Genomic DNA, 55,605 nt, shown 5'->3' with positions numbered 1-55,605 from the left:
TCGCGCTGACGGCGTCCGTATCCAATCCGAGTCGATCGGCGATCGTCGCCGCCTTCCACGCGTGGTCGTCGTTCTCGTCGAGGAACGACACGATCCGCTCGGTGTCGTTCCGTTCCTCGAACTCGTCGTCGTCGGCGTTCTCGAACTCGTCGATATCGATGGTGCCGCTCGACATGGACCGGTATTGGTACCGTTGTACCATAGTTATTTGGAAATTTGCTACTTGGATGTTTGTTGGCGGACGGTCGAAGGCATCGAATCCGGAGAGGGTCTCGCTCCTGCGGGTGCGAACGTTATTAGTCGACGACCCGCCTACTCCGACCGTGCAGGTCGTCGGATACGAGGCGGGCGGAGTCGACGGGGACGGAGCCGAGAGCGACGCGGCCGAGAGCCGGACCGCCGCGGTCGCCGGCGGACTCTACGTCGCCGACGGCGGCGAGGTCGAGTACGTCGCCGCCGATCCCGGCAGCGAGCTCTCCTTCGGGCTCGGCGACCGGCGGTGTGCCGGGACGGTCCACGAGGGGAGCCACGTCGCCTGCGACGCCCCCGCCGCGCCGTACTGCGAGGCCCACTCGGACGTCTGGGTGTGCGCCCGGTGTACCGGAACGTGTCTGAAAGACGAGATGGACTGCCACGAGGAGCACGCGATGTACCTCGCGGCGTTCGCCCCCGACACGTTCAAGGTGGGCGTCACCCGGTTGTGGCGTCTCGGGACGCGGCTCCGCGAGCAAGGGGCCGACCGCGCGGCCCACGTCCGGACGTTTCCCGACGGCCGGGTCGCCCGCGAGGTCGAGGCCGAACTCGCGAGCGGGGCGGACCTCGTCGACCGGGTCCGGGTGCCGACGAAGCTCGACGGGTTCGGGCGGGACGTCGACGCCGGGGCGTGGGAGGAACTGCTCGACCGGTTCGACCCGATCGAGCGGTTCGACTTCGAATACGGACTCGACCTCGAGGATCGACCGGTCGCGGAGACGATGGCGGCCGGGACGGTGCGGGGCTGGAAGGGGCGGGTACTGGTGCTCGATCGAAACGGGTCGACGTACGCCGTCGACGCCCGCGATCTGGTCGGCTACGAACTGATCGAGGAGGTTCCCGACCGCGACCTTCAGTCGAGCCTTGGTGCGTTCGGCGGCTGATACGGGCGGGGCGGACCGTCACGTCCCGAGACCGTCGGTCTCACGTCCCGAGACCGTTGACGGTTATGAATCGACGGACGCCGAGGTACGCCACGGCGGCGAAAACGGCGTAGACGGCGACCGCGAGCGTCGTCGCCGGGTCGGCGCTGTCGATCGCGAGCCGCGCCACTGCGTTCGTGGGACCGCCCGCCACCGCGGTCGCGCCGCCGAACACCACGAGCACGGCGACCGAGTAGAGGAACTGCGCGGCCCGGCGGTCGGGCGCGGCGGCCGCGATCGCCGCGGCGACCCCGACGACCAGCGTCGTCAGCGCGGTCATCAACGCGAGGATCGTCGGGACGTTGGCGACTGGAGTTCCGTTGAGTTCGAGCAGCAGCAGCCAGAGCAGGGCCTGTCCGGGCGCGATCGCGACGGCCGCGAGCGCCTTGCCGTCGACGATCTCGCCGATCGTCACGGGCGCGACCCGCAGGAGTTCGAGGGTCCCCTCGTCGACCTCCTCCGTTATCGAGTCGACGACGAGCGACCCCGAGATGAACACGGGCAGGAACACCAACACCGGGATCAACACCGTGTAGGTGAACGTGAAGTACGGGCTGGTGCCGGTCAAGTCGGGCAGGGGAAGCGGGGACTGACTCAGCGAGTCCGCACGCTCGACGCGCTCGGTTCGCTCGTAGGCCTGGAGGAGGTCCCGTAGCTGGACGACGATCACCGTTGTCTCGACGGTGGCGTCGGGCGCGGTCACCGCGACCGATATCCCGCCCCCGTCGTCGCGGGTCACGATCGCCGCCGCGTCGGCGGCGTTGTGGTCGAAGGCGGCCCGGGCCGCCGCCGGGTCCTCGTAGCGTGTCACCGACGCGCCCGGTACCTCCGCGGCCGCGCGTTCGAGCCCCTCGACCGCGTCGCCGGCGGCCGCCACCTCGATCTCCGCGCCGTCGAGCGCGCCGGGATCGTACATCGAGACGAGCCCGACGACGAGGAACGAGGAGAACGCCGCGATAAACAACTGGATCCCGACCGCGAGCAGGATCGTCTTCTCCGCGCGGAGCCCCGCGATCTCCCGGCGGGCCACGGTGAGTCGGCTACCCATGGACGCTCACCACCCCGAAGTTGTACGCGGCGTGAAGCAACGTCGCCGCCGCGAGCGCCAGCACGTAGAACGTGCGGTTCCGGCGTGCGCCGACCGCCGACAGCGACGCGGTGACCCCGTGGAGAGCGAGCGGTGCGAGGAAGAGCCCGGCGAGAACGAGCGGCGGGAGCCCAGTGAGGCCGGCGACGGATCCGAAGGCGGCCCGGCCGACGTACAGCTCCGTGAGCCCGACCGCCTGGACGACGGCGGTCGCCTTCTCCGCGAGGAAGAAGCCGAGCCCGGAGGCGGATCCGACCGCGAGCGCGACCCGGTCGGTCCGGGCAAACACGCCGCGCTCGAACCCGGCGTAGAGGTGGACGCTCTTGGCGACCTCCTCGACGAACGCGATGACGACGAGCAGGACGGGGATCGAGACGGTGACGGGCAGCGCGAAGAGGACCGCGACCGCGAGCAACTCCGCGACGAAGACGAAGGGGATCGTACACGCGGTGAGGAACGCGACCGCGACGAGCCCCCGAACCCGTCCCGGGAGCCGGGCCGCGATCCCCGTCGGCGTCGACTCGCGCACCCCCTCGCCGACCGCCGAGAGCCGGACCGCGAGCGCGTCGAGGAACTTGCGGGTCACCGGCTTCTGCGTGAACAGGTCCTCCTCGCGGTACACGCCGAGCCCGAGCCCGAAGCAGAGAGCGGCGGTGGCCGCGGTCGGTCCCGTCGCGAACAGGAACTCGCCGACTGACACCGACTCGTTCTGGAGGTCGAAGACGACGAGCGTGAGCGGCGAGATCAACGCGACGGGCGTCACGTTCGTGAATATCGCCGGGACGAACGCGTAGGAGGTGAGGAGGACGCTCACCGCGACCGTGACGAAGGTGAGCTCCTTGAACGACCGCGCGAACACCGCGCCGACGAAGGTGGCGCCGAGGAACGTCGCCGCGATGGGCAACACCGCGAGCACGGAGATCGCTCCGCCGCCGACGACGAGCGCGATCAGGGAGGTAACGGCGACCGCGACCGCGACGTACGGGAGTGTCTTGCCCGCGACGATCTCCGTCGGCGACAGCGGCGTGACGAGGAGCGGCTCTCCCCGCCGGTTGGTCCGCTCGTCGAGGACCGAGGAGCCGTACGCCTGCGTGAGGAAGTTCATCGGCACGAGGAACGCGAACGCCAACACGAGCGACGCAAACGGGAACGGCGGCGTGATCGACCCGGGAGACCCAGTCAGATCCGCGCCGAACGCGCCGCCGCCGATCGAGGGGACGGCGAGTCCCCCGGGTCCGTCATCGGTGCCGAAGGGCCACCACCCGTCGTTGCCATCGCTGTCAGCGTTGCCGCCGTCGACGCCGTCACCGCTGCCGCCGGCGTCACTGTCGCCGCCGCCGTCGCTGTCGCCGCCGTCGCCGCCAGTACCGGCGGAACCGTCGTCGCTGACGACGTCGCCATCGCCGCCATCGCCGGCTCCGCCACTACCGCCGTCGCCGGACACGCTTCCGTCCACGGTACCCGTCTCTGATGAACCGCCGTCGGCACCGCCTCCGTCGGAGCCGGTGTCATCGGTTTCACCGTCGCCGCTCCCGTCGTCCGTTCCCGATATCTCGCCGAGCGTTTGCCCGTCCTCGAACGTCGATCCGCGGCTCGCGTACCGGAGCGTGACGGTCACCGGGAACGCCGTGGTCCCGTTCGGCTCCGCCGCCATCAGCCGCTCGTTGTGGGCCTCGACCGCCTCCTCGAACGACGCGGCGGCCGCCTCCCCCTTCGGCGTGTCGACCGTACGAACGATCACCCCGACCGGTTCGTCGCCGCCGTCGGTCCGGACCTCCCGAACGAGCAGGTCGGCCGTCGATCCGAGCGTCGCCTCCTCGGCCGGTACGGCGGTCAGGGCGGGTTTGGCCTCGACCGCGTCCGCGTACGGCGACCCCGGGTCGACGCCAACCCGATAGACGTCCCGGTCCACGTCGAGTCCGACGGCGCCGGTGGCCGCGCCCACGCCGAGGACGCCGCCCGCGACGACCAGGAGCGCTAGCGCGGTCAGAAGCGTACGTCGGTCGACGCCGCCCGTCGCCCGCGACGCCTCCCACCTGGCGACCCGAAGAACGCGCCGGGACCGACGAGAGACTCGTCGGAGGTGGCGGCCTAGGCGGCGGATCACTCGGCCCCCCCGCTCGTCGACGTCTCGGCCCGCTCCCTGCGATCTCCGTCACGCACCCGGCCTTCGGGCGTGTCACCGTCCTCGTCGGCATCGGACCCTCCTCCCCGCCGACGCCCCGGCATCGGTCGTCCCACGAGGTCGAGGAACACGTCCTCGAGGCTCGGCTCCCGGGTGCGGATGTCGACGACGGTTCCGTCGGCGTCTGACGCCGCCGTCCGCACCCGATCGACCGCGTCCATCGACGGGACGACCGTGCGGTAGCGGTCGCCGACCTCCTCGGCGGTTCCGATGTCGGCTGCCTCGGCGTCACCGACGTCGGTTTCGGCTTCGTTCGCGCCGGCCTCCGGTTCCACGTCGGTGTACACGTGGTACGTCGTCTCGCCGTGTCGCTCGCGGATCTCGTCGACGGTGCCGCGGGCGACGATCCGTCCCTCGTTCATGATGACGACACGGTCACAGACCGATTCGACGTGATACAGGTTGTGTGCGGAGAACACGACGGTCTTGCCCGCCGCCCGCAACTCGCGAGTGAACTCCAGGACGGAGTTCGTCGTCACCGGATCGAGCCCGGACGCGGGCTCGTCGTACACCAACACGTCGGGGTCGTTCACCAGCGAGCGCGCGATGGCGACCTTCCGTTTCATCCCCTTCGAGACGTCACCGAGCCGGCGGTCCCGGTGGTCGAGGTCCAGCCTGTCGAGCGCCCGCTCGATCCGTTCGTCGGCGACGGAGCGGGGCACTTCGTAGAGGTCGGCGAAGAAGCGGAGGTAGGAGATCGCCGTCATCTCCTCGTACAGCGGCGACTCCTCGGGGAGGAAGCCGAGATGGTGCCGCATCGCCGGCTCGGTGGTGTCGTATCCCGCGACGCGCGCCTCGCCGGCGGTGGGCTCGATCAGCCCGGCGAGGATCTTCAGCGTCGTCGTCTTGCCCGCGCCGTTCGGACCCACGATCCCGAACACCTCGCCCTCCTCGACCGTGAAGGTGCTGTCGACGACGGCCGAGAAGTCGCCGTACGTCTTCTCGAGGCCCGCGACCTCTATCATGGGCTCGGGTCCGGCGGGGGCCGGGTTAAACCCACGCCCGCGGGTATCAACCGCGAGAACGTCGTTGCGGTCCCGCCTTCCTCCATCCTCCCTCAATCGTCCGCCCAGGCGTCGCCGTGTGCCCGGTAGCCGTCGAACTCGCCGCGGTCGATCTCCCGTTCGATCTCGCGTTTCGTCTCGCGGTCCAACTCCAGGAGGTGACAGAGCGGGTGACCCGGCGCGGCGACCGGGTTCTCGAGCGCGCCGAGGATCAGTCCGTCGAAGGGCGCACGCACGACGCGCTCCTCGGTCTTGAAGTGGTCCGTCACGGTACAGATCGGGTCGTCCTCATGGACGAGCGGGTACGGTCCCCACTCCATCTCGACGAGCCCGCCCGTGTCGGCACGAATCCAGCGTTTGGTGGTGTCGGCCGCGGTCGACTCATACCATCCCGGCCAGTGGACCGGCTCGTCCGGGAGGACGCCGTACTCGGCGAGCACGCTCTCGACGCCCTCCAGCGCCTTCTCGATCAGGATCGACTGGAACCGATGGGCGCGTCCCATCTCGACGGTGACGGTCGGGATCCCGTCCGCGGTCGCGACCGACCGGAGCGACCCGGGATCGCCCTCTCCGTAGAGCACCACGTTGGTCGCGAACGCGCGGGCGAGTCGCTCGACGCCCGGATCCTCGAGGTCGGCGCGGGCGTGGTAGATCGTCGTCCGATTCCGAGTCGACGTGTGGAAGTCGAGCCCGAGATCACACGGCGAGACGAACCGACGGTATATCTCGTGAGCCATCCGCTCGGTCGTGTTCGCTCCCGCGCGGCCGGGGAACGACCGGTTCATGTCCTGGTCGTAGATCGGCGTGTACCGCTGTTGGGCCTCGAACGCGGGGACGTTACACGCGTGGAGACAGACCAACGTTCCGTGGAGCTCGCCCGGCTCGTACCGGTCCGAGATCTCCTGGACGACCTTGACGCCGTTGAGCTCGTCGCCGTGGATCCCGGCGCTGAAGAAGACGGTCGGACCGCCGTGTTCTCCGTTGATGACGGTGACCGGAACCCGGATCGGGTCGCCGAGGTAGCTCTCGCCGACCTCGTAGCGGACGTGACGTTTCTCGCCGGGGGCGACCTCGGCGTCGTAGCGGAACGGTTCGGGGTCGGGCGACGGTTCCACATCCGGCGGGGGTTCGCTCATGCGGGCCCGTCACACGACGTCGGTAAAACCTCTCGGACGACGACGGGCCGGACGATCGGCGGTACCCTTACGGCACCGGTTCGAGAAGGAATCGGGTATGAGCGAGGGATCGACGGGAGACGACGGGCCCGAGTCGGTCGCGGACTCCACATCGGCGTCCGAACGCGAGTCCTCTCCCCGATCCGACATCGATCCTGCCGTCGCGGCGACGGCCCGCGAGGAGCTGCGGACCACGTTCACCTATCAGGTCGAGCGCCTCCGCGAGATCGACACCAAGGCCATCGAGATCCTCAAGGCCAACCTCGTGCTCATCGGGATCGTCGTCACCGGCGGCTCGATCGTCGTCCAGACCGAGTTCGACCTCGGCGGCTTCCTCAATCCCTTCACGCTGGCCGGCGGGGTACTACTCCTCGTCTCGACCGGGGTGGCCGCCGTCACGTATACCGCCTCGGACCTCCGCGGCGGGTTGAGCATCGCCGACGTGGACGCGGTGATCGCGGCCGAAGGGGCGAACTCCGGGGGTGACACGAGTGACCGCGAGCCCGGATTCGACGAGCGCCTGCTCCGCAGCTACGCCGAATGGATCGACTACAACGCCCGAGTGACCGCGGTCAACGACCTGCTCGCGACGGTGACCGTCCTCCTGGTCTTCCTCGCGTTCGTCTACGTCGTCGCCGGCGTCGCGGTCGGGGCGGCCGGGCTCTCGGCGACGGCATCGTGGCTTTCGTTCGCCGCCCTGACGGTCGTCGGCGGCTGGTTCACCTGGCTAGCCGCGCACATGGACCACCTCGGTCCGGAGACGAGACATTCGGCGGCGTCGTTCGACGGCGTCCAGCTCTCGAAGGGGGCCGACCGGACGGAGGCGTGGACGTCCCTCCGGGCGATGCTCGGAAGCGAACCGCCGGCGGAATCGTCGCCGGTGGAGTCATCCGTGGTGGGGTCCCCTGGATCGAGCGGCGAAAACGGAGGTGAGGAGAGCGGAGGCGGGGAGAGCGGAGGGGAGAGCCGAGGCGGGAAGGACGGCGCGGAGAGCGGCGACGCGGAACGCCGCGAGAGATAGCTACTCCTCCTCTTCCTCCGCTTCGACCGGTCCTCGACCTCGCTCCCAGACGGCCCTCGCCGAGGTGTCGTTCGGGGCGGTGTGTGAGACGTCCTTCATCGTGTCGCGGTCGGCGTCAGTCATCGTGGGACCGGATAGCGCGAATCCACGTATTAACGCTTCGGCGGGGTAGATAACGAGACCTAATATTGTATAAGGTTCCGTGCGGTGGCTCAGTTTCCGTAGCCTCGTTCGAAGGGGTCGATCTCCTCGGAGCCGGGTTCCTCCTCGTCGCGGGTGAATCCGGGGCCGCCGGTCGCGAGTTCGAAGACGAGCCCGTCGGGGTCGCTGAAGTAGATGCTCTTGAAGTAGGTCCGGTCCTTCACCTCGCTCACGTTGACGTCCTGCTCGCGGAGGTGTGACTGCCACTCGCGGAGCGTCTCCTCGTCTTCGACGCCGAACGCGAAGTGGTGACTCGCGCCGGGACCGGGATTGCCCCTGGAGTCGGGATACTCGAAGTACGTGACGTTCGTGCCCGGTTCGCCCTCCGGCGTCGGCGAGAAGTAGTAGTGGGGCGTTCCCGGATCGTCGTAGTTCTGGGTTCGCTTGACCGTGTGCCAGCCGAGGACGTCCTCGTAGAACGCGACGGTCTCGTCCATGTCGGTACAGATGTTCGTCACGTGGTGTAGTCCGGTGGTCGGTGGCGCGTCGCCCATACCCGGACGTGAACGTCCATCGTGAAAGGTATTGGCAGGGCGGTAGGAATCGATCGGATCGCCGGCATCGCCGCCCCCGTCGACGGCGGGCGTCCGGAACGGCTCTAGAAGAAGCCGACGCCGAGCGCGTACGGCCACGCAGTCCCGCCGACGGCGAGCAGCGCGAGCGACGCGCCGGCACCGTAGAGGTTCTTCAGGAAGCCCGTCATCTCGTTCTGGCGTTCCTCGGGGTCGTCCACCGACCAGAAGTCGTGCATCGTCACGGCGGAAACGAGGAGGAAGACGGCGAGGCCGCCGGCGGCGACGACGGGATACACTCCGGTCGCGATGCCGAGCCCGCCGAGCACTAACAGGAGCCCGGAGGCGATCACCGAGAAGCGCGGGGCCGGCAGACCCTTGAACTCGGCGTAGCCGGCCATCGTGTCGACGTCCATGAAGTGGTTGAGGCCCATGAACGCGAGGGTCGCGCCGAACAGCAGGCGACCGAGCAGGAACAGTTCGCCGGCGAACGGCGTGTCGATCTGGAGCGGTAGCGTCGTGATTTCAGCTATCATCGTGTAACTACGTGTACGAACGCAACCTATATATCGCTTCCCGGACAATTGGGTTAGTAGGTAACACCGATGTCATCACAGGACCTCGCGGGGGCTGACCCCACGTCGGCGGCGGAGCACGAGGACGAGACGATCGACACGCCCTGCCCGATCGTCGACTCGATCGAGCAGATCGGCTCGCAGTGGCGGCTCGTCGTCCTCTACGAGCTACAGAACGGCGAGCGGCGGTTCAACGAACTCAAACGCGAGACCGACGCGAACGCCCGTACCCTCTCGCGAGTGCTCGACGACCTCCAGGAGTCCGGGTTCGTCGACCGCCGGATGGAGGAGGACGCGCCCGTCGCGACCTACTACAGCCTCACCGACAAGGGCGACTCGCTCGCGCCCGTCTTCGAGGAGATCGACGAGTGGGCCCACGAGTGGCTCGCCGAGTGTAACGCATAGCCCCCTCCAACCCCTCACGACCCCACCTCGTCTCGACCCTGTCCTCGCCCCGTTTCCACCCCACGTCTCCACCCCGTCCGATCCCCTTATATTCCTATTAACACCTCTCGCATCATCCGAGTGACTATACGAAGTCTTGAAGTAGTCTTTCCAGTTATACACAGGTAAGATGGCGAAGTCCAACAAGTTCACCGTCGTTTCCGAGCAGAACGATCACGATCACGCCGCAGTACGTGCACATCCACGCAACGAGACGTACCACATCGTCGACTACGCCGACGGGACCGCTCGCGACCGCGTCGCCGACCTCCCCGCCGGTTCAGTCGTCCGGATGGAACTCTCGCGTGCGGGCCGCCGGAGCAACGTCTGGTGTGCCGAGTCGGTTCACGTCGCGGAGACCGACGGCGGGGTTGACGTCGCGGAAGTCGAGAGCTGAACGGCCGAGAAACTGCCGAAATCGGTCGGTCAGTCCCGGTCACTGACCGCCGACGTTCCTCCTTTCCGGCTTCGCCGGACCCGCGGTCGAGATCCGTTTCTCGACGCGTTGCCGCGGCGAGTCCCTATTCGTCGGGTGTGAGTCGGGGATTCGTCACGGCGCCGATCGACGCCGAGGAGAAGTCGCGGCCGTACTTCGCGAGCACCCCGCCCTCGTAGGGAGGCTCCGGGGCCTCCCAGCCCTCCGCGCGCGCCTCGAGCTCCTCCTCGGAGAGGTCGACCGTCAGGTCGCGGTTCGGGATGTCGACGGTGACCCGGTCGCCGTCCTCGAGGAAGCCGATCGGGCCGCCGACCGCCGCCTCCGGGGCGACGTGGCCGATCATCGGGCCGCGCGTCCCGCCCGAGAAGCGCCCGTCGGTGAGCAGCGCCACGTCCTCCTCGTGGCCCGCGCCGACGACGGCGGCGGTCACGCCGAGCATCTCACGCATGCCGGGACCGCCCGTCGGTCCCTCGTTGCGGATGACGATGACGTCGCCGGACTCGATCTCGCCGGACTGGACGTACTCCATGGCGTCCTCCTCGTTCTCGAAGATCCGCGCCGGCCCCTCGTGGTAGAAGGCGTCGTAGCCGGTCACCTTGAGGACCGCGCCGTCGGGCGCGAGGTTCCCGTCCAGGATCTTGATCGCGCCCTCCGCCTCTTTGGGATCGTCGACGGAGTAGAGGAAGTCGGCCTCGATCTCGTCGTCGTCCGGGAGTTCGCCGTCCGCCTCGAGCGCTTCGAGTTCCTCCTCGACCGTGCGGCCGGTCACGGTCATCGCGTCTCCGTGGATCAGGTCGGCCTCCAGCAGGCGACGGATCACGACCGGGACGCCGCCGATCTCGTGGAGGTCGTTCATCACGCGCGAGCCGCCGGGCTGGAGGTCCGCGATCTTCGGCGTCCGTCGGGAGATCTCGTCGAAGTCCTCGATCGAGAGGTCGACGTCGGCCTCGCCGGCGAGCGCGAGCAGGTGGAGGACCGCGTTCGTCGACCCGCCCATCGCGGTCTGGATCGCGATGGCGTTCTCGAAGGACTTCCGCGAGAGGATATCGGAGGGGCGGCGGTCGTTCTCGATACAGTCCATGACGAGCTCGCCGGCCTCCGCGGCCACCTCGTAGCGCTCCTCGTCCTCGGCGGGCGGGGAGGCGGACCCGAACGGCGCGAGCCCGAGCGCCTCCGAGATCGACGCCATCGTGTTGGCGGTGAACATCCCGCCGCACGAGCCCGCGCCGGGGCAGGCGTGTCGCTCGAGGTCGTCGAGCTCCTCGCCGCTCATGTCGCCCTCGGCGTACGCGCCGACGCCCTCGAACACCTGGACGATCGTCACGTCGCGACCGTCGTGCTGGCCGGGCATGATCGAGCCGCCGTAGAGGAAGACGCTGGGGAGGTCCGTCCGGATCGCCGCCATCATCATCCCCGGCAGGTTCTTGTCACAGCCCGCGACCGTCACGAGCGCGTCCATCCGCTCGCCGAAGGAGACGAGCTCGACGGAGTCGGCTATCACCTCCCGGGAGATCAGGCTCGCCTTCATTCCCTCCGTCCCCATCGAGATGGCGTCGGAGATGGTGATCGTCCCGAACTCGATGGGCATCCCGCCGGCGGCGTCGATCCCGTCGAGGGCGGCGTCGGCCACGTCGTCGAGGTGGACGTTACACGGCGTGATGTCGGCCGCGGGGTTCGGCACCCCCACGATCGGCGAGGAGAGGTCCTCGTCGTCGAACCCCATCGCGCGGAACATCGACCGGTGGGGGGCCCGGTCGGCACCCTCCGTCACGTCCCGGCTCCGGAGGTCCTCGTCCTTCTCGCCCGCGAATCGGTCCGAATCGCCCTCGCGCCCGCGGGAGCGTTCCTCCTCGTCGGGCCGCGGCTGCTGTTCGCTCATGGTTGACCGTGTCGCTCGGGGGTCTTAAACGAACTCACCCGAACAAGTCCGTCCGGAAACGAGTCGTCAGGACCCGCGCCACTTGTGGCCGCACTCGACGCAGGTGAACAGCCGGACCTCGTAGGAGCCGCCCGGCTTCGGCATCATCGCGTAGTAGGCCCGATCGCTGTCGCAGTCGTCCGCCGGACAGGGCTCCTGCATCGTCTCCGTGGAGCCTTGGGTCGCGTCGGCCACGGCGGGTGCCCCGTCGTCCCGCTGTCCGTCCCGGGTCGCCATCGCCGCTTCCGCTCGCGGGTCCCGCGGCTCCTCGTTCTCACAGGAGCGGCACACCCACGCCTCGCCCTCCGTGTGCATCATCGAACCACACTCGTCGCAGAATTGCATACTACGTGGAGTACACGGGTGCCGGATAAATGTGTTAACTCCCGACCCGTCGTGGCTCTCGGAACCTCGAAGAGATCAAAGACACGAAGGACCCTTCACGAGTCGCTCCCGTCCGTCTCCGAGCCGCCGGTCTCCAACTCGCCGCCCTCCCGCTCCCATTCGGTCAGGCTCCCCTCGTAGAAGGCGATCTCCGGGTAGTCGAGCGCGCGGAGGACGGTGTAGGTGTGGCTGATCCGGCGCGCGGTGTTACAGTAGAGGACCACGCGATCGTCGGGGTCGATCCCGCGCGCTCCCAACAGCTCCCGCAGCTCCGCCTCCGGCCGAACCGTTCGGGCGTCGGTGTCGACGAGCTCGCGCCAGTCCAGCCGGACCGCGCCGGGGATGTGGCCCTCCTCGTACTCCCACTCCTCGCGGGTGTCGACGATCGTCGCGTCGGGGTCGTCGACCGCGGCAGCCATCGTCTCGCGGTCGATGAGCGGACCGTCGGTCCGGAAATCGGCGGGATACGGGTCGTCGGTGGCGTCGTCGGGCTCCTCGTCGGGCTCCTCGTCGGCTCCGTCCGGCGCGTCGGTCGTCGTCGGTTGTGAGCGGTTCCAGACCGAGTAGTCGCCGTCGAGCAGGTGGAGCCTCGCGGGGTCGTGGCCGTACAGTTCGGCGGTGACGAGGAAGCGCGCCGCGAAGACCCCGTGGGTGTCGTCGTACGCGACGACCTCGTCGTCGGGGGCGATCCCGGCCGACTCGGCGATACCGGCGAAGACGTCCGCGCCGGGGAGCATGCCGGCCTCGGCCGCGCCGTGTTCCTCGGCGCGGAACGTGTCGAACGGGACGTTCACTGCACAGGGGACGTGGCCGATACCCTCGTACTCCCAGGCGTCGCGGACGTCGACCACGGCGACGTTCGGGGCGTCGAGCCGCTCGGCGAGCCAGTCGACGTCGACGATCCGGTCGTTCATGTCTCGTCGTTCGGAGCCGTCGGTTTAACCCCTCCCTTCCGGGCGATCGCTTCCGCGCTCGGGTCCAACGGGAAGATGTTGCCGCGATCGGCGAGGAGCGGCCGAGCGTGCCGTGAGGGTGGGGGATATACGGGGTCGACCCGTACGGATGGGTGTAATGAGCGATTCCGATTACGCGAACGACGTGCTCGTCTCGGCCGACTGGGTCGAGGAGCGACTCGACGAGTTCGAGAGCGACGACTCCGACCTCCGACTGGTGGAGGTCGACGTCGACACCGAGGCGTACGACGAGAGCCACGCACCCGGAGCGATCGGCTTCAACTGGGAGACCGACCTCCAGGACCAGACCACTCGTGACATCCTCGAGAAGGAGGACTTCGAGGCGCTGCTCGGCGATCACGGCGTCACCGAGGACTCGACGGTCGTGCTGTACGGCGACAACGCCAACTGGTTCGCGGCGTACACCTACTGGCAGTTCAAGTACTACGGCCACGACGACGTGAAGCTGCTCGACGGCGGCCGCGAGTACTGGCTCGAGAACGACTACCCGACGACCGACGAGGTCCCCGAGTATCCCGCGGTGGAGTACGAGGCGTCCGGTCCGCGCGAGTCCATCCGCGCGTACCGCGAGGACGTGGAGAACGCGATCGACCGCGGGCTCCCGCTCGTGGACGTTCGCTCGCCCGAGGAGTTCAGCGGCGAGGTCCTCGCCCCGCCCGGACTCAACGAGACCGCCCAGCGCGGCGGCCACATCCCCGGCGCGCGGAACGTCTCCTGGTCGGTCGTCACGAACGACGACGGGACGTTCAAGACGGCCGACGAGCTGCAGGAGATCTACGCGGAGTACGACATCGACGGCGACGAGACGACCGTCGCCTACTGCCGGATCGGCGAGCGCTCCTCGGTCGCGTGGTTCGCGCTCCACGAACTGCTCGGGTACGAGGACACCGTCAACTACGACGGCTCCTGGACCGAGTGGGGTAATCTGGTCGGCGCACCGATAGAGAAGGGCGAGGCCGAGTGACGTAGGAACGAGGCCTCGAATCGTAGCGGCGACGGAGGAGCCGCGGAGAAAGGCGAAGTCGACGACTGAACGAAGTGAAGGAGTTGACTTCGGAATATCGAACGGGGAGCGAAGCGACCCGTGAGAAGGGCGAGGCCGAGTGACGAAGGAACGAAGCCTCGCTGTCGACGACTGAGCGCAGCGACCGCGAATCCGTTCTTTCGATGCCGACCGTCGCATACAACTACCCGGAGACGGTACCAATGTGCATGACCCCTGAGGAGTTCATCGAGGCCGTCCGCGACGACAACGAGACCGCTCTCTCGCGGCTCGGATCGTCGAAGTCGCTGTTCGCGGACACGGCAGGCGAGATGGAGCCCGAGGCGGTGCTTTCCGCCGCGGCGACCGCCGAACACCACGCGGCCGAGACGTACGAGTCGTGGGCGGAGGACGAGACGGGCGAGGTCGCCGAGGCGTTCGCGGAGACGGCCCGCGAGGAGCGCGCCCACTACGACACGGTCGCCGGCGAACTCGACGACCACGATCCCGGCGAGACGCCGGCGATCCAGTCGTACCTCCGCGGGCTCGACGACGCCGTCGAGCGGCTCGGCGGCTTCGTCGGGCGGACGCTCGCCGCCGAGAAGTCGAAGACGCAGGTGACGGGCTTCTTCGTCGGCAACGCGGACCCACAGACCGCGGGCCTGTTCCGGTCGATGGGCGACGACCTCGACGCGCAACTGGAGCGGGCGAGCGATCTCCTCGCGGCCGAGTGCGGGGACGACGAGGCGGCATGGGAGCGCGCCCGCGAGGCCGCTGGCGGTGCGATCCGGGCGGCCTACGAGGAGTACACCGACCGACTCGAGTCGATGGGCGTCAACCCGAAGCCGGTCTGTTGATCCAGGCGGCGAGACGGCGGAGACGAACCGATCGCGGATCGGCATCCCTTTTCGGTCCGGCCGCGGACGGGAGCCCATGGAGACCAGCAGTCGGGGCGACGAGGAACGCGGCGGCTCGGAGCGGGCCGGCGTCGCGCTCTTCGTCGACGGCCCGAACGTGTTGCGCGCGGAGTTCGACGTCGACCTCGACGACGTTCGCGAGGCGGCGGAGGCCGAAGGACAGCTCGTGACGACGCGGCTCTACCTGGACGAACACGCCACGCCCGGGCTGATCCAGGCGGCGGAGGCGCGCGGGTTCGAGGTCGTCGTGACGAGCGGGGACGTGGACGTGAAACTCGCCGTCGACGCCGCTCGGTTCGCCGCCGAGGAGCGGATGGCGACGCTCGCGATCGCCTCGCGCGACACCGACTTCAAGCCGGTCCTCGAGACGGCCAACGGGTACGGCATCCGGACGCTGGCGATCGCGCCGGGCGAGTTCGGCCGGTCTGACGCCCTCCGGAACGCCGCCAGTGACTCGGTAACGCTCGACGGGGACGTCCGAGACGAGGTCGACGGTGGCGGAAGCACCGAGACGAACGGGACGAACGGAGGCGACGAGGGAAACGGGACCCGTGGTGGCGCTGACGACGGAAGCGACCGCCACGAGGACTGACCCGTCGCGTCTCTCTCCGACTACTCCCCGACTACTTTCCGAGCACTCCTCAAGCGCTCCTCGCTTCCGATCGCGATCGGCTATCGATCGTTTCGGGATCGGCGATCCGCCCGAGCCCGCCAGCCGTCCCGCACACGGCCGACGAGGATCGCGCCGGTCCCGCTGACGAGCGAGACGGCGGCGACGATCCCGACGCCGGCCGGCACGACCCCGAACCGGGCGACCGCCGTGTCGACGCCGAGCTGGAGGTGGCCGAGGAACGGCACCGCGAACAGCGCCTTGGCGTGGATGAGCTCCTCGTGGACGATCGGCGCGATCCCGGCGCTCTGGTCGTACTCGCCGTTGGCGTCGCCGTACGTCACGTACCCGTCGTAGGGAGCCGGGCAGGCCGCGATGTCGGCACAATCGGCGCCCGCGAGCAGATCGGGGTCGGCCCGATCCGTCCAGTCCTCTCCCGCAGTCACGCGGAACGCGACCCGGTGGAGTATCGGCTGGTTCGGGTCGACCGGGGAGGAGTAGACGACGACGTCTCCCTCGCCGCCCAGGCGTGTCGGCGGATCCGGGGAGTCGCTGCCGGCGATATCGTCCCAGGGGAATCGGTCCGTCGCGGTGACGACGACGAGGTCGCCCCGCTCGACGGACGGCTCCATGCTCCCGCTCTCGACGGCGACGAGCGGGGGCCACACGCCGACGACCGTCACGAGGAGGAGGGCGACGACGAGGACGGTGGCGGGGGGCCCGAACCGCTCTCTCGGACGGCGGATCACGTGTCGTTGGGAGGCTGGATCGGACTTGAGGTTGTCGGCGGGGACCCCTTCGATGACAAGACATTAGGTTCGCCCCGGAGTGGTGCCGGTATGAGCGAACGGACTCCTCCGCTCCACGGCGTTCACGAGACGCGCGGCGCGACGTTCACCGACTTCGGCGGGTGGCAGATGCCCGTCGAGTTCGACTCGATCCGCGAGGAGCACGCCGCCGTTCGCGAGGCGGTCGGCGCGTTCGACGTCTCCCACATGGGCGAGATCGAGGTGTCGGGCCCGGACGCGACGACGCTGATGAACCGACTGACGACGAACGACGTGACGGCCCTGGAGCCGGGCGACTCCCAGTACGCCGCGATCACGAACGAGGAGGGGACCATGCTCGACGACACGGTCGTCTACCGGCTCCCCGACGGCGTCGAGGCCGGAAGCGCGACCGCGTCGCTGTCGGGGCTCGACGACGAGACCGACGGCGACCTGGACGCGACGAGCGGCGAGCCCGCGTACCTCCTCGTCCCGAACGCCGGTCACGACGGGGAGGCGATGGACCGCTGGGTCGACTACCGCGACGGGAACGACCTCGACGCCGCCGTCGCGAACACCACCGCCGACTGGGCGATGTTCGCGGTCCAGGGGCCGGAGGCGGTCGACGCGATGGACGACGCGGCCGCCTCTCCCGAGGCGATCACGGGACTGTCGAAGTTCCAGGCAACGCTTGCGACGGTCGGCGGCGTCGCGAGCTGGGTCGCCCGCACCGGCTACACCGGCGAGGACGGCTTCGAGGTGATGTGCCCCGCGGCGGACGCCGAGGCGGTCTGGTCGGCGTTCGACGTCCAGCCGTGCGGGCTCGGCGCGCGCGACACCCTCCGGATGGAGATGGGGTTCCTGCTGTCGGGTCAGGACTTCGACCCCGACGAGGAGCCGCGAACGCCGTACGAGGCGGGGATCGGGTTCGTCGTCGACCTCGACACCGAGTTCGTCGGCCGCGACGCGCTGGCGACCCAGCGGGCCGACGGGGGACCGGACGAGACGTTCACCGGGGTCAAACTGCTCGAGCGCGGGGTCCCACGAAGCGGCTACGCCGTCACCGACGGCGACCTGACCCGGATCGGTCACCTCACCTCCGGGACGATGAGCCCGACGCTCGGCGAGCCGATCGGGTTGGGCTACCTCCACGAGGAGTACGCGGAGCCGGGGACCGAGGTGAGCGTCGTCGTTCGCGGCGACGAGAAGCGTGCGGAGGTCGTCACTCCGCCCTTCCTCGACCGATAGAGCCGAACGCGGGCGTCGTCGCGGATCCGAGGTCGGGAGGCGACGACGCCGTCACGCCCCGACACGCTTAACTCCGAAACCCGTCGAACGTGCAGTAATGAGTACCGACGCGCCGAGCGACGCGGGGTCCGGCTCCGACGCCGACGCGGAGTCCGAGGCGTTCGTGGACGCCTGCGAACACCTCGTCGACCGGATCCTCGCGGGCGACGTCGACCGCGAGAGCCTCGAGTCCGCGAAGCTCGACGCCTGCTCGGAGTTCTCCTCGCCGAAGGTGCCGAAGAACACCGAGATACTCGATCACGCCCCCGCCGAGGCACGCGACGACGTGATCGAAGTGGTACGCCGAAAGCCGGTTCGGACCGCTTCGGGCGTCTCGCCCGTGGCGATCATGACCTCGCCGAAGCTGTGTCCCCACGGGAAGTGCCTCTACTGTCCAGGCGGGCCGGCCTCCGAGTTCTCCTCGGCGCAGTCGTACACCGGCCACGAGCCCGCCGCGGCCCGCGGCGAGCAGAACGACTACGACCCGTACGGGCAGGTCACGCTGCGGCTCGAGCAGCTCCGCAAGATCGGCCACCCGGTCGACAAGGTGGAACTCATTCTGATGGGCGGGACGATGACCGCGCGCTCGCACGACTACCAGGAGTGGTTCGTGAAGCGGGCGCTGCAGGCGATGAACGACTACGACCTCGAGAAGGATCCCGAGCCCGCCGAGGGCGTGTCGTTCGCGCCCGCTCCCGAGGAGACCGAGTTCGAATACCTCGAGGACGTGATCGCCGAGAACGAGACGAACGCGATCCGCAACATCGGGACGACCTTCGAGACGAAGCCCGACTGGTGTGACCCCGAACAGATCGACCGGATGCTCGATCTGGGCGGGACCAAAGTCGAGGTCGGCGTCCAGACCACCTACGAGCGGATCAATCGCGAGATGCACCGCGGGCACGGCAACGAGGCGAGCCGGAACGCCAATCGGCGCCTGCGCGACGCCGCGTTCAAGGTCGGGTTCCACATGATGCCCGGCCAGCCCGGGATGACGAGGGAGATGTGTATCGAGGACTTCCGCCAGCTGTTCGAGAACCCGGACTGGCGGCCGGACTACCTGAAGATCTACCCGACCCTCGTCGTCGGCGGGACGCGGGTGTACGACCGCTGGCGGCGCGACGAGTACGAGCCGCTCTCGAACGAGGAGGCGGCCGACGTCGTCGCCGAGGTCATGGACCTCATTCCGAAGTACACGCGGCTCCAGCGGGTTCAACGCGACATCCCGGCCGACTTCATCGAGGGAGGCGTCTGGAAGTCGAACCTCCGCCAGCTCGCCGACCGGCGTGCCGAGGAGAAGGGGATCGTCCAGCGGGACATCCGCGCCCGCGAGGTCGGCCACAACGACGCCGATCCCGACCCCGACGACGTCGAACTCTCGGTCACGACCTACGAGGCGGGCGGCGGGACCGAACGCTTCATCGCCTTCGAGGACCCCGTCCGTGACCTGCTGATCGGGTTCTGCCGCCTGCGGTTCCCCTCCTTCGCGCCCGGTCAACCCGGCGCGCCCGGCACCGAGGACGACGCGGTCCGGCGGGAGCTCGAGGACGCCGCCTTGATTCGCGAGCTCCACGTGTACGGTAGCGAGGTCGCGCTCGGCGGCGACGGCGACTGGCAGCATCGGGGGTACGGCCGGAAGCTCATCGAACGGGCCGAGGAGCTCGCCCGCGAGGCCGGCTACCGGAAGGCGACCGTCATCTCGGGGATCGGCGCGCGCGAGTACTACCGGAACGAGCTCGGATACCACCAGGACGGACCGTACGTTTCAAAGCGGCTTTGAGCCACCGGAAGGGCTAACTCGTGGGTCGGCGATCGTTCCGTCATGGCCCTCCACGCAGTCGATAACGTCGAACGAGCCTTCGGCGTCACCCGGGAGTTCCTGACCCCGATCGACGCTCGACGTTGGCTGAGACTCGCCGTCGTCGCGTTCTTCGTCGGGGGCGGCGTGAGCCTCCCGTCGGCACAGTTCAACGCCTCTACCCCGTCCGAGGGGATCCCCGTGAACGAGCTCCCGGCCTCCTTCCCGGGTACCCTTCCGGCCGATCCCCTGGTGATCGTCGCCGCGCTCGTCGGCGCCGCCGTCCTCCTCGGGGCGCTGTTCGCGCTCGTCGGCGCGGTCATGGAGTTCGTCCTGATCGAGTCGCTCCGGACCGGCGAGGTGTCGATCCGTCGCCACTGGCGTCGTCGATGGCGACAGGGACTCCGACTGTTCGTCTTCCGGGTCGGGATCGGGCTCCCGATGCTCGCGCTGGTTCTCGGCTGGATCGCCTTGGTCTTCGTCCCGATCTTCACCGGACGTGACCTCGTGATCCCGTTCGTGGCGTTCCTCGCCGGCATCCCGGTGTTGTTCGTCGTCGGCGTCGTCTACGGACTGCTATCGGGATTCACGACCGCCTTCGTCGTCCCCCTCATGATCCGGTTCGATTCGGGAGTCCTCGCGGGGTGGCGGCGGCTCTGGCGGTCGATCACGGCGGCGTGGAAACAGTACTTGGCCTACGCAGTGATCGCCTTCCTGTTGACCGTCGCCGTCGGGCTAGTCGCCTCGATCGCGGTGGGGATCGTCGCACTCCTCATCGCCACTCCGTTCGTCGTCGCGGCCGGGATCACGCACGTCGCCGTCTCCCTCTCGTCGACGGTCGGGTTCGCCGTCCTCGTCGGCCTCGGACTCCTGTTCGGGCTGGCGATGCTCGTCGTCTGGGCGATCGCGCAGGTCCCGGTGGTGACGTACCTCCGATACTACGCGCTCCTCGTTCTCGGGGACGTCGACGACTCGTTCGACCTCGTCTCGGACTGGCGGGAAGCGGTCGACGATCGACCGTCCGAGAGCGATGACCGATCGGCCGAACCCGGAGAGCGATGACCGATCGGCCGAATCCATGACGATCGTTCCGGCTGTGAGAGAAGAGATCGGGATCGCCTCTCGATCCCTCGATCGGCGGCCTATTCGTCTCCGTCCGTCTCGGATACCCGAGCCACCAACTCGTTCACCGGAAAGTCTCCGTCGTAATCGAAGGACGCGAAGACCGCCTCGTACCGGTCCGAGGAGAAGAGGAAGACGACGATGTCCTCGAAGAACAGCGTCTGGGCGTTGTATCGGCTCCGTCCGACCAGCTTCTTGAAGTCGTCCCCCGTGACCTGGTTCGACATGATCAGCTGATACGCTTGCTCGAGGTCCTTGTCCGAGTAGACCTCCTCCAGATCGTCGCGCACGTGTTCGATCTCGAAGTTGATGTTCCGAAGGTCGGCGACGACGCGGGGTGTGGGGCCATCGAAGTCAAGAATCGTTTCGGCGATCGTCGACATATCGTGGCAGTTTCTCGACCACGTTAATAAATCGACGCAGGATCGACCCGAACGTCGGCGTCCCAGCCGTCTCCAGGGGCGTCCACAACGACACGCCTTTTCCCGGCCCGCGTGTGGGACCCGTATGGACCCGAAGCGGGAGCTATCGAGCATCGACCTGAGCGCGCTCGTCACCGAACTCGGCCGGTACGAGGGCGCGAAGGTCGACAAGGCGTACCTCTACGACGACGACCTGCTCCGGCTGAAGCTGCGCGACTTCGACCACGGCCGCGTCGAGCTCATGATCGAGGTCGGCGACGTGAAGCGCGCCCACGCCGCCGATCCCGAACACGTCGCCGACGCCCCGGGCCGGCCGCCGAACTTCGCGAAGATGCTCCGGAACCGGCTGTCGGGCGCGGACTTCGCGGGCGTCACCCAGTACGAGTTCGACCGGATCCTCACCTTCGAGTTCGAACGCGAGGACGAGAACACGACGCTCGTCGCGGAGCTGTTCGGGCAGGGGAACGTCGCCGCGCTCGACGAGACCGGCGAGGTCGTCGGATCGCTGTCGACCGTCCGGCTCAAGTCCCGCACGGTCGCGCCCGGCGCGCAGTACGAGTACCCCGCCTCGCGACTGAACCCCCTCGACGTGAGCCTCGACGCGTTCGTCCGGCACATGGACGAGTCCGACACCGACGTGGTCCGAACGCTCGCCACCCAGCTCAACCTCGGCGGCCTCTACGCCGAGGAGGTGTGTTCCCGCGCGGGCGTCGAGAAGGAGACCCCGATCGACGAGGCGGACGAGGGGACCTACCGGGCGCTCCACGGGGCGCTCGAGCGCATCGCCGAGCGCCTCCGCTCCGGCGACATCGACCCGCGCGTCTACGAGGAGCCGCTCGAGGGATCGGAGGACGGGGAAGTCGACGACTCGAACGCGGAGTCGGCGGACCGCCCCGTCGTCGACGTCACGCCGTTCCCGCTGTCGGAACGCGAGGGACTTCCGAGCGTGGGGTTCGACTCGTTTAACGCCGCCGTCGACGAGTACTTCTACCGGCTCGCGCGCGACGACGAGGAGGCGGGGGACGCCCCCGCGGACGCGTCGCCCTCCCGCCCGGACTTCGAGGAGGAGATCGCCAAACAGGAGCGGATCATCGAACAGCAGCGCGGCGCGATCGAGGGGTTCGAGGAGCAGGCCGAAACGGAGCGCGAGCGCGCCGAGCTCGTGTACGCCCACTACGACCTCGTCGACGAGGTCCTCTCGACGGTCCGGGAGGCCCGCGGGAACGACGTGTCGTGGGAGGAGATCGAGGCGACGCTCGAGGCGGGGGCCGAACGGGGGATCGCGGCCGCGGAGGCGGTGATCGACGTCGACGGGAGCGCGGGAACCGTCACGGTCGAACTCGGCGAGGACGACCTCGCCGTCGAGCTCGAGGCCGACGACGGGGTCGAAGTGAACGCCGACCGGCTCTACCGGGAGGCGAAACGGATCGAGGAGAAGAAGGACGGTGCCGAGGAGGCGATCGCGTCGACCCGGAAGGAGCTGGAGGCGGTAAAGGAGCGAAAGGCCGAGTGGGAGGCGGCCGACGAGGAGTCCGGCACCGACGGTAACGCCGAGGACGACGACGGCGACGACGAGGAGTACGAGACCGACTGGCTCTCGCGGTCGTCGATCCCGATCCGGAGCCCGGACGACTGGTACGAGCGGTTCCGCTGGTTCCACACCTCGACGGGCTACCTCGTCATCGGCGGGCGCAACGCCGACCAGAACGAGGAACTGGTGAAGAAGTACATGGGCAACCACGACCGGTTCTTCCACACGCAGGCACACGGCGGCCCGGTGACGCTTCTGAAGGCGGCGGGACCCTCCGAGTCGGCGGACCCCGTGGACTTCGCCGAGGGGACGCTTCGGGAGGCCGCGCAGTTCGCCGTCTCGTACTCCTCGGACTGGAAGGACGGCCGCGGTGCGGGCGACGCCTACATGGTCGAGCCGGATCAGGTGTCGAAGACGCCCGAGAGCGGCGAGTACATCGAGAAGGGGAGCTTCGTGATCCGCGGCGACCGAACCTACTTCGAGGACGTTCCCTGCCGGGTCGCCGTCGGCGTCCAGTGCGAGCCGGTGACCCGGGCGATCGGCGGGCCGCCGTCGGCGATAACGGAGCGGGCGGCCTCACACGTCACGCTGGAGCCGGGGATGTACGCGCAGAACGACGCCGCGATGATGGTGTACCGAACCCTCAAGGAGCGCTTCGCCGACCAGTCGTTCGTGCGGAGGGTCGCGAGCGCCGACCAGCTCCAGGAGTTCCTGCCGCCGGGCGGCTCCGACATCGTGGACTGACGCGGGGACGACGACTGGTCCGGGACCACGGTCGCGTCCCTCGTCGCCGAGCGCGACCCTTTCAAGCCTCCGTGACCGAGCACGACCATGAGCTTCGAGGCGCTCCCCGACGGGTGGCGGATGTGGAACGAGGAGCCGAGCGGACGGGCCATCCTCGTCTACCGGCCGGACGTCTTCGACGGCGAGGACGTCCCCGCCGAGTGCCTTCCGACGATCTACCTGACCAACGGCGCGCGGAACGCCCGTCCGGGGTCGGGCCAGTACGCGACCGACGAGTGGCACGTCGTCCTCTTCTTGGAGCCCGAGATCGAGGCGGTCGCCGAGACGTACGAGTCGCGCGAGGCGGGCACGGACGCGGCCGTGGCCGTCGCCGAGCGGTTCGCCGACGGCGACGTGGACTATCGAGCCGCCTACCAGGTCCCTCGAGAGACGTACTTCGAGCGGTTGGACGACCTGGTCGGCGGGGCGTGATCGACCGCGGGCGGACGGTTCTCCGGGTCGCGTCCTTCACGCATGACGATCCACACTCGTGGATAAGACGTACCGTTGAGGAGGTCACGAACGCCACGAACACGAGGGTTTTTATCGATTCCCGCCCCACGGTCGCGTACATGAACGCCGGTGGGGACCACGCCGACGACGAGCCGCGAGAGAAGTGCGGCGTCGTCGGCGTCTCGCTCGCGGAGAGGGACGCCGCGCGCCCGTTGTACTACGCGCTGTACGCGCTCCAACACCGCGGCCAGGAGTCGGCAGGGATCGTCACGCACGACGGCTTCCAGCAACACGGCCACGTCGAGCGCGGACTCGTCGGCGACGCCTTCGAGCCGGGCGACCTGGAGTCGCTGGCCGGCTCGACGGGGATCGGACACGTCCGCTACCCGACGGCCGGGAGCCTGGACAAGAGCTGTGCACAGCCCTTCTCGGTGTCGTTCAAGTCCGGGTCGCTCGGGCTCTCGCACAACGGAAACCTCGTGAACGCCGACGAGGTGCGCGAGGAGCTGGCCGCGGCCGGCCACGCGTTCACCTCCGACGGCGACACGGAAGTGATCGCTCACGACCTCGCGCGGAACCTGCTCGAGGAGGACCTGGTCCGCGCGGTCAAACACACGATGAACCGGATCCACGGCTCCTACTCGCTCACGATCACGCACGACGATACCGTCCTCGGCGTGCGCGACCCGATGGGGAACCGGCCGCTGTGTCTCGGAAAGCTCGACGACGGGTACGTGCTCGCCAGCGAGTCCGCCGCCATCGACACCCTCGACGGGGAGCTGATCCGTGACGTCCGCCCGGGCGAGCTCGTCGTCCTCGAACCCGACGGATCCGGCTACGACACCTACCAGCTCGTCGAGGCCGACTCGACGGCCCACTGCTTCTTCGAGCACGTCTACTTCGCGCGGCCGGACTCCGTGATCGACGGCGACCTCGTCTACGAGGTCCGCCGCGAGCTCGGTCGAAAGCTGTGGGAGGAGTCGGGCGTCGAGTCCGACGTGGTGATGCCCGTTCCCGACTCCGGGCGGGCGTTCGCCTCCGGGTACGCCGACGCGGCCGCGGAGACGACCGCCGACGGCGATCCGCGGCCCGAGAACGACGGCGGGATCGAGTTCGCGGAGGGGCTGATGAAGAACCGGTACGTCGGCCGGACGTTCATCATGCCGACGCAGGACGAACGCGAGCGAGCGGTCAGACTGAAGCTCAACCCGATCCGGTCGACCGTCGAGGGGAAGTCGGTCACGATCATCGACGACTCCATCGTCCGCGGGACGACCTCGACGCAGCTCGTCGAGCTGGTCCGCGAGGCGGGCGCAGAGGAGGTCCACCTCCGGATCGGCGCGCCGCCGATCGTCGCCCCGTGCTACTTCGGGATCGACATGGCGACCCGCGACGAGCTCATCGCCTCGGACAAGTCGACCGAGGAGATCCGCGACCGGGTCGAGGCCGACTCGCTGTCGTATCTCTCGATCGACGCGGTCGCCGAGGCGCTCGATTCGAGCCGGGCGGACCTCTGTCTGGGCTGTGTGACCGGCGAGTATCCATTCGACGTCGAGGGCGAGGAGGCCGACCGACCGATCGACAACCCCTCGACGAGCGCGCCGGCCGCCGACGACTGAACCGGACTCGGGCCGACCAGAACGCGTCGCGTTCCCGGCCACGCGGAACGTATCGGGAGCTTAAATACGGCGACCGTTCGATATGCGCGTATGACAGCGAACGCCGACGAGGCGTCGATGAGTCGTCGCGGGCTCCTCAGAACGGGCGGCGCGGGCGCCGTCGCGGCGGCGGGGCTCGCGGCCGGCAGCGGGACCGCGGCCGCCCAGTACGACGGGTGGCTGGACGACGTCGGGAACTACGACGGCACCCACGACTACCGCGGGCAGGACGAGGTCACCGTCGAGGTCGGCGCGGGCGATACCGGTCTGCTCTTCGGTCCGGCCGCGATCCTGATCGACCCCGGAACCACCGTGGTGTGGGAGTGGACCGGCCAGGGCGGCGCGCACAACGTCGTCGCGAACGACGAGACGTTCGACAGCGGCGAGGCGGTCGACGAGGAGGGGTACACCTTCGAGTACACCTTCGAGGACGCGAGCGAGGGCGACGTCTTCAACTACCTCTGTGTCCCCCACGAGGCGGTCGGGATGAAGGGATCGGTCGCGATCGGGGACGTCGACGACGACATCGTGAGCCCGGATGGCGGCGGAGGAGATGGCGGTGGAGGCGGCGATGGCGATGGCAGCGGTGGAGGAGACGGCGAGGGCGGCGGAGAGGACGGCAGCGGCGGCCGTGACCTCTCCGCGAGCGACGTGGGCGCGCTCGCCCTCGGTCTCGGGGTCGCCGGCTCGCTGCTCGTGCCGCTGTTCTACGCGGCCCACCGCAAGGCGGAGAAGAACCGGTAGCGCGACGGACGTTCTCGACCCTTCGATCGAACACGTAGTCCCCTCTCGGCGTCGCCTCTCGACTCCTCCCTCGAGGACTCCTTCCGTCAGAACAGGTGGTACAGGAGGAGGTAGACGCCGACCCCCATCGCGAAGGAGACGAGCCAGAGGACCGCGCCGACGAACCCGACCTGCGCGTGGCGGGTGTGATACAGCTCCTCGTACGGCCGCGTGGCCGCGAGGATCAGCGCGTAGAAGACGAACGGAATACAGACGATCGCGAAGAGAACGTGGATCGCGAGGAACGGGAGATAGAGGTACGTGTATACGGTCTCCGGGCCGGGGAAATCCGTGGTTCCGACGAGGACCAGCCGGTAGAGATACCCGGCGAGGAAGGCGGAAAAGAGCGCGAACGACGCCAGCATGAACGTCCGGTGTCGTCGGACGTTCCCGCGGGCGATCGCCCGCCAGCCGAGGAGTATCGTGGCGATCGCGGTCGCGGAGATCGCGGCGTTCAGGTGCGGGATCGCGGCGAGCGTCGCGTCGCTCGCGCGCGGGAGGAGGCTGCTCGGAACCACGCCGCCGACCGCGCCGAAGACGAGCGCGAGCGACACGGCGGAGGCGACGGCGGTCAGAAACGGGACGTTCTCGCGGGCCCACTCTCGCATGTCCCGGTGATCGATTCGAAGCGGCAAACCGGTGCCGGTCCCGACGCGTCCGTCGGCGACGATCCGCCCGCGTCCGTCGGTGCCATCGGTCGGCACGCCGGTGTCGAATGGAAGGGCTTTTAATCTGGGACGGGGTACGACGAAACGCGAGAAAACGACGCGAGCGTGGGTAGCCAAGCCAGGCCAACGGCGCAGCGTTGAGGGCGCTGTCCTGTAGAGGTCCGCCGGTTCAAATCCGGTCCCACGCATCGCACGGCGGCACACCCGCCACACCGATGCACGGTGTTGTCTCTACGACAGCACCCACGCACAATTCCTACGAACGCCACGCCACGAGTGGTTACTCTCGGTAGATGCCGATGCAGGGAACACCGTGGAGGCCACGATCACTCGATCGGACGATGCTGTTCTCGTTTATAATCCGTACGTAGGCGTGCACTCGTTCAAAGCCCCAGCTGCCCCTTTGAGTCCCGCCCCGCACAACTCCGCACCCCACGCCTCCCCACCCTCGTCGATCGCCCTCCGCGTTACTCCGGGCGACTGACTCCCTCGCGGGCTCCTCGCGGGCCGGTGGCCCGCTCGACGGCGCGCCGCCGCCTCGTTCCGGATAAGTCACGTCGCCGATGCCGATCTCCACCGCACATTCCCACGATCGATCGGTGCTCGCGCGAACTGCCACCCTTTTAGTCCCGCCACGCCGGAGTGAGCCGTAATGAGTACGGACGCGACCCCCGAGTACGACCACGAGGATTTGGGCCTCGTCGCCGGGCTGGAGATCCATCAGCAGCTCGACACGGCGACGAAGCTGTTCTGTGACTCCCCGACCGTCGAGCGCGACCCCGCGGCGGCCGACCGGGAGATCACCCGTCGGCTCCATCCCACGAAGAGCGAGCTGGGGGAGCTCGATCAGGCCGCCGTAGAGGAGAGCCGGGTCGACCGCGAGTTCACCTACCTCGCGTACGACACGACCTGTCTGGTCGAGGAGGACGACGAACCCCCCCGTCGCGTCGACGAGGAGGCGCTGTCGGTGGCGCTCCAGATCGCCGATCTGCTCGACGTGAGCGTCGTCGACCAAGCGCACGTGATGCGCAAGCTCGTGATAGACGGATCGAACACCTCGGGCTTCCAGCGCTCGATCCTGCTCGGGCAGGCGGGGGAGATCGAGACGAGCGAGGGGACCGTCTCCATCGAGGACCTCATGTTAGAGGAGGAGTCCGCCAAACGCGTCGAGGAGACCGACGACGGCGTCGTCTACTCGCTCGACCGCCTCGGCGTCCCGCTCGTCGAGATCGGGACCGGACCGGACATCCGGAGCCCCGAGGGAGCGAAGGAGGCCGCCGAACGCATCGGCATGCTGCTCCGGTCGACCGGCGCGGTGAAACGCGGGCTCGGCACGATCCGCCAGGACGTGAACGTCTCCATCGCCGAGGGCGCGCGCGTCGAGGTGAAGGGCGTTCAGGATCTGGCGGGGATCGAAGAGATCGTCCGCGGCGAGGTCGGTCGACAGGCCGAGCTGCTCGCGATCCGCGACGAACTCCGCGAGCGCGACGCGAGCGTTGGCGACGTTCGGGACGCCACCGAGGTCTTCGCCGACACCGACTCCGGCGTGATCCGGGGCGCGCTCGACGCCGGCGGGAAGGTAACCGCGGTCCCGCTGTACGGCTTCGACGGGCTCGTCGGGCAGGAGATCCAACCGGACCGCCGGCTCGGTACGGAGCTGTCGGATCACGCCAAACGCCACGGCGCGGGCGGGATCTTCCACACCGACGAGCTACCCGCCTACGGGGTGACCGAGGCCGAGGTCGACGCCCTCCGAGACGCGGTCGGCGCGGGCGAGGCCGACGCGGTGGCGATCGTCGCCGCTGAACCGGAAACCGCGGACCTCGCGATCGAGGCGGCCGCCGACCGCGCGGCGGCCGCGATCGAGGGGGTTCCGGAGGAGACCCGCGGCGCGAACGACGACGGCACCACGCGATACCTCCGCCCGCTGCCGGGCGCGGCACGGATGTACCCCGAGACCGACGTGCCGCCGGTCGAGCCCGATCCGTCGGACGTCGACCGGCCGGAGCTGCTCGACGAGAAGACCGACCGATACGTGGAGTCGTTCGGGCTCGACCGCGGGCTCGCGGAACAGGTGGCGTTCGGTCGGCGGTTCCCGCTCTTCGAGACCGCGGTCGAGCGCGGCGTCGACCCGACCTTCGCCGCCTCGACGCTGGAGTCGACGACGACGGAGATCAGGCGGGACGGCGCGCCGGTCGAGACTCTCACCGACGACCACTTCCTCGCGGTCTTCGATCTCGTCGAATCGGGCGATCTCGCCAAGGAGGGCGTCCCGGAGGTGCTCTCGACGCTCGCGGAGGACCCCGACCTGACGGCCGAGGAGGCGGTCGAGGAGGCGGGCCTCTCTGGCGTGAGCGACGAGGCGGTCCGCGAGGCGGTCCGCGAGGTCGTCGAGCGTAACGCCGACCAGGTCGAAGCCGAAGGGATGGGCGCGTTCTCCGGACTGATGGGCGAGGCGATGGGCGCGCTCCGGGGGAGGGCGGACGGCGAGGTCGTCTCGGACGCGCTCCGCGAGGAGATCGCGGAACGATCGTAGGGCTCCGCGGTTTCGACCCGTCTCCCTCCCGTTCAACCGTCGAGATACGCGTCGACGAGCGTCGCCTCCGCCTTCCGGAGGTGCGCGCCCGCCGTCGAGGACGAGCAGTCGAGCGCGTCGGCGACGTCCGCGACCGACCCGGTGCGCGGCACGTCGTAGTATCCGACCCGTCGTGCCGCCCGGAGGGCCTCGATCTGCCTGTCGGTCACCTCGACACCGGCGAGGCGTTGGCCGCCGGCATACGACCCGATCCGGTCGATATCCGAATCGATCGGATCCGGGAGCGCCGAGAGCGCTCCGCGTAACTGCTCCGGCGGGCCGACGACGCCGAGCGAGAGCCGACCTTCGGAGCGATACACCACGGGCGGCACCGAGAGGAACTCGGTCTCGAGAAACGCCCCGAGGAACGCGTCGAGGGGACCGTCGAGCGTCTCGTGTGCTCTGAGGTAGAACGTCTCGTCGCTCTCGTCCCCGGCACCGTCATCGACGACGACGCCATCGTCGTCGGCCGTGGAGCTTCCCGGCGGGCCGACCTCGAACCGCTCGATCGAGTCGACGGCCCGAAGCCGCTCGAGATACGGTCCCCGCGGCGCGGTGACTCGAAACAGCGTCGCGAGCGTTCCGTCGTCGAGCCGCCGCCAGGTCAGGAGTTCCGAGCGCCAGCCGTCGCCGCCGTCGAGGAAGTCGTGCATCGGGTGTCGGATCGACGGCGGGAACCGGAACTCGACGTGGACGTACCGCATGCGGGAGGAGTCGGTCGCCGGCGACTTGAAGGTACGAGGCGGTCCGAAAGTACTGAAAAGGACGCGGACGTGTCCGCCCGAAGCGTCAGCACGCGGTCGCACGTATTCGAATACATGAGCGACTCGGTTCGACGACGCGACGACGGGAACGATCGACGCGCGCTCGACGCGGAGGATCCCGGAGATGCCTACGACGACGGGACCGCCGACGGCAACGGGACCGTCGACGGCAACGGGATCATCGACGGGAGCGGGACCGTCGTCGACGATACCGCCGCGCGACCCCCGGAGTCCGACGGGCTTCCCGTCCTCGGAAACGTCCATTCGATCGCGGCCGACGCTCTCGGCTTCTACGAACGCCGGGCGGCCGAACGCGGCGGCGTCGCCCGGTACGACGTGTTCGGCACGGAGAGTTACCTCCTCACCGACCCGGACGCGATCCGGCGAGTCCTCGTGGAGGATCACGAGAGCTACGTGAAAGGCGAGATGCCTCGTGAGCAACTCGGGAACCTCCTCGGCGACGGGCTCTTCCTCGCGGAGGGAGAGCGGTGGCGCGAACAGCGGACCGCGATGCGGTCGGCGTTCTTCCGCGAGCGCGTCGACGGGTACGGCGACGCCATGGTCGACCACGCCCGGGGGATGGTCGACGATTGGCGCGACGGCGACGCCGTCGACGTCCACGAGGCGGCCACCGAGTACGCGTTCTCGGTCCTCGCCGAGGGGCTCCTCGGCGACGACGTCGAGGGCGAGCGGGAGGCGGTACGGGCGGCCGCGGAGAGCATCACCGAGCGGTTCGACATGCGTCGGCTGGCCTCCTTCCTTCCCGAGTGGGTGCCGACGCCGACGAACCGACGATACCGCCGTCGCCTCGACACGCTCCGGGACACGTTACGCGATCTCGTCGCCGAGCGACGCGCCGCCGGTCCGCCCGCCGATCCGGGGTCGGCGGACGACCTGCTGGGGACGCTCGTCGCGGCCGCGGAACTGGGCGCGATCGACGACGACGAACTGCTCGACAACGCCGTGACGTTCCTGTTCGCCGGCCACGAGACGAGCGCGCTCGGCCTGACCTACACCCTCCACGCGCTCGCGACGCACCCCGACGTTCAAGAGCGGGTCCGCCGAGAGGTCACCGCGTTCGACGACGACCCGGGACCCGCGGCGGTCCGCGACTGTCCGGCGCTGACCGCGGCAGTCGACGAGGCCCTCAGGCTCCGCCCGCCCGTTCACTCCTTCTTCAGGGAGCCGACCGAGCCGGTGACGCTCGGCGGGTATCGGATCCCCGCCGGCGTCGTGGTGACGCTCTCGCCGTGGGTCGTCCATCGCGACGACCGGTGGTGGGAGGACCCGGAGACGTATCGGCCGCAGCGGTGGCTTCGGGAGGGGGTCGACGATGGAGGTGGGAACGGCGGGGTCGTCCACGGCGACGACACGCCCGGGCCGGCCGTCGGGGAGCGTCCGGAGTACGCCTACTTCCCGTTCGGGGGCGGACCGCGCCACTGTATCGGCATGCGGTTCGCACGCCAGGAACTGCGGCTCGCGACCGCGGCGCTCCTCCGGCGCGTCCGACTGGAGGCGGTGGACGCGACGCTCGAGCTTCGAGCCAGCGCGAACACGCGACCGTCGGGACCGGTTCGAGTACGGGTCCACGAACTGGACGCGGGGACGGCCCACGTCGCCGACTAGAGGTACGCCAGCGGAACCATCACCGCGGTACCGAGGAGGATCCCGCCGACGAGTTCGCGCTTGCCGCCGTAGGGGAGGCCGCTGCCCGCCTCGAGCGCCTCCGGAACGAACTCCGTGACAACGAGGTAGATCATCGCACCGGCCGCGAAGCCGAACCCGTACGGGAGGAAGTCCCGGGCGATCCGGACGAACGCGAAGGCGATCACCGCGCCGATCGGCTGTGGCAGACTCGAGAACACCGCCCACCAGACCATCCGCCACTCCGGGACGTCCATCGCCCGGAGCGGGATCGAGATCGCGGTTCCCTCGGGGACGTTGTGGATCGAGATCGCGACCGTCATGAAGACCGCGAGCGCGGGCACCGTGAACCCGAGGATCGAGATCCCGCCCTCGAGCCCGAGGTCCGCGAACGAGACGCCGACGGCGACGCCCTCGGGGAAGCTGTGAACGGTCAGAACGCCGAGGATCAACACGAGCTTGCGGAAGTCCGCCTCCTCGTACTCGTGGGGGTCGACGTCCGCGTCGAGGAGGACCTCGTGGGCCACGATCACGAGGGCGACGCCGACCGCCATCCCGACCGCGACCTCCCCGATCGTCCCCTCGGCCAGCCCCTCGTCGATCAGTCCGAACAGCGACGCAGTCACCATGATCCCGGAGGAGAGTCCCCAGAGAACCACGTTTCCACGGTCGCTGATGCTGTCGAAAAAGAAGAAGGGAAGCGCGCCGAGCCCCGTCGCGAGCGCCGTGACGAGCCCGGCGACGAAGACGAACGTGAGGTTCGCGACGAGAGTCATTCGTACCGGAACTTCTCGCCGCGGCGACAAACCGATGACGGACGGGGCGGCGCGATCCGGATCGCCTCGCTCGGATCGCTCCCGACCGAACTCGCCGACCCGTCGGAACTCACCGCTCCGCGTCGGATGCGCGCTCGGCCAACACCGGGATCTCGGCCAGTTTGTCCGAGTCGAGCGCGTCCCAGTCGACGCCGGCAGGGCGGTCGACGGTACTTCCCGTTCGGATCACGCGATCCGGCGTCACGACGAGGTCGAGCGGCACGTCGTGGCGGTCGGGCTCGGGAAGCGACGCCGCGTCCTTGTCCGGGGCTCCGGCCTCCTCGTCGATCGGTGACGGGTCCTCGTCGACGACCTGGAGCTCGTGGACCGTCGTCGCCACCGTCGTGTCGTCGTCGACCGCGTCGAGCTCGCGGAGGACCGCCCACTCCAGGTCGCTGTATCCCTCGCCCTTGCCGATCCGAGACCCGTTCGTCGTGACTGCGACCGACCCGGAGACGACGAGGTCGACGTGTGAAACGTCCTCCGGCGCGGTCGGGACGCCGTACTCCGAGATCCCCGAGACGGTCGTGGCCGCGTCGACGTCGTCGATCGCGACGGGATCGAGCCGGAGGAACGGGTCCGGATCCCGGAGGCGCGGCTGGGCCACGTAGACGCTCTTTCCGGCGCGGAGCGCGGCCCGACGGACCGGGAGTTGTGGCGCGTCGGGATTGGCCTTGAGCGTCGTCGCCGACTTCCACTCCGCGGTCTCGGTTAGCCGATCGCAGGCCTCGTCCGCCCCCGCGAAGTTGGGGATCCGGTCGTGTGGCGGGAACGGGAACCGCGCGATCCCGTGGTCCTCGAGGGCGTCCCAGACCGACATCCGGACCTCCTGTTTGTCCATGGTCCTCGTAGGGGAAGGGGGCGATTAAGCGGTTCGAGGACGGGCCGTCCATCCGTGGCCGCTCCCCTCGATCGATCCGACGCCGATTGTCGACGTACTTTTATATACTTCCTGTGGGATCGTTCGGTCATGCTCGAAGACGGACTCTCGTACCCGCTGCGCGGCGACTGGATCGGACGCGTTCTCATCGGCGGCGTGTTAGGGTTCCTCTCGGTGCTGTTGCTCCCGGCGTTCGTCATCCTCGGATACCTCGTTCGGGTCCTCGAGACGACCGTCGAGGGCGCGGAGGACCCGCCGGAGTTCGAGGACTGGGGCGACCTCCTCGTGAAGGGGATCATCGGGACCGTCATCACCGTCGCGTACACGTTCGTCCCGATGCTCGCGTACGGGATCCTCGTCTTCGTCGTGATCGGTGCGGGCGGAGCGATCGGCGGCGACGCCGGCGCGATCGTGGGAGTGCTCGGAGTGCTCTTAGCGCTCGCGTTCCTGCCGGTGTTGCTCTTAGTCTACTACGCGGTTCCCGCGGCGCTGACCGCCTACGCGGCCCGCGGCGAGATCGGTGCCGCTTTCGACGTCAGTCTCCTGAAACCGACCCTGTTGAGCACGGAGTACCTCGTCGCGATCTTCATGCCGCTCGTGGTCACGTTCGTCCTCTGGATCGCGACGGGGATCCTCGCGATCACGGTCGTCGGACTGCTCCTCGTCCCCTTCCTCCAGTTCTACGGCCAGGTCGCGGTGTTCCGGATGTTCGGCTCCGCGTTCGCGACCCAGAGCGACGAACTCGACGCCGGCTCGGCCGACCCCGCGGAGCCGATCGACCCGACTGATTCGACGGGATCGGTGTGAGATCGGACGGAACGTGAGATCGAGTAGGATCCGAGACCGACGGGGAACCGACCGGGCGATCCTCCTCCATCCCCACCGTGGGTCGGAACGGTCGCCCCCACGACGCGCCCTTTAACCCGCTCGCCGGCCGAGTGTCGGTATGTTCGAAGACCGGCCGGACCGCGACGCGGAGGTCGTCCTCGTGGGACGATCGAACGTCGGCAAGTCGACGGTGATGCGCGAGTTGACGGGTCACGACGTCTCAGTCGGGGGGAAACCCGGCGTCACCCGCCAGCCGAACCACTTCGACTGGACGAGCGAGTCGTTCATGTTCACGGACCTCCCCGGCTTCGGATTCATGTCGGGCGTCGAGGAGGACCGCCGCGAGGAGATCAAGACGGACGTCGTGCGGTACGTGGAGGAGAACGCCGAGCACGTTCTCGCGGGCGTCGTCGTCCTCGACGGGAAGAGCGCGGTCGACATCATCGACCGCCATCGGGAGCGCGGAAACGTCCCGCACGACGTGGAGATGTTCGCGTTCCTCGAGGAGGTCGGCGTCGACCCGATCGTGGCGGTGAACAAGACCGACAAGATCGACGACCTCGACGAGCGGCTGAACGAGATCTGCGACCGGCTCGGGCTCTACCCGCCGTGGCAGCAGTGGTCGGACACGATCGCGCCGATCTGTGCGAAACGCGGCGACATCGACGCGTTAGAGGAGTGTCTGCGTGAACGGTTCCACGAGCACAATCGCGACGACCTGTTGAAGTTCGTCTCGTAGGTCGAGTTCGGGGATATCGAGGACTCCATCCGTTGATAAACTCGATTAGACTCGATCCGCGTGACTGCGGAGAACGCCGCCAAAGCCCCAGTCGCGGGGACTCGGGAGCCTTCCTGCGTTCCTCGGTCGCTCACTTCGTTCGCTCCCTGTGGTGCTTGGGACGGCTGCCGTCGTCCTCGCGACTGCCCCTTTGAATCCACTCAACCGCGACCGCCCCGCACCTCACACCTCCCCAGCCTCGTCGGTCGCCGTCGGCGACCGACTCCCTCGCGCGGTCGTTCGCGGCCCGGGGGCCGCTCACGGCACGCGCCGACCGCTCGGTGGTTGGCAGTCTAGAACTCGAATCCGACCGCGTCATCGCTCGACTTGAGCGGGCTTCTCGGATACGGCGGAGTCGCCTCGGAGTCGTTGAACGCTCCCGGCGCGATGTCGTTGGGACCGTCCGGGTAGAACAGCGCCGCGATCGTCTGGATCGCGGTCCGCCCGCTCGCCAGCTCGAACTGGCCGCCGCCGTACAGCTCGATACCCTCCTCGCGACAGTACGCGATCGTCTCGAGGAGCGACTCGAGCGTGCCGAACCGGGAGGGTTTGACGTTACACCAGCCGGGGTCGACCGGGAGCGACTCGATCGCCTCGACCCCGTCGATCGGGTAATCGAACGAGAGGCGGTCGGCCTGTGGTTCGAGAAGCGGCCGCGTCTCGGCCGTGAACGCCGCGTCCTCGATCACGGCGGCGGGGAAGGCCGCGAGCGTGTCGCGATACAGCTCGGGATCGGCGGGCACGTCCACGTCGGTCCCCTCGTACCAGCCCTTCAGGTCGAGGATCCGGACCGCGTCCGTCTCGCACAGGCGCTCGAACGCCGAGTCGGGCCAGTCGGGCGTCGGGTCGAGCTTGAACTCCAGGTCGCCGTCGACCGCGAGCAGTTCCTCCACCCGGTCGGCCGACGGCGGGTCGCCGAGCCGCGTCGAGACGACGAACCGAACGGGGTCCGGCTCGATCCCGAGGTACTCCCCGAGGCTCGTGTCGGCCTGGCGCAACCCCAGGTCGAGCGCGGCGCTCTCTACGGCCCACCGTCGATAGTTCCGGGAGGACTTCTGTTCGGGGGGCTTCGCGGCGAAGAGGTCGACGTCGTCGAGGGCGGCCGACAGATCGGCGATCGTCCACTCGCCCTCGAGGTCGATCGGGTCGGTCCCGGCGAGCGCGTCGTGGTCGGCGGTGTCGTAGGTGACGTCCTCGCCTCTCCCGACCAGGCCGTCGCCGGCCAGCCGGAACTCGGTGGTAGTCCGCTCGAACCCGCTCGTGGTGTCCGCGGTGTACCGCCGCCGGTCGACCGATTCGATCGTGACGGTGAGGTCCGCGATCCGCTCGTACGCGCTCATGGGTCGTCCGACGCCGCCCGGGGACTTAAACAGGCGTCGTAGCCGAGATTCGTCCGACCCGCGAAACGGCTCAGCCCTGAACTCGAAGCGTCTCGACGCGGGTCCAGAGCGCGAAGAAGATCGGCACGACGGTGAGTACGACCGCACCCGCGGCGGCGACCTGGAGGACGGTGGTCGTGAACCAGGGGAGCCCGTCGCGGTACGGCAGCGACGTGTGGGTGACTCCGCCGATCACCGGGACGAAGTAGTCCATCAGTAAGTCGAGGGTGTACCACGCGGTCGCGACGGCGACCGCCCGCACCGGAAAGTCGGTCATCCGGTGGAGCACGAACGCCTGAAGCACCATTGCGAGATGGCTCACGAACAGGAACGCGTACAGGGCCGCCCCCGAATTCGCGAGGAACTCGGGGTAGAAGACGACGAGCACGTACGGGGTCCACAATCCGAGCTTAATGTTCCCGAAGAAGGCCAGCGCCGCGAGCGTGTCGCTGGAGCGGCCCACCGCCCACGACGCGAACGCGAGCGCGATCAGCAGCGTCGCCCCCGGACTGTCGGGAACGAACGGCCACATCTCGACGGGCACCCGCGCGAACTGGAACCGGTAGTACCAGAAGCCGAAGGCGGTCCCGAGGAGGTTGATCGCGACGATGGCCCAGACGAATCGATAGGCGACGTCCTCCAGCGCCGACGGCAGCGGCGCGACCCATCGGGGAAGCCGGCCGTCCTCCGAGACTCCGCACTCGGGCGGGTCGCGGCCGAGCGCGCCGACGATGTCCATGACCGAGGCTCGGCCCGCCGGTTCAAAGCCGTGGCGGTCGCGGGTGGCGGTTGCCGGCGGAGTCGATCGAAGACCGTGCCGACCGACGGCACCAAGCCGCGACGAAAAGGGCTATGGGGACCGGGCCGGAACCGTGGGGCATGCGCCCGCGAACGCTGCTCGCGTTGCTCCTCGTCGTCCCCCTCGCCGACGCGTTGTTCCTCGTCTTCGTCGCGACGCGACTCGGATGGCCCATGACGGTCGGACTCGTGGTCTTGACGGCGATACTCGGCATGCTGCTCCTGCGCGCCGAGGGGCGCGCGACGCTCGCGCGGGTCCAACGGAAGCTCGCCCGCGGCGAACCCCCGACCGACGAGTTGCTCGACGGTGGACTTCTCATCGCCGCCGGCGCGTTCCTGCTCACCCCCGGATTGGTCACCGACGCGCTCGGATTCCTCCTCGCGTTGCCGCTCACGCGGGTCCCGATCAGGATGGCGGTCAAGCGGTACGTCGTCGTCCCGTACATCGACAGCGAGACCGGCGGGTTCGCCACCGGAAACGTGTACATCGGCGGTTTTCCCGGCGGAGACGCCACCGGGAGCGACGGCGGGTTCCCGGGCGACGTCGACGGCTTCCCGGGTGATGCCGAGGACTTCCCGGGCGGTTTTCCGGGTTCGTCCGGAGACGACGGGGACCCCTCGGGCGGCATCGGTGGTAGCGAAGCAAGGGGAAGCGGATCCGACGACGACCCGGAGGACGTCGTCGACGTGGAGTACACGGTCGAGGACGACGATCCGGAACGCGAGGAGCGCTCCGAGTGAACCTTCGGACCCCGTTCGGGTCTCGCGATCCGGTCACAAACCGCGTGACGGCGGCGCGCTATTGAAAGGAAACCCTTAAAATCCTACCCACGAAAGCACCTGATGCGCTCACCTGGGCCAATAGCTCAGTCAGGTTGAGCGCTCGGCTGATAACCGGGAGGTCCACGGTTCAAATCCGTGTTGGCCCACCTACGACGCTCACGGTCTTTAGCCGTGGCGTGTTAGGGGCTGGGAACTCCCCAGCCACCTAATTCCGTTGTAACTCGCCACTTCTAGAAGGGTGTATCTCTGAGGAGTTCAACCACATTTCTCGCGAAAGGGCAAGGCATCCTTCGGTTACAGTTAGCCGACCACACACCGTTACCCAGTAGCGTAGATCGCGTAATTGAGCGCGACCGCAAACGAAACCCACCCGAGATACGGAGTCAGCAAAACGGCCGCGATACGACTGATGCGAGAGAACAGCACAACGGTGGCGATGATCGCTACCCACAGCACAACGATCACGGCGAGCCCCAGATCGGGCCGCTGAAGTCCGAAGAAGACTGGCGTCCAGCTCAGATTCAGAGCGAACTGGACGGCGAACATGGCGAGCGCGATTCGAACTGACGGCCGATCCGTACCATGCCGCCAGACGATGAAGAGGGCCACTCCCATGAGCGTGAACAGGAGTGTCCATACGATCGGAAAGAGAATTTCCGGTGGGTAGAACCATGGACGCTCGATCCAGTCCGTATCCGCACCGAAGAACACGGCCGGGACCGCCCCGAGCGCGTTTACCGACAGAATCACGCCGAGGGCGATAACGCCCTCACGTGTCGTTAGCTCGTAATGCTGAAGCATACCTTTCATACTCCACGGACACGGGTAGCGGTTGCGCCTAGTGGGATTCGGCGTTGCGAAGGTTCGCAAGCGATGATCCGATCTCCGAACTACGCGCCGCGTTTCAGACAAGGACCCACGACCCTAAGCGTTGTGTGAGGATTCCGATGGAGCAGTCCATCCGGAACACCATCCCGAACAACGCTAACCGGGTCACGTCCCGCGATTTTCGAACGTCCGGAACCGTTCGTAACCCCACGGGTCAGGCTAAACTACCACCGACGACCAGCCGGCAGTATGGCCTCAAAGGAAGCGGTCCGCCACAGTAGCGCACGGACGAAGGAGTTCCACATCGACCTCGCAGCGGAGGGGATCTGCCTCCTGTGGTACCCCAATCACGTGCTGGCGGTCGTCAGCGTCGACGCGAACGACGCGCTCCTCGAGTCGGAGCGCGCGAACGTGGTTCTCGATGGTAGTCGAGGACTGATCTTCGGAAGGACGGCTCATACCAACAACCGCCAGATCAAGTCACTCGGCTCGTGGGAGTTTCACGACGAATACGGCCCCTTTAGGCTCGTTGTCTTCGATCCAAACGTCCCCACCGTATTCGGCGACCAACGTATTAACGAGATACAGTCCCATTCCAGATCCGGAACTACCGAGGCTCTTTTCGCCTTTGCCGAAGACGACTTCCTTCAGGTCGTCCGGGAGTCCAGGGCCGTTATCAGCGACTCGAACGACGACATCGTCGTCCCGCACCTCACAGGAGACCTCAACGACGGGCGTGTCCTTGTCGTTGTGCTGAACGGCGTTGTTCAACAGGTTTCGGAAAACCGAACTGAGCATTCCATTGGCGACGACCTCGACGTCCGGGGGGATATCACCGCGAACGAACTCCGCGTCGGGGAACGATTCCTCGCGAAGCGACAGTTCAGTGTCGAGAATCGAATGGACTGACTTCGGTTCAAGCGTGGGGGAGTCATCCGATACTACGTCGGCATATTCACGCGCAGTCTCCGTGAGTTCGATAATACGTTCACCACTATCGAGGACCTTCTGAAGGTACTCTTCACCCTCCTCATCCACGTGCTTTTTAAGCAACTCTGCCCACCCGTTCACGACCGCCATATCGTTTCGAATGTCGTGGCGAACGATTCGATTCAGGACCGCTAACTCCTGTTCTCGATGCTTTTGTTCCGTTATGTCCGTCGAGATCCCGACCGCCTCCGTTATGTTTCCCGTTTGATCTCGGAGAAGCGCCTGGCGTGTCAGCACCCATCGAACCGATCCATCCGGTCGAATGACACGTCCCTCATACGACTCGTCTTGGATTCCTCGGTCCGACCCTTCCATGTTTGCGCGAACCCGCTCCCGATCGTCCGGATGGATAGTGTCCAGTAGTTCGCTGGCATCGTTTCGTACCGTCTCCCCCGGGATCCCCCAGATGGTTTCAAAACCCGAACTTACGTAGTCGAACTCGTCTGGACTAGTCGCGGTCCACAGTGCAACCCCATCGAGTTGATCGAACAACTCTTGAAAATCACGACTCTGACCCAGCGAAGAACCCCTCATAGGATGTCCCTCATCAAAGGAAGATATATAATACGATCGGCAAAATCAACCCCATGAGAACCCCACCTCCTCGAAGGCCGTGTTCACGACCTCGGTCGTCGGAGCGTTGAGATACGGTTCGATCGCCTGTGAACCGACGACGGGGATCGGCTCGGTGTTCGTCAGAGCTCCCCGAACGGGGAACCCGGTAGTCTTGACGGAACTCCTCCGCTGGACCGACTGGCGACACCGTCGATTCCCGCTCCCGGCTCCCGTCACACGCTCCGTCTCGTTTTTCCACCCGGTGCGGCTGCCTACAAGTGCTCGAGGAGTTCGACGCGGACGCCGCTCGGGTCCCTGAGGAAGGCGATCTTCAGGTCGCCGAACACCGTCGGTTCCATGACGAACTCGACGCCCGCATCCGCGAGGTCGTCGTGGGCCGCGTCGACGTCGGGAACGACGTAACCGAAGTGAAGAAATCCCGTCGGGACGGAATCGACCAATCCGGCCGCCTCGTACGGGGCTTCATCGAATAGGTAGACGAGTTTGTCCGCCACGGCCAGCGTGATGTGGTTCACCGCGGTCGCCTCCTCGCCGTCGGCGGCGTCGCCGCGCTCGACCACTTCGGCGTCGAAGTGATCCCGGTAGAACCTCTCGCTCGCGTCGAGGTCGTCGGTCTTGATGGCGACGTGGAAGAACGATTTCGGGTCCATACCGGGGGTGCGGCCGTCTAGTTCAAAAACGTGATGTGGCCATATGGGCGTACACCTGATCTCGAACCCACACCGGACGTGGCCGCCGGAATCGCGGTACCCTTACTCTATCCCTGAGTCGAGACGCAGAGTCCGCCACCGCGTTCAGTAGTCGGTTCCAGTGGTGTCGTTGATTTGCCGTCGGTGGCCGGCTGGCACCCTCTCTCGTCGCTACTCGATCCGAAACCCCTCAACAGGAGCAGTAGTACTCCCGGTCGATGAACTCCGTCTCGAACAGCTTCGCGGCCGGTCCCGGATCGGACGGGCGGTAGATCCCGGTCGTCAGGTCGCCCTCGCGCTCGAAGGAGCCGGCGACGAGCCGCCGCCAGTCGTCGCCTGACAGCTGGTCCCAGAAGGGATCGTCGCCGGCCAGAAGCGAGAGGTAGTCGCGCAGGTACACCCAACGGTCCGGTTGGGTCGGGTCGATCCCCTCCGGCTCGTACTCCGCGTCGGTGACGGACGCGTACGCGGCCATCGGGAGGTTCGCGCCCGCGGCGACGGGCAGCGAGATCCACTTCCACGGCCGGGTGTTGACGTCGAGCAGCAGGAACTCCTCGCGCTCGTCGTCGTAGACGAACTCCGCCTCGCTGATCCCGTGGTAGCCGGCGTCGTCGAGCACGGCGAGCGCCCGCTCCTCGATCGCGGGCTCGTCGGCCGTCTCGACGAGACAGGAGGTGCCGAACTGGAGGGGGTACCGAACCGCGGCGTTGCCGACGACCGCGAGCGCGTCGTCGACGCCGGAGGGCGGGACGTACGACGCCAGCGAGTGGTCCCTCCCGGTCGCGACGTCGACGCGCTTCTGGGCCATCACCTCGACGCCCTCGGCGGCCGCACCCGCGACGACCTCCTCGAGCTCCTCGCGGTCCGCGACGGTGACCACGTTCGTGCCGAACGCCTCCTCGAACTCGCGTTTACGGGCGGGCTTCACCACGAGGGGGAAGCCGAGGGCGTCGACCGCCTCCTCGAGGGCGTCCGCGTCGATCGTCCCGCCATCGCTCCCTTCCTCACTCCCGCCCCCGAGCCGGTACGTCTCCGGGTACGGGATGCCGAGCTCCTCGCAGGTCGCGTACAGCCGCGACTTGTTCAACACGTCGTCGATCGTGTCGATCCCCGAGTAGGGGAGCCGGACCCCGTCGGGGTCGGCCTCCGCGTACGCGAGCGCCCACTCGTCCATGCAGCCGAACGCGACCGCCTCGGTGCCGGCGGCGTCGACGATCGCCTCCACGTCCTCGCGGAAGCCGTCGAGGTCGTCGAGCGGGTAGGTGACCGCGCCGGCGAAGTCGACGGCCTCGGACGGCGGTGCGAGCCCGTCGTGGGTGACGGACTCCGTTCCGTCGCCGGCGGCGCGGTCGAGCGCGATCACGGGCACGCCGTGGGCGTCGAGCGCGCGGGCGACCCCGAGGCCGGTGACGTGTGCGTTGCTGACGAGCGCTGGCGGTCGGTCGAACGACGCGTCCGCGAGCGCGTCGATCAACCCCTCGGTCGAGCGGAAGCGGTCTGCCATACGGTTCCTCTCGCGTCCGGACACAAAGGCACACCAGTACCGGCCCGACGTGCCCCCATCGATGACGGCCGGCAGTCGTCGCTCCCGAGGACACGGGCCTTTTGTACGATGCGGCCCCTCGTTCGTGACATGTGCGAGAGCGAACGCGAGGGCGACGGCGGGGATCGCGACGCCGCCGTCGAGCCGGACGCCCGCACCGACGAACTCCCGGGTCGCGTCCGCCGGGCCTTCCGCGACCACGGCTCGTTCGAGCCCGCCGGCGACGAGGCCTGGGCGTCGGAGACGACCGCCTTCGACGCCGAAGTGTCGGCCGAACCGTCTCCCGAGGACGGTCGGATCCGTTTTCTCGTCGCCGTCCGCGTCCCGACGCTGTCGGCGGTGACCGTCGACGAGGTGGCCGACGTGGTCGAGACGGGCTGGTACGAGACGTTCGAACGCCGCGTCGTCGACGTCGGCGGGGTGACTCGCGGGGACCACGAGTTCGACCCGCGGGTGGAGCGCGACGGCGGGACGGTCGTCGTGAACTTCGAGCTGACGGACGTAAACGAGCGGCGCGGCGTCGACGACGCGGGCGCGCTGATCGACTTCGTCGAGGGGACCTACGTCCAGGGCGTGATCCCCGGATACGAGTACACCGAGCCCGTCGAGGGGCTCATCTCGTCGGCCAGACGGCAGGGCGGCGGCTCCGGGAGGTTCTGAGTCGTGGGTTTTCCCGACCGTTCGGCGCGACCCTGCGACGTCACCTCCCGACCGACACGCGTCGATAGGGGCAAAAGCGGGGGGACCGTAGTGCGGGTATGATCGCGTTCCTCGGGTTCGCGAGCCTGGTCGCGCTCGTCGCCTTCCATACGCTGGTCGCCGGCGTGACGACCCGATTCTTCAGGCTCCGGCTGGCCACTTCGTGGGGGTGGGTACTGTACACGGTCGTCCTGACGCCGATGTTGCTCTTCGTCTCGACGCTGTTCTTCACCGGTATCGGCGTCGGCACGGGCGTGGACCTCGTGAGTCCGACGATCGTCGTCGCGGCGCTCGTCGGGCTCCCGATCGTGCTCGGCGTCGCGATCGACTACCTCTACGTGCCGCCGCCGGAGGAATACGAACTCCCCGACACGCGGTGAGGAGGACTCGGAAGACGTAATCGAATGCCCGCTACTCCGCGTCCGCGAGGAGGGACGCGACGACGTCCTCGACGCGAGCGATCACGTCCTCGGGGGGCCGCGTGGCGTCGACGCGAACGAACCGTCCCGGCTCGGCATCGATCAACCGCTCGTAGTTCTCCCGGACCGCGGCGAGGTAGCCGTCCCGCTCGAACTTGTCCGTGCGCCCCGACCGCTCGGCGGCGGTCGACGCGTCCAGATCGAGGTAGATCGTCGCGTCCGGCGATCGTGAGAAGGCGGCGTGGATCCCCCGGACGTACTCCATCGGTCGGGCGATATCGAGGTCGCTCTCGGCGAGCGTCGCGCCCTGGTAGGCGAACCGGGAGTCGGAGTACCGGTCCGAGACGACGAGGTCTCCCTCGGCGAGCGCGGGCCGGACCGTCCGCGAGAGGTGGTCGGCGTGGTCGGCGGTGTACAAGAAGAGCTCGGCGATCGGGTCGGCGTCCGCGTCGCCCATCGAGCGGTACACCGCGTCGCCGTACCAGCTGTCGGTCGGCTCGCGGGTGAAGACGGCGTCCGGGTGAACGTCCTTCAACGCCTCCCAGATGGTCGTCTTCCCGCTCCCGTCCAGCCCCTCCAGCGTGATCAGCATGGTCGCGCTCCGGCCCGCCGGGAGAATAAACCGTCGGGATCGCTCGCGGGAGATCCCGGCCGAGAGAGCTCCGATCGAGGGCGCTCGGACTCGACCTCCCGGGACCGCTCCGAACCGATCCGCCGGGACCGCTCGAAGCGGCTCGTTGCCGTGACCGATCGACCGCCGGGAACACACCTTTTATTTCCCCGTCCTCGGTAGGAACACGCACGCGTATCGCGGAGCACGTCCGACCGGTCCGCCGTTCGATCCGAGCGCCCTAACGCCCGGTTCGAGGCGGCGAAGTCGGCACGTGCCGCGATCGATCACCACAATGAGCTTCGAAGTTCCCGACGAGTTACGATACCTGGAATCGCACGAGTGGACCACCGTCGACGACGACTCCGTCCGGATCGGCATCTCCGACTTCGCACAGGACGAACTCGGCGACGTGGTCTTCGTCGAACTGCCCGACGCCGGCGACGAACTCGACGCCGGCGAGACGTTCGGCGTGGTCGAGTCGATCAAGGCGGTCTCGGACGTGTACTCGCCGGTATCCGGCGAGGTCCTCGCGGTCAACGAGGACCTCTTCGACCGACCGGAGCTCGTCAACGAGGACCCCTACGGCGACGGCTGGATGATCGAGGTCGCCCCGAGCGACGGCGTCGGATACGACGAGCTGCTCGACGCCGACGAGTACGACGCGCAGATCGCCTGAACGTGGAGCGTTCCGACACACCCGGTCCGGACACACCGAGCCGACACCACATGACGAGCCACCAGACACCATCCGAATCGAACCGACGAATCGAATCGAACGCCGCGGGCGACGCGGACGCGGGGAGCAGATGAGCGGGAGCCCGTACGCGCCCCACACCGACGCCGAGACGGCGGCGATGCTGGAGACGATCGGCGTCGAGAGCGAGGAGAGCCTCTTCGACATCCCGGAGGCGGTCGCCTTCGACGGCGAGTTCGGGATCGACGCCCGGACCGAACGCGGGATCCGCGACGAGTGTGCGCGGATGTTCGCGCGCAACGACGACGCGACGGAGTTCCTCGGACGCGGCCACTACAGCCACTACGTGCCGAGCGTCGTCGACCACCTCTCGGACCGCGCGGAGTTCCTCACGAGCTACACGCAGTACCAGCCGGAGATCTCACAGGGCTTCCTCCAGGCGCTCTTCGAGTACCAATCGATGCTCGTGGAGCTGACCGGGCTCCCGGTCGCGAACTGCTCGATGTACGACGCCGCGACGGCGCTCTCGGAGGCCGCGACGCTCGCCGACCGCGTCCGTTCGACGACCGGCGACGTCGTCCTCGTCCCCGAGCACCTCCGCGAGGGGAAGCGGGCGGTCCTCGAGAACTACTGTGCCGGCGCGGACCTGACGGTCGAGGCGTATTCGATGGACGACGGGATAGCCGACGTCGACGCGCTCGCCGACCGCGTCGGCGACGACGTCGTCATGGTGTACGCGGAGAACCCCACCCTCCGCGGGTGTATCGAGGAGAACCTCGACGCGATCGGCGAGGTCGCCGACGACAACGACGCGCTGTTCACGCTCGGGTCTGACGTGGTCGCGCTGTCGGTGCTCGAGGAGCCCGCGAGCGCCGGGGTCGACGTCGTCGTCGGCGAGGCCGGCGCGCTCGGGCTTCCGACGTCCTACGGGATGGGACTGGGGGTCTTCGCCTGTCGCGAGGAGCACCTCCGGCAGGTCCCCGGGCGGCTCGTCGGCGCGAGCGAGGACGCCGAGGGCGACCGGGCGTTCACCCTCACGCTCCAGACCCGCGAACAGCACATCCGGAAGGAGCGGGCGACCTCGAACATCTGTACGAACCAGGCGTGGGTCGCGCTGCGCGCGGCGATCCACGCCGCGTGGCTCGGTCCGGACGGACTCGTCGACCTCGCGAACGACTGCGTGCGGGACGCCGCGGCGCTCGCCGACCGGATCGACGACCTCTCGGGCGCGGCCGCGCCGGTCCACGACCGCCACCACTTCCGCGAGTTCGCGGTGCGGACCGACCAGCCGGCGGCCGCCGTGGCCGACGACCTCGAGAAGACGGGATTCCTCGTTCACGTCGTCGGCGAGCACCTGCTTCAGGTGTGCGTGACCGACCACAACGCCGGACGGGCGGACGACCTCGTCGCGGCGTTCGGGGAGGTGATCTGACGTGATCCACGACCAGGCCGACTACACGCGCGAGGAGGAGTCGGTCCACGAACCGCTGCTCTCCGAGAAGGGAGAGGAGACGGTCGACGTGCGGGAGAAATCACCGCTGTCGGACGATCTGATCCGGGAGGAGCTCACGTTGCCCGCCCCCTCCGAGCCCGAGATCGCCCGCCACTACACCCGGCTCTCGCAGATGAACTGGGCGATCGACTCGGGGCCGTACCCGCTCGGGAGCTGTACGATGAAGTACAACCCCAAGTTCACCGAGGACGTCGCCGCGGACCCGAACGCGGCCGTCCACCCGGACCGCCCGGATCGGGCGGTCCAGGGGAACCTCGAGCTGCAGTACCGGCTCCAGGAGTTCCTCGCGGACGTCGGCGGCATGGACGCCGTCACGCTCCAGCCGCCCGCGGGCGCGGCCGGCGAGTTCACGGGGATCCTGATCGCGAAGGCGTATCACGAACACCACGGCAACGACCGCTCGGAGGTGGTGATCCCGGCGTCCGCACACGGCACCAACTTCGCGACGGCCGCGACCGCCGGCTACGACGTGGTCGAACTCCCCTCCGGGGAGGACGGCCGCGTCGACCTGGAGGCGCTCGAGGCGGCGGTCGGCGACGACACCGCCGCGCTCATGCTCACGAACCCGAACACGGTCGGGCTCTTCGAGCGTGACATCACGGAGATCGCGGAGATCGTTCACGACGCGGGCGGGCTGCTCTACTACGACGGAGCGAACCTGAACGCCCTGCTCGGCCGCGGTCGTCCGGGCGACATGGGGTTCGACGTGATGCACTACAACGTCCACAAGACGTTCGCGACGCCCCACGGCGGCGGCGGTCCAGGCGCGGGACCGGTCGGGGTCACCGAGGAACTCGCGGAGTTCCTCCCGAGCCCGCGCGTCCGCGAGACGAACGGCGAGAAGGGATACGAGCGGTTCGAGCCCGACGAGTCGATCGGGAAGGTCCACGGCTTCGAGGGCAACTGGCTCGTGTTGATCAAGACGTACGCCTACATCGCCCGGCTGGGCGACGAGGGGCTCGCGGACGCGGCGGCCAAGGCCGTGCTCAACGCGAACTACCTCGCGGAACGGATCGACCTGGAGGTTCCCTACGGCCCGTTCCACCACGAGTTCGCGGCGACCGCGGGCGAGCGCGACGCCGCCGACGTCGCGAAACGCATGCTGGACTTCGGCGTCCACCCGCCGACGACGAAGTGGCCCGAGATGGTGCCCGAGGCGATGCTGACCGAGCCGACGGAGATCGAGGGACAGTCCTCGCTCGACGACCTCGCGGAGGCGTTCGACCTCGCGTACGCCGACGTCGACGAGGCCCTCGAGACCGCGCCGAACCGGACCGCCGCGGCGCGGATCGACCAGGTCGGGGCCGCCCGGAACCCGCGGCTCTCCTGGCAGGCCCTCGAGGACGAATAGCGGTCGCAGAGTAGGACGGGAACTCTCGGAGGAGCGTCCTCTCGCCGAGCGGGAATCGACGAACGGGTCATCCCCCGGCGGACCGTACGCTTCGATATGATCCGAGCGATCCTCGGGCTCGTCGGAGCCCTCACCGCGTTGTTTCCGGATCGGGTAGTTGACGTCTTCGAGGTCGTCGCGCTCGAGGACGCCGACGCCGACACCAGACCGTGGGTCGGGTCGGCGGTCCGAGCCGAGGGCGTCCTCGCGGTCACCGTCGGCCTGCTCGGCGGCCGCGGCTACGCTTGGCTCGTGAATCTCACCGGCGTCTTCGGCGCCGTCGTGTTCGCGTTCCCGACGGCGTACCGCGAGTTCGCCGCCCGGCTTCTGTACGAGGATCCGGACGAGATCCGGTGGGCGGACCGGTCCGTGCCGCTTTTCAGGGCCATCGGGGCGGCGTACGTCCTGGCGGGGATCCACGAGCGTCGTCGTCGCCGCCGACGGCACGAGGTCGATGATGGACGCGAGGTCGACGGTGATCGCGTCGACGACGCGTGAGCCCGGGGATTTTTTCGGCCGCACGCGTACCTACGGACATGCTCGTCGGTATCGTCTCGGACACGCACGACGACCTCGCCGCCGTCGAGGCGGCGGTGGACCTGTTCGAATCGCGGGAGGTCGACGCGGTCGTCCACTGCGGCGACTTCGTCGCGCCCTTCTCCGTGACGCCCTTCGACGCCGGGTTCGACTTCTACGCGGTCCGCGGGAACAACGACGGCGAGTGGGCCGTGGAGTCCACGGTCAACTCGTTCGGGACGTACCTCGGGGAGGCGGGCGTCCTCTCGTTCGGAGCCGACGGCGGCGTCGAGAACGGCTCCACGGGCGGGAACGACGCCGACGCCGTCGACGTCGCGGTCACGCACGGGACGAGCGAGGTCGTCGTCGACGCGCTCGTCGGCTGTGGCGACCACGACTACGTCCTCCACGGACACACCCATGCGAGCGGGATCGAGGAGCGAAACGGTACCGTGCGGGTGAATCCCGGCGGGCTCCCGATCCCGGTCGCGGGCGCGGACGACGCCTTTCACGTCGCGACGCTCGACACGGCTGAATCGGGCGTCGCGGCCGTGACGCATCACCGGCTGGACCGCTGACCGGGCGGGACGGTCACCCTGCGGTCGAGTGTCGGCACCGTGTCGCCCCTTCCCGAGAGGTTATGGCGCTCGGCCGGGAGGGAGTTCGACACGGATGAGACCTGACCGACCGCCCGTCGAGACCGACGCCGACCTCGCCGGAGCGATCGATTCGATCGCCGACCGGTTCGACGGTCGTCTCGGCGTGTTTCTCGGCGTGCCGCGTGAGTCGGACGCGTTCGACGTCCTCCACCGACGGAACGCGGACGAGGAGTTCGTCGCCGCGAGCGTGATCAAGCTCCCGATCCTCTACGCCCTCTACGAGGAGTACGACGGGCGGCTCGAGCGACTCGCGGAGACCCGACCGATCGCCCCGGAGAACCGCGTGGGCGGCAGCGGGGTCTTCCATCTCCTCGATGACCCGACCCCGTCACTGGAGGACCTCGCGCGGGCGATGATCGCGATCAGCGACAACGCGGCGACCAACGAACTGATCGACGCCCTCGGCGCGGAGCGGATCGAATCGGCCGCGACTCGGCTCGGAATGACGAACACTCGGCTCCGCCGGAAGATGATGGCGACGCTCGGGGACAACGAGTTCGAGCCGCTCGGGGAGCTTCCGGAGTCCGGACCCGCGAACGTCACCACGCCGACCGACTGCGCCCGGTTCTTCGCCGACCTGGTTCACGAGGCGACGCTCTCCGCTCCGGCGTACGAGCGGCTCCGCGTGCCGCTCGACGAACAGAAGGACGCCTCGCTCTTCGCCCGGTACCTCCCGTATTCGACGCCGATCGCACACAAGACCGGCGGCCTGCCGACCGCGGCGCTCGACGCCGGCGTTCTCCGGCCGGCCGACGCCGACCCGTCGCCGCTGGTGTTCTCGGCGTTCGCGACGCGGGCCGAGAACGGCGGCGACGCGGGCCGAGAACGGCGGCGACGCGGGCGACGCCGTCGCGGCGGTCGGCGAGGCCGTCCTTGAACGGATCACGTCACCGCAGACGGAACACGGCGGAGCGTAGTCGTCGTCGCGAGAGGCGTTGAAGGGCTGGAGGCACCGAAAGGGCTGGAGGCACCGGAAGAACGGTGACTCCTGACGACGCTACTCGACGGCGGGTTCCGTCAGGACCGGCCAGTGTGTGCGGTGGTAGTCGATCGCCTCGTCGAGCCACTCGTCGACGAGTTCCGTCGGCTCGTCGAGCCACCCCATCGGGTCGTCGTGGCCGTATCCCTCCAGGTCGACGAGGCGCTCGAGGACGCCCTCGAGGACGCCGAGCGTGGCGAACGAGAGGTGTGACGGCTGGTAGCCGCCCTCCTGGATCAGCGCCAGGCGGTCGTCGGCGACGTCGGCGGCGAGCGTTCGGACTCTGGATCCCAGCGTCCGGAAGCCGCCGCGGGTGACGAGGTTTCGGCCGTTGGGGTCGACCGTGCCCGCGTCCTGTCCCGCGCTCACGAGGACCAGGTCCGGGTCGTACCCCCGGACGATCGGTTCCACGATCTCGTCGAACAGGCGCTCGTATCCGCGGTCACCGGTTCCGGGCGGAAGCGGGACGTTCACGGTGTATCCGCTCCCGTCGTTCGCGCCGTCCTCCTCGAGCGAGCCCTCCTGCGGGTGGTACTCGGACCACGAGCCGTGGTCGTGGTGGGCGCTCACGAACAGCACGTCGTCGCGGTCGTAGAACGCCTCCTGGGTCCCGTTCCCGTGGTGGACGTCCCAGTCGACGATCGCGACCCGGTCGACGCCGTCGGCGGCGAGCGCGGCCTCGGCCGCGATGGCCGCGTTGTTGAGAAAGCAGAACCCGTCCGCCTGGGTCGGCTGGGCGTGATGACCGCTCGGCCGACACAGCGCGTACGGGACGCCCGACCGCTCCGACAGCGCGTGGTCCGCGGCGGCGACCGCGGTCCCGGCGGCGACCCGCGCCGCGTCGTACGTCGCCTCGTTCGCGCCGGTCGTCGTCCGGCCGATCCGGCCGCCGCCGTCGGCACAGAACGCCTCGAGCCAGTCGACGTACTCGGGGTCGTGAACGCGCTCGATCGTTTCCCTGCTCGCCCGTTCGGGCTCGACGAACCGGCTCTCCTCGGGGAAGCCGTGTTCCACCGTCGCCACGATGTTCTCGACGCGCTCGCGGCGATCCGGGTGCGTCTCGTCGTTGGCCACGATCGGCGTCGACGGGTGTTTGAACGCTCCCGCCGGTTGTTCGTGATCCAGCATGCGGTCGTGCCAGTAGACGGCGAGGTCGACGTCGGTCATCGATTCGCTCCTCGAGAGCTCCGGGCGATTCCGTTCGTCTCGGTCGGGTTCGACGCCGTTCGGTTCGTTCTCACTTCTGCGGTCCTCCGTTCGGAGGACGCGTGTGTCGTGTATCGCACGCCCTCGCTTTCGTGGGAGGTGTGAAAAAATCCCGCGTCGGATCCACGATCGACGTTCCCGGCACGCCGTGCCGGTTTCCTCGCCCGTCGCTTCGATCGTACACAACAACCGTGTATCACGAATACGAAAAAGAACAATATTTATGTAGGATCCATTCAACAAACGGACTGTGCTACCACGCATCACGGCAGTCGGCCGGCAGGGGGAATCGGACGGCAACCGCCGCGTGCGCTCGGTTCGGTGGGGATCGAACGGGGGTGATCCCGCGTGAGCGACGCGGAGGAGACCGAGAGCCCGGTCTCGAAGTTCCTGGAGGAGATCGACCCCGTCGTCTTCGCGTTCGGGGCGCTGTTGACCCTCGGGGTGATCGGCGCGTTCTTCGTCAGCCCGTCGGCCGTCGAGGACACGATCTCGTCTCTCAACACCCAACTGCTCGGTGCGTTCAACTGGGCCATGCTGTTGATCGTCTTCCTGATCGTCCTGTTCCTCCTCTTCCTGATCGTGGGGCCGTGGGGCGGGATCAAGCTCGGCGACGAGTCCCCGGAGTACAGCTTCCTGTCGTTCTTCGCGATGCTGTACTCGGCCGGGTTCGCGGCCGGCGTCGTGTTCTGGGGCCCGACCGAGGCGCTGTTCTACTACGACAGCCCCTCGCCGCTTTTCAGTACCGTCGAGGGTGGAACGGCCGAGGCGATGACGATCGCCGTCCAGCAGACGCTGTTCCACTGGGCGCTGCCGCAGCTCGCGGTGTTCACCATCATGGGCATCGCGATCGGATACTTCGCGTACAACTACGAGGACGTCCCGCTGCGCGTCTCCTCGGCACTCACGCCGATCCTCGGTGCCGACAACCTCGACGGCCCGCTCGCGAAGGTCGTCGACATTCTCGCGGTGTTCGCGACGATCGGCGGCGTCGCCACGTCGCTCGGGTTCATCGGGAGCCAGTTCGTCACCGGGCTCGACTACCAGTGGGGCATCGACATGGGCGACGTCGGGATCCTCCTCGTCGTCACCATGATGACTCTGCTTTTCACCACCTCGATGGTGCTGGGCGTCGACAAGGGGATCCGTCGGATATCGAACTTCAACATGGTGCTGTTCGTCGCCCTCATGCTCGTGACGTTCGTCGTGGGTCCGTCGCTGTTCCTCGTGTTGCTCGGCACGCAGGCGTTCGGCGGGATGATCACCGACTTCGTCTCGATGAGCCTCTTCACCGGTGCCGGACCGATGGGAGGAGGCGACGCGGGCGCGACGGGTTGGGTGAACGCGTGGACGGTGTTCTACTGGGCGTGGGCGCTGTCGTGGTCGCCGTTCGCGGGGCTGTTCATCGCTCGGATCTCCAAGGGTCGAACCGTCCGCGAGGTCGCGTTCACGGGGATCGTCGCGACCTCCGCGGCCACCATCCCGTGGTTCACGTTCGTCGGCGGGACCGCGGTGTGGGCACAACACAACGGCATCGCCGACTTCAGTGCCGTGATGGCCGGCGACGCCGGCGCGGAGGTGTCCGGCTTCATCCTCTTCGAGGCGCTGAACTTCACACTGAACCTCGGAGGTGCGTCGCTGACGCTCCCGGTCGGATCGGTGCTGATCTACGCGTTCTTGATCCTGGTGACCACGTTCTTCGTCACCTCCGCCGACTCCTCGACGCTGGCCGTCTCGATGATGACCACGGGCGGGAAGGCCAAGCCGTCGAACATCAACCGGATCTTCTGGGGAGTCGTCCTCGGGATGACCGCGGCGATCCTGATGATCCTCGGCGGCACCGGCAGCGCGAACACGCTCCAGCAGGCGGCGATCATCACCGGCACGCCGTTCGCCTTCGTCTGCTTCCTCGCGATGCTGGCGCTGATCAAGGACTTCGGCGAGAACTACGACCAGGTGCTCTTCCAGAACGAGACCGTGCTGTACGGATCGGAGGACGAAGGCGGGTCTCGAACCGGGTCCGTCGTCGAATCCGACGACGACTGAGTCGACCGATGAAGACCCGATCGATGATTGAACCAACTGACGACCCGGCCGACGACCGAATCGGCTGACGACGATCCGGTCGACCGGCTCCGGTTCCGGCGTACGCCTTCCGTCCGCCCGCTCGCGGTACATTTCCGTTCGTCCGCTCCCGTCCTTGTCCTCGTCCGAACACGTATCGGGAGAAGGATTTAATGGACGTTGTATACACTTACTGTGTATGGACAGGGACACTGCGGAGCCGGACACCGGCGGCTTGCCGGGTCCGAACGCCGAGAAGTGGGTCGAACACTACGGCGAGCACGCCGCACCCAGCGAGTACTCCCACGAGTTCGTCTGGGACGTCACCCGCGAGGCGGACGGCCCGTTCGTCACCGACGTCGACGGCAACGTCCTCATGGACTTCACGTGTCACATCGGGGCCGCGCCGCTCGGGTACAACAACGAGAAGGTGCTCGGCACGCTTCGGGAGTTCGATCTCGTCGAGCCGATGAAGATCGCGGGACAGGACATGTATTTCGGCTCCGGACCGGACCCCGACACCGCACCGTTCCCGGGCTCGACGCAGTTGATGGAGAAGCTCACGGAGGTCTCCTCGACGTTCGGGCTGGACACGGTCTTCCTCTCGAACTCCGGAGCGGAGGCCATCGAGAACGCGATGAAGGTCGCGCACGACCACAAGCCGGCCGCGAAGTACGGCTTCGCGTTCGGCGGAAGCTTCCACGGGCGCACCCTCGGCACGCTTTCCCTCACCAACTCCAAGGACGTCTACACCCGCCACTACCCGGAGATCGCCGGGATCGAGACGGTCCCGTTCTGTGCGAACCGCGAGTGTACCGCGGAGACGTGCGACTGTGGCTTCTTCGCCGGCGGCGGCTCACAGCTGCGAAATGCGCTCGCGCCGGAGGGCGGCCACGTCGACCCCGCGGAGGTCGCGTTCGTGGTCCTCGAGCCGATACAGGGCGTCGGCGGCTACCGGTTCCCGAGCGAGTCGTTCATGGCGGAGGTCGGCGCGGTCACCGACGAGTACGACATTCCCCTCATCGTCGACGAGATCCAGTCCGGAGTCGGCCGCACGGGCGAGTTCTGGGCGTCGGAACACTACGACGTCGAGCCCGACGTGATCGGTGCCGCGAAGGCGCTCCGCGTCGGCGCGACGGTCGGGCGCTCCGAACTCTTTCCCGAGGAGAAGAACCGTCTCGGTTCCACCTTCGGCGGCGGCGACCTCCTGGCGTCGATGACCGGTGCGCTCACGATCGAGGCGATCGAGGACCACGACCTGCTGGCGAACGCGACCGAGCGGGGTCGGCAGGCGAAGGAGCTGCTCGCGGACGACGCGGGCGACCACGTCGTCGACGTGCGCGGGAAGGGGCTCATGGTCGCCGTCGAGTTCGACACGCCCGACCGCCGCGACGACGTGGTTCGGGAGGCACTGGAACGTGGCCTGCTCACGCTCGGCTGCGGCAAGAAGACGATCCGCCTGCTGCCGCCCCTCGACGCGACCGAACGCGAGATCGACCTCGGGATCTCGATCTTCCTCGACGCGGTCGCGGCCGCGGGGCCGACGCCGACGACCGCTTGAAGCGAGCTACGCCGTCGGAACGTCGCCGGCGGCGACGTCGAGCACCGCCCGCGTCAGGACGTCGACGCCGATCGGTAGGCTGTCCTCGTCGACGTCGAACGTCGGCGTGTGGTGGGCGGTCGGGTGGTCGGTGCCGACGATCAGGTACGTCGCGAGCCCGCCGTCCTCTTGGACGCGCTCCATCAGATACGTCGCGTCCTCGCTCGCGCCGAAGTCGGCGGTCGGCACCACCTCCGTGACGCCGTCGACGTCCGCCGCGACCGACGTCACGCGGTCGGCGAGTTCGGGATCGCTGTCCGCCCGCGGACACTCGGTCGTGACCTCGAACTCGAGGTCGCACCCGTGCGACTCGGCGGCCCCGCGGAACGCCCGCTTGAGCCGGGACTTCCCGTACTCCTTCAGGGCCGTCGTCTCGCCGCGGGCCTCGGCCTCGACGCGCGCGCGGTCGGCGATCACGTTGCTCGCGGTTCCGGCCTCCGCGTATCCGACGTTCACGCGGGTCATCCCCTCGCTGTGTCTGGGGATCCCGTAGGCGTTCGAGATGGCGGTT

The 55,605-nt window shown here is 68.3% G+C and carries 55 protein-coding genes, 2 tRNA genes and 1 pseudogene (1 of these 58 running past the window's edge); 31 read left to right on the top strand and 27 right to left on the bottom strand.

Annotated features, from left to right (window positions below):
- A protein-coding gene (locus tag OKW78_RS01255) for a helix-turn-helix domain-containing protein (protein WP_281193526.1) crosses the window boundary here: on the bottom strand, positions 1-175 show its 5' portion. Its footprint begins 185 nt before the window's first position; 175 of the gene's 360 nt are visible here — the first part of the coding sequence; the start codon lies at positions 173-175; its stop codon lies beyond the left edge, outside the window.
- Positions 176-323: 148 nt separating this feature from the next.
- Here OKW78_RS01255 and OKW78_RS01250 point away from each other — a divergent pair, with 148 nt between their 5' ends.
- Positions 324-1,136 (top strand): DUF2797 domain-containing protein, encoded by an 813-nt coding sequence (locus tag OKW78_RS01250; RefSeq protein WP_281193525.1) that lies wholly within the window; start codon positions 324-326, stop codon positions 1,134-1,136.
- 40 nt (positions 1,137-1,176) lie between these two features.
- Here the strand turns inward: OKW78_RS01250 and OKW78_RS01245 are convergent, their stop codons facing one another.
- The 4 genes from OKW78_RS01245 to OKW78_RS01230 form a co-directional block, all read right to left on the bottom strand.
- Positions 1,177-2,223, bottom strand: a complete 1,047-nt coding sequence (locus tag OKW78_RS01245; protein WP_281193524.1) for an ABC transporter permease — start codon at positions 2,221-2,223, stop codon at positions 1,177-1,179.
- Entirely contained in the window at positions 2,216-4,369 is a 2,154-nt protein-coding gene (locus tag OKW78_RS01240) for a PrsW family intramembrane metalloprotease (protein WP_281193523.1), read from the bottom strand. The genes OKW78_RS01245 and OKW78_RS01240 overlap by 8 nt, the downstream gene beginning before the upstream one ends.
- On the bottom strand, positions 4,366-5,412 hold the full coding sequence (locus OKW78_RS01235) for an ABC transporter ATP-binding protein (protein ID WP_281193522.1): 1,047 nt from the start codon (positions 5,410-5,412) through the stop codon (positions 4,366-4,368). Before OKW78_RS01235 ends, OKW78_RS01240 begins: the two co-directional genes overlap by 4 nt.
- Before the next feature lie 92 nt (positions 5,413-5,504).
- On the bottom strand, positions 5,505-6,587 hold the full coding sequence (locus OKW78_RS01230) for a succinylglutamate desuccinylase/aspartoacylase family protein (protein WP_281193521.1): 1,083 nt from the start codon (positions 6,585-6,587) through the stop codon (positions 5,505-5,507).
- Between the two features lie 97 nt (positions 6,588-6,684).
- Between OKW78_RS01230 and OKW78_RS01225 the strand changes: the two genes are divergently transcribed.
- Positions 6,685-7,647 carry a hypothetical protein gene (locus tag OKW78_RS01225; RefSeq protein ID WP_281193520.1) on the top strand — a complete coding sequence of 321 codons (963 nt, stop codon included), beginning with the start codon at positions 6,685-6,687 and terminating at the stop codon, positions 7,645-7,647.
- Here OKW78_RS01225 and OKW78_RS01220 read toward each other — a convergent pair whose 3' ends face one another.
- The 3 genes from OKW78_RS01220 to OKW78_RS01210 form a co-directional block, all read right to left on the bottom strand.
- A complete protein-coding gene (locus OKW78_RS01220; RefSeq protein WP_275263145.1) occupies positions 7,648-7,770 on the bottom strand; it encodes a hypothetical protein in 123 nt (40 codons plus the stop codon).
- Between the two features lie 89 nt (positions 7,771-7,859).
- Positions 7,860-8,342 carry a VOC family protein gene (locus tag OKW78_RS01215; RefSeq protein ID WP_122104889.1) on the bottom strand — a complete coding sequence of 161 codons (483 nt, stop codon included), beginning with the start codon at positions 8,340-8,342 and terminating at the stop codon, positions 7,860-7,862.
- Between the two features lie 104 nt (positions 8,343-8,446).
- Positions 8,447-8,896 (bottom strand): DoxX family protein, encoded by a 450-nt coding sequence (locus OKW78_RS01210; protein WP_281193519.1) that lies wholly within the window; start codon positions 8,894-8,896, stop codon positions 8,447-8,449.
- Between the two features lie 69 nt (positions 8,897-8,965).
- Between OKW78_RS01210 and OKW78_RS01205 the strand changes: the two genes are divergently transcribed.
- Positions 8,966-9,340, top strand: coding sequence for a helix-turn-helix domain-containing protein (locus OKW78_RS01205; protein WP_281193518.1), 375 nt, complete (start codon positions 8,966-8,968; stop codon positions 9,338-9,340).
- A gap of 169 nt (positions 9,341-9,509) precedes the next feature.
- Positions 9,510-9,776, top strand: a complete 267-nt coding sequence (locus OKW78_RS01200; RefSeq protein WP_281193516.1) for a hypothetical protein — start codon at positions 9,510-9,512, stop codon at positions 9,774-9,776.
- Positions 9,777-9,900: 124 nt separating this feature from the next.
- On the opposite strand, the gene ilvD is transcribed toward OKW78_RS01200, so the two are convergent.
- The 3 genes from ilvD to OKW78_RS01185 form a co-directional block, all read right to left on the bottom strand.
- Positions 9,901-11,694, bottom strand: a complete 1,794-nt coding sequence (ilvD, locus tag OKW78_RS01195; protein ID WP_281193515.1) for a dihydroxy-acid dehydratase — start codon at positions 11,692-11,694, stop codon at positions 9,901-9,903.
- Positions 11,695-11,760: 66 nt separating this feature from the next.
- Positions 11,761-12,078: an RPA12/RPB9/RPC11 RNA polymerase family protein gene (locus tag OKW78_RS01190; protein ID WP_281193514.1), complete on the bottom strand. Its 318-nt coding sequence runs from the start codon at positions 12,076-12,078 to the stop codon at positions 11,761-11,763.
- Positions 12,079-12,173: 95 nt separating this feature from the next.
- The gene (locus OKW78_RS01185; RefSeq protein ID WP_281193513.1) at positions 12,174-13,031 is read right to left on the bottom strand and encodes a sulfurtransferase; all 858 of its coding nucleotides are present in this window, start codon (positions 13,029-13,031) and stop codon (positions 12,174-12,176) included.
- 157 nt (positions 13,032-13,188) lie between these two features.
- Between OKW78_RS01185 and OKW78_RS01180 the strand changes: the two genes are divergently transcribed.
- From OKW78_RS01180 to OKW78_RS01170, 3 genes are all read left to right on the top strand, one after another.
- Positions 13,189-14,055 carry a sulfurtransferase gene (locus OKW78_RS01180; RefSeq protein WP_281193512.1) on the top strand — a complete coding sequence of 289 codons (867 nt, stop codon included), beginning with the start codon at positions 13,189-13,191 and terminating at the stop codon, positions 14,053-14,055.
- A gap of 248 nt (positions 14,056-14,303) precedes the next feature.
- The gene (locus tag OKW78_RS01175; protein ID WP_369335027.1) at positions 14,304-14,930 is read left to right on the top strand and encodes a ferritin family protein; all 627 of its coding nucleotides are present in this window, start codon (positions 14,304-14,306) and stop codon (positions 14,928-14,930) included.
- 76 nt (positions 14,931-15,006) lie between these two features.
- Complete coding sequence (locus OKW78_RS01170) at positions 15,007-15,582, top strand: NYN domain-containing protein (protein WP_281193510.1); 576 nt, start codon at positions 15,007-15,009, stop codon at positions 15,580-15,582.
- Positions 15,583-15,662: 80 nt separating this feature from the next.
- Here OKW78_RS01170 and OKW78_RS01165 read toward each other — a convergent pair whose 3' ends face one another.
- A complete protein-coding gene (locus OKW78_RS01165; protein WP_281193509.1) occupies positions 15,663-16,349 on the bottom strand; it encodes a S26 family signal peptidase in 687 nt (228 codons plus the stop codon).
- A gap of 90 nt (positions 16,350-16,439) precedes the next feature.
- Between OKW78_RS01165 and gcvT the strand changes: the two genes are divergently transcribed.
- From gcvT to OKW78_RS01150, 3 genes are all read left to right on the top strand, one after another.
- Positions 16,440-17,615 (top strand): glycine cleavage system aminomethyltransferase GcvT, encoded by a 1,176-nt coding sequence (gcvT, locus tag OKW78_RS01160; RefSeq protein ID WP_281193508.1) that lies wholly within the window; start codon positions 16,440-16,442, stop codon positions 17,613-17,615.
- 97 nt (positions 17,616-17,712) lie between these two features.
- Positions 17,713-19,434: a tRNA uridine(34) 5-carboxymethylaminomethyl modification radical SAM/GNAT enzyme Elp3 gene (locus OKW78_RS01155; protein WP_281193507.1), complete on the top strand. Its 1,722-nt coding sequence runs from the start codon at positions 17,713-17,715 to the stop codon at positions 19,432-19,434.
- Between the two features lie 42 nt (positions 19,435-19,476).
- The gene (locus OKW78_RS01150) at positions 19,477-20,514 is read left to right on the top strand and encodes a hypothetical protein (RefSeq protein WP_281193506.1); all 1,038 of its coding nucleotides are present in this window, start codon (positions 19,477-19,479) and stop codon (positions 20,512-20,514) included.
- 80 nt (positions 20,515-20,594) lie between these two features.
- On the opposite strand, the gene OKW78_RS01145 is transcribed toward OKW78_RS01150, so the two are convergent.
- Positions 20,595-20,957 carry a hypothetical protein gene (locus tag OKW78_RS01145; RefSeq protein ID WP_281193505.1) on the bottom strand — a complete coding sequence of 121 codons (363 nt, stop codon included), beginning with the start codon at positions 20,955-20,957 and terminating at the stop codon, positions 20,595-20,597.
- Positions 20,958-21,081: 124 nt separating this feature from the next.
- Between OKW78_RS01145 and rqcH the strand changes: the two genes are divergently transcribed.
- From rqcH to OKW78_RS01125, 4 genes are all read left to right on the top strand, one after another.
- Positions 21,082-23,271 (top strand): ribosome rescue protein RqcH, encoded by a 2,190-nt coding sequence (rqcH, locus tag OKW78_RS01140; RefSeq protein ID WP_281193504.1) that lies wholly within the window; start codon positions 21,082-21,084, stop codon positions 23,269-23,271.
- Between the two features lie 87 nt (positions 23,272-23,358).
- A complete protein-coding gene (locus OKW78_RS01135; RefSeq protein ID WP_281193503.1) occupies positions 23,359-23,742 on the top strand; it encodes a DUF5820 family protein in 384 nt (127 codons plus the stop codon).
- 140 nt (positions 23,743-23,882) lie between these two features.
- Positions 23,883-25,382, top strand: coding sequence for an amidophosphoribosyltransferase (gene purF, locus OKW78_RS01130; RefSeq protein ID WP_281193502.1), 1,500 nt, complete (start codon positions 23,883-23,885; stop codon positions 25,380-25,382).
- Positions 25,383-25,472: 90 nt separating this feature from the next.
- A complete protein-coding gene (locus OKW78_RS01125; protein WP_281193501.1) occupies positions 25,473-26,165 on the top strand; it encodes a halocyanin domain-containing protein in 693 nt (230 codons plus the stop codon).
- A gap of 86 nt (positions 26,166-26,251) precedes the next feature.
- Here the strand turns inward: OKW78_RS01125 and OKW78_RS01120 are convergent, their stop codons facing one another.
- Entirely contained in the window at positions 26,252-26,812 is a 561-nt protein-coding gene (locus tag OKW78_RS01120; protein ID WP_281193500.1) for a DUF420 domain-containing protein, read from the bottom strand.
- Positions 26,813-26,975: 163 nt separating this feature from the next.
- On the opposite strand from OKW78_RS01120, the gene OKW78_RS01115 reads away from it, so the two are divergent.
- Positions 26,976-27,060: transfer RNA gene (locus OKW78_RS01115), tRNA-Leu, on the top strand.
- A 464-nt stretch (positions 27,061-27,524) separates the two neighbouring features.
- A complete protein-coding gene (gatE, locus tag OKW78_RS01110; protein ID WP_281193499.1) occupies positions 27,525-29,408 on the top strand; it encodes a Glu-tRNA(Gln) amidotransferase subunit GatE in 1,884 nt (627 codons plus the stop codon).
- Between the two features lie 32 nt (positions 29,409-29,440).
- Here gatE and OKW78_RS01105 read toward each other — a convergent pair whose 3' ends face one another.
- Complete coding sequence (locus OKW78_RS01105) at positions 29,441-30,151, bottom strand: helix-turn-helix domain-containing protein (protein WP_281193498.1); 711 nt, start codon at positions 30,149-30,151, stop codon at positions 29,441-29,443.
- A 114-nt stretch (positions 30,152-30,265) separates the two neighbouring features.
- Between OKW78_RS01105 and OKW78_RS01100 the strand changes: the two genes are divergently transcribed.
- Complete coding sequence (locus OKW78_RS01100; RefSeq protein ID WP_281193497.1) at positions 30,266-31,837, top strand: cytochrome P450; 1,572 nt, start codon at positions 30,266-30,268, stop codon at positions 31,835-31,837.
- On the opposite strand, the gene OKW78_RS01095 is transcribed toward OKW78_RS01100, so the two are convergent.
- Positions 31,834-32,631 carry a ZIP family metal transporter gene (locus OKW78_RS01095; RefSeq protein WP_281193496.1) on the bottom strand — a complete coding sequence of 266 codons (798 nt, stop codon included), beginning with the start codon at positions 32,629-32,631 and terminating at the stop codon, positions 31,834-31,836. The two genes, OKW78_RS01100 and OKW78_RS01095, sit on opposite strands and share 4 nt — an antisense overlap.
- A 109-nt stretch (positions 32,632-32,740) precedes the next feature.
- Positions 32,741-33,511: a 5-formyltetrahydrofolate cyclo-ligase gene (locus OKW78_RS01090; protein ID WP_281193495.1), complete on the bottom strand. Its 771-nt coding sequence runs from the start codon at positions 33,509-33,511 to the stop codon at positions 32,741-32,743.
- 129 nt (positions 33,512-33,640) lie between these two features.
- Here OKW78_RS01090 and OKW78_RS01085 point away from each other — a divergent pair, with 129 nt between their 5' ends.
- The gene (locus OKW78_RS01085) at positions 33,641-34,357 is read left to right on the top strand and encodes a DUF4013 domain-containing protein (protein ID WP_281193493.1); all 717 of its coding nucleotides are present in this window, start codon (positions 33,641-33,643) and stop codon (positions 34,355-34,357) included.
- Between the two features lie 139 nt (positions 34,358-34,496).
- Positions 34,497-35,117 carry a GTP-binding protein EngB gene (gene engB / locus OKW78_RS01080; RefSeq protein ID WP_281193492.1) on the top strand — a complete coding sequence of 207 codons (621 nt, stop codon included), beginning with the start codon at positions 34,497-34,499 and terminating at the stop codon, positions 35,115-35,117.
- A 332-nt stretch (positions 35,118-35,449) separates the two neighbouring features.
- Here engB and OKW78_RS01075 read toward each other — a convergent pair whose 3' ends face one another.
- Both OKW78_RS01075 and OKW78_RS01070 read right to left on the bottom strand, forming a co-directional pair.
- Positions 35,450-36,496, bottom strand: a complete 1,047-nt coding sequence (locus OKW78_RS01075) for a hypothetical protein (RefSeq protein WP_281193491.1) — start codon at positions 36,494-36,496, stop codon at positions 35,450-35,452.
- Positions 36,497-36,566: 70 nt separating this feature from the next.
- Complete coding sequence (locus OKW78_RS01070) at positions 36,567-37,274, bottom strand: DUF1405 domain-containing protein (RefSeq protein WP_281193490.1); 708 nt, start codon at positions 37,272-37,274, stop codon at positions 36,567-36,569.
- Between the two features lie 140 nt (positions 37,275-37,414).
- Here OKW78_RS01070 and OKW78_RS01065 point away from each other — a divergent pair, with 140 nt between their 5' ends.
- Positions 37,415-38,074, top strand: coding sequence for an FxsA family protein (locus tag OKW78_RS01065; RefSeq protein WP_281193489.1), 660 nt, complete (start codon positions 37,415-37,417; stop codon positions 38,072-38,074).
- Between the two features lie 114 nt (positions 38,075-38,188).
- Positions 38,189-38,262: transfer RNA gene (locus tag OKW78_RS01060), tRNA-Ile, on the top strand.
- A gap of 172 nt (positions 38,263-38,434) precedes the next feature.
- Here OKW78_RS01060 and OKW78_RS01055 read toward each other — a convergent pair.
- The 5 genes and pseudogenes from OKW78_RS01055 to OKW78_RS01040 all read right to left on the bottom strand — a co-directional run bounded on the left by OKW78_RS01055 (position 38,435) and on the right by OKW78_RS01040 (position 42,703).
- On the bottom strand, positions 38,435-38,926 hold the full coding sequence (locus OKW78_RS01055) for a TspO/MBR family protein (protein WP_369335022.1): 492 nt from the start codon (positions 38,924-38,926) through the stop codon (positions 38,435-38,437).
- A 498-nt stretch (positions 38,927-39,424) separates the two neighbouring features.
- On the bottom strand, positions 39,425-40,468 hold the full coding sequence (locus OKW78_RS01050) for a PAS domain-containing sensor histidine kinase (protein WP_281193486.1): 1,044 nt from the start codon (positions 40,466-40,468) through the stop codon (positions 39,425-39,427).
- Between the two features lie 45 nt (positions 40,469-40,513).
- Positions 40,514-40,597, bottom strand: a pseudogene (locus OKW78_RS16885) (site-specific integrase); the annotation flags it as partial.
- 164 nt (positions 40,598-40,761) lie between these two features.
- On the bottom strand, positions 40,762-41,160 hold the full coding sequence (locus OKW78_RS01045) for a VOC family protein (protein WP_281193485.1): 399 nt from the start codon (positions 41,158-41,160) through the stop codon (positions 40,762-40,764).
- A gap of 229 nt (positions 41,161-41,389) precedes the next feature.
- Positions 41,390-42,703, bottom strand: coding sequence for a carboxylate--amine ligase (locus OKW78_RS01040; protein WP_281193484.1), 1,314 nt, complete (start codon positions 42,701-42,703; stop codon positions 41,390-41,392).
- Positions 42,704-42,832: 129 nt separating this feature from the next.
- Here OKW78_RS01040 and OKW78_RS01035 point away from each other — a divergent pair, with 129 nt between their 5' ends.
- On the top strand, positions 42,833-43,402 hold the full coding sequence (locus tag OKW78_RS01035; RefSeq protein ID WP_281193483.1) for a DUF5813 family protein: 570 nt from the start codon (positions 42,833-42,835) through the stop codon (positions 43,400-43,402).
- 98 nt (positions 43,403-43,500) lie between these two features.
- Positions 43,501-43,821 (top strand): hypothetical protein, encoded by a 321-nt coding sequence (locus OKW78_RS01030; protein WP_281193482.1) that lies wholly within the window; start codon positions 43,501-43,503, stop codon positions 43,819-43,821.
- A 31-nt stretch (positions 43,822-43,852) separates the two neighbouring features.
- On the opposite strand, the gene tmk is transcribed toward OKW78_RS01030, so the two are convergent.
- Entirely contained in the window at positions 43,853-44,452 is a 600-nt protein-coding gene (tmk, locus tag OKW78_RS01025) for a dTMP kinase (protein ID WP_281193481.1), read from the bottom strand.
- 313 nt (positions 44,453-44,765) lie between these two features.
- On the opposite strand from tmk, the gene gcvH reads away from it, so the two are divergent.
- The 6 genes from gcvH (at position 44,766) to OKW78_RS00995 (ending at position 50,122) form a co-directional block, all read left to right on the top strand.
- Positions 44,766-45,149 carry a glycine cleavage system protein GcvH gene (gene gcvH, locus OKW78_RS01020; protein WP_281193480.1) on the top strand — a complete coding sequence of 128 codons (384 nt, stop codon included), beginning with the start codon at positions 44,766-44,768 and terminating at the stop codon, positions 45,147-45,149.
- 130 nt (positions 45,150-45,279) lie between these two features.
- Positions 45,280-46,599: an aminomethyl-transferring glycine dehydrogenase subunit GcvPA gene (gcvPA, locus tag OKW78_RS01015; protein ID WP_281193479.1), complete on the top strand. Its 1,320-nt coding sequence runs from the start codon at positions 45,280-45,282 to the stop codon at positions 46,597-46,599.
- Between the two features lies 1 nt (position 46,600).
- The gene (gcvPB, locus tag OKW78_RS01010) at positions 46,601-48,031 is read left to right on the top strand and encodes an aminomethyl-transferring glycine dehydrogenase subunit GcvPB (protein ID WP_281193478.1); all 1,431 of its coding nucleotides are present in this window, start codon (positions 46,601-46,603) and stop codon (positions 48,029-48,031) included.
- A 96-nt stretch (positions 48,032-48,127) separates the two neighbouring features.
- Positions 48,128-48,568, top strand: coding sequence for a hypothetical protein (locus OKW78_RS01005; protein WP_281193476.1), 441 nt, complete (start codon positions 48,128-48,130; stop codon positions 48,566-48,568).
- Positions 48,569-48,606: 38 nt separating this feature from the next.
- On the top strand, positions 48,607-49,164 hold the full coding sequence (locus OKW78_RS01000; RefSeq protein ID WP_281193474.1) for a metallophosphoesterase: 558 nt from the start codon (positions 48,607-48,609) through the stop codon (positions 49,162-49,164).
- A gap of 94 nt (positions 49,165-49,258) precedes the next feature.
- Complete coding sequence (locus OKW78_RS00995) at positions 49,259-50,122, top strand: serine hydrolase (protein WP_281193473.1); 864 nt, start codon at positions 49,259-49,261, stop codon at positions 50,120-50,122.
- A 120-nt stretch (positions 50,123-50,242) separates the two neighbouring features.
- Here the strand turns inward: OKW78_RS00995 and OKW78_RS00990 are convergent, their stop codons facing one another.
- On the bottom strand, positions 50,243-51,391 hold the full coding sequence (locus tag OKW78_RS00990; protein ID WP_281193472.1) for a class II histone deacetylase: 1,149 nt from the start codon (positions 51,389-51,391) through the stop codon (positions 50,243-50,245).
- Between the two features lie 387 nt (positions 51,392-51,778).
- Between OKW78_RS00990 and OKW78_RS00985 the strand changes: the two genes are divergently transcribed.
- Together OKW78_RS00985 and OKW78_RS00980 are read left to right on the top strand one after the other, a co-directional pair.
- Positions 51,779-53,476, top strand: a complete 1,698-nt coding sequence (locus OKW78_RS00985; RefSeq protein ID WP_281193471.1) for a BCCT family transporter — start codon at positions 51,779-51,781, stop codon at positions 53,474-53,476.
- 217 nt (positions 53,477-53,693) lie between these two features.
- Positions 53,694-55,055 carry an aminotransferase class III-fold pyridoxal phosphate-dependent enzyme gene (locus OKW78_RS00980; RefSeq protein ID WP_281193470.1) on the top strand — a complete coding sequence of 454 codons (1,362 nt, stop codon included), beginning with the start codon at positions 53,694-53,696 and terminating at the stop codon, positions 55,053-55,055.
- A gap of 6 nt (positions 55,056-55,061) precedes the next feature.
- Here OKW78_RS00980 and OKW78_RS00975 read toward each other — a convergent pair.
- On the bottom strand, positions 55,062-55,605 hold a 544-nt coding region (locus OKW78_RS00975; protein WP_281193469.1), incomplete at its 5' end, for a M20/M25/M40 family metallo-hydrolase.

Source organism: Halorubrum sp. F4 (assembly GCF_027257195.1).
In the GTDB taxonomy this organism is placed as follows: domain Archaea; phylum Halobacteriota; class Halobacteria; order Halobacteriales; family Haloferacaceae; genus Halorubrum.
The sequence above is the reverse complement of the archived record's forward strand: the minus strand, read 5'-3'. Positions and strand labels throughout refer to the sequence as shown.

Coding starts and splice junctions, on each gene's coding strand:
- OKW78_RS01245 (WP_281193524.1), bottom strand. CDS start 2,223: ATGGGTAGCCGACTCACCGTGGCCCGCCGGGAGATCGCGGGGCTCCGC.
- OKW78_RS01235 (WP_281193522.1), bottom strand. CDS start 5,412: ATGATAGAGGTCGCGGGCCTCGAGAAGACGTACGGCGACTTCTCGGCC.
- OKW78_RS01230 (WP_281193521.1), bottom strand. CDS start 6,587: ATGAGCGAACCCCCGCCGGATGTGGAACCGTCGCCCGACCCCGAACCG.
- OKW78_RS01225 (WP_281193520.1), top strand. CDS start 6,685: ATGAGCGAGGGATCGACGGGAGACGACGGGCCCGAGTCGGTCGCGGAC.
- OKW78_RS01220 (WP_275263145.1), bottom strand. CDS start 7,770: ATGACTGACGCCGACCGCGACACGATGAAGGACGTCTCACACACCGCC.
- OKW78_RS01215 (WP_122104889.1), bottom strand. CDS start 8,342: ATGGGCGACGCGCCACCGACCACCGGACTACACCACGTGACGAACATC.
- OKW78_RS01210 (WP_281193519.1), bottom strand. CDS start 8,896: ATGATAGCTGAAATCACGACGCTACCGCTCCAGATCGACACGCCGTTC.
- OKW78_RS01205 (WP_281193518.1), top strand. CDS start 8,966: ATGTCATCACAGGACCTCGCGGGGGCTGACCCCACGTCGGCGGCGGAG.
- OKW78_RS01200 (WP_281193516.1), top strand. CDS start 9,510: ATGGCGAAGTCCAACAAGTTCACCGTCGTTTCCGAGCAGAACGATCAC.
- ilvD (WP_281193515.1), bottom strand. CDS start 11,694: ATGAGCGAACAGCAGCCGCGGCCCGACGAGGAGGAACGCTCCCGCGGG.
- OKW78_RS01190 (WP_281193514.1), bottom strand. CDS start 12,078: ATGCAATTCTGCGACGAGTGTGGTTCGATGATGCACACGGAGGGCGAG.
- OKW78_RS01185 (WP_281193513.1), bottom strand. CDS start 13,031: ATGAACGACCGGATCGTCGACGTCGACTGGCTCGCCGAGCGGCTCGAC.
- OKW78_RS01180 (WP_281193512.1), top strand. CDS start 13,189: ATGAGCGATTCCGATTACGCGAACGACGTGCTCGTCTCGGCCGACTGG.
- OKW78_RS01175 (WP_369335027.1), top strand. CDS start 14,304: ATGACCCCTGAGGAGTTCATCGAGGCCGTCCGCGACGACAACGAGACC.
- OKW78_RS01170 (WP_281193510.1), top strand. CDS start 15,007: ATGGAGACCAGCAGTCGGGGCGACGAGGAACGCGGCGGCTCGGAGCGG.
- gcvT (WP_281193508.1), top strand. CDS start 16,440: ATGAGCGAACGGACTCCTCCGCTCCACGGCGTTCACGAGACGCGCGGC.
- OKW78_RS01155 (WP_281193507.1), top strand. CDS start 17,713: ATGAGTACCGACGCGCCGAGCGACGCGGGGTCCGGCTCCGACGCCGAC.
- OKW78_RS01150 (WP_281193506.1), top strand. CDS start 19,477: ATGGCCCTCCACGCAGTCGATAACGTCGAACGAGCCTTCGGCGTCACC.
- OKW78_RS01145 (WP_281193505.1), bottom strand. CDS start 20,957: ATGTCGACGATCGCCGAAACGATTCTTGACTTCGATGGCCCCACACCC.
- rqcH (WP_281193504.1), top strand. CDS start 21,082: ATGGACCCGAAGCGGGAGCTATCGAGCATCGACCTGAGCGCGCTCGTC.
- OKW78_RS01135 (WP_281193503.1), top strand. CDS start 23,359: ATGAGCTTCGAGGCGCTCCCCGACGGGTGGCGGATGTGGAACGAGGAG.
- purF (WP_281193502.1), top strand. CDS start 23,883: ATGAACGCCGGTGGGGACCACGCCGACGACGAGCCGCGAGAGAAGTGC.
- OKW78_RS01125 (WP_281193501.1), top strand. CDS start 25,473: ATGACAGCGAACGCCGACGAGGCGTCGATGAGTCGTCGCGGGCTCCTC.
- OKW78_RS01120 (WP_281193500.1), bottom strand. CDS start 26,812: ATGCGAGAGTGGGCCCGCGAGAACGTCCCGTTTCTGACCGCCGTCGCC.
- gatE (WP_281193499.1), top strand. CDS start 27,525: ATGAGTACGGACGCGACCCCCGAGTACGACCACGAGGATTTGGGCCTC.
- OKW78_RS01105 (WP_281193498.1), bottom strand. CDS start 30,151: ATGCGGTACGTCCACGTCGAGTTCCGGTTCCCGCCGTCGATCCGACAC.
- OKW78_RS01100 (WP_281193497.1), top strand. CDS start 30,266: ATGAGCGACTCGGTTCGACGACGCGACGACGGGAACGATCGACGCGCG.
- OKW78_RS01095 (WP_281193496.1), bottom strand. CDS start 32,631: ATGACTCTCGTCGCGAACCTCACGTTCGTCTTCGTCGCCGGGCTCGTC.
- OKW78_RS01090 (WP_281193495.1), bottom strand. CDS start 33,511: ATGGACAAACAGGAGGTCCGGATGTCGGTCTGGGACGCCCTCGAGGAC.
- OKW78_RS01085 (WP_281193493.1), top strand. CDS start 33,641: ATGCTCGAAGACGGACTCTCGTACCCGCTGCGCGGCGACTGGATCGGA.
- engB (WP_281193492.1), top strand. CDS start 34,497: ATGTTCGAAGACCGGCCGGACCGCGACGCGGAGGTCGTCCTCGTGGGA.
- OKW78_RS01075 (WP_281193491.1), bottom strand. CDS start 36,496: ATGAGCGCGTACGAGCGGATCGCGGACCTCACCGTCACGATCGAATCG.
- OKW78_RS01070 (WP_281193490.1), bottom strand. CDS start 37,274: ATGGACATCGTCGGCGCGCTCGGCCGCGACCCGCCCGAGTGCGGAGTC.
- OKW78_RS01065 (WP_281193489.1), top strand. CDS start 37,415: ATGCGCCCGCGAACGCTGCTCGCGTTGCTCCTCGTCGTCCCCCTCGCC.
- OKW78_RS01055 (WP_369335022.1), bottom strand. CDS start 38,926: ATGAAAGGTATGCTTCAGCATTACGAGCTAACGACACGTGAGGGCGTT.
- OKW78_RS01050 (WP_281193486.1), bottom strand. CDS start 40,468: ATGAGGGGTTCTTCGCTGGGTCAGAGTCGTGATTTTCAAGAGTTGTTC.
- OKW78_RS01045 (WP_281193485.1), bottom strand. CDS start 41,160: ATGGACCCGAAATCGTTCTTCCACGTCGCCATCAAGACCGACGACCTC.
- OKW78_RS01040 (WP_281193484.1), bottom strand. CDS start 42,703: ATGGCAGACCGCTTCCGCTCGACCGAGGGGTTGATCGACGCGCTCGCG.
- OKW78_RS01035 (WP_281193483.1), top strand. CDS start 42,833: ATGTGCGAGAGCGAACGCGAGGGCGACGGCGGGGATCGCGACGCCGCC.
- OKW78_RS01030 (WP_281193482.1), top strand. CDS start 43,501: ATGATCGCGTTCCTCGGGTTCGCGAGCCTGGTCGCGCTCGTCGCCTTC.
- tmk (WP_281193481.1), bottom strand. CDS start 44,452: ATGCTGATCACGCTGGAGGGGCTGGACGGGAGCGGGAAGACGACCATC.
- gcvH (WP_281193480.1), top strand. CDS start 44,766: ATGAGCTTCGAAGTTCCCGACGAGTTACGATACCTGGAATCGCACGAG.
- gcvPA (WP_281193479.1), top strand. CDS start 45,280: ATGAGCGGGAGCCCGTACGCGCCCCACACCGACGCCGAGACGGCGGCG.
- OKW78_RS01005 (WP_281193476.1), top strand. CDS start 48,128: ATGATCCGAGCGATCCTCGGGCTCGTCGGAGCCCTCACCGCGTTGTTT.
- OKW78_RS01000 (WP_281193474.1), top strand. CDS start 48,607: ATGCTCGTCGGTATCGTCTCGGACACGCACGACGACCTCGCCGCCGTC.
- OKW78_RS00995 (WP_281193473.1), top strand. CDS start 49,259: ATGAGACCTGACCGACCGCCCGTCGAGACCGACGCCGACCTCGCCGGA.
- OKW78_RS00990 (WP_281193472.1), bottom strand. CDS start 51,391: ATGACCGACGTCGACCTCGCCGTCTACTGGCACGACCGCATGCTGGAT.
- OKW78_RS00980 (WP_281193470.1), top strand. CDS start 53,694: ATGGACAGGGACACTGCGGAGCCGGACACCGGCGGCTTGCCGGGTCCG.